This is a genomic window from Sorangium sp. So ce327 (genome assembly GCF_051530205.1).
Classification (GTDB): Bacteria; Myxococcota_A; Polyangia; order Polyangiales; family Polyangiaceae; genus Sorangium; species Sorangium cellulosum_B.
This window is the reverse complement of the sequence record NZ_CP150330.1, coordinates 11,125,300-11,182,612: the sequence shown is the minus strand read 5'-3', so window position 1 is coordinate 11,182,612 and position 57,313 is coordinate 11,125,300. Positions and strand designations below refer to the sequence as shown.

General features: G+C 72.8%; 44 protein-coding genes and 1 other RNA gene (1 of these 45 cut by a window edge). 19 read left to right on the top strand and 26 right to left on the bottom strand.

The genetic code is table 11. The features are described 5' to 3' along the window. Positions 1-189, top strand: partial view of a GH1 family beta-glucosidase gene (locus tag WME95_RS41945; protein WP_437904855.1) — the end only. It extends 1,191 nt beyond the left edge of the window; the window shows 189 of its 1,380 coding nt (coding positions 1,192-1,380); its start codon lies off the left edge, out of view; the stop codon is at positions 187-189. Between the two features lie 430 nt (positions 190-619). Here WME95_RS41945 and WME95_RS41940 read toward each other — a convergent pair whose 3' ends face one another. Together WME95_RS41940 and WME95_RS41935 are read right to left on the bottom strand one after the other, a co-directional pair. Next, positions 620-940 (bottom strand): hypothetical protein, encoded by a 321-nt coding sequence (locus WME95_RS41940; protein WP_437545973.1) that lies wholly within the window; start codon positions 938-940, stop codon positions 620-622. Positions 941-1,101: 161 nt separating this feature from the next. Further along, complete coding sequence (locus WME95_RS41935) at positions 1,102-3,279, bottom strand: serine/threonine-protein kinase (protein ID WP_437904854.1); 2,178 nt, start codon at positions 3,277-3,279, stop codon at positions 1,102-1,104. A gap of 114 nt (positions 3,280-3,393) precedes the next feature. Between WME95_RS41935 and argS the strand changes: the two genes are divergently transcribed. Next, complete coding sequence (argS, locus tag WME95_RS41930; RefSeq protein ID WP_437904852.1) at positions 3,394-5,127, top strand: arginine--tRNA ligase; 1,734 nt, start codon at positions 3,394-3,396, stop codon at positions 5,125-5,127. A gap of 170 nt (positions 5,128-5,297) precedes the next feature. After that, positions 5,298-6,530 (top strand): choice-of-anchor L domain-containing protein, encoded by a 1,233-nt coding sequence (locus tag WME95_RS41925; RefSeq protein ID WP_437904851.1) that lies wholly within the window; start codon positions 5,298-5,300, stop codon positions 6,528-6,530. 35 nt (positions 6,531-6,565) lie between these two features. Here WME95_RS41925 and WME95_RS41920 read toward each other — a convergent pair whose 3' ends face one another. Together WME95_RS41920 and WME95_RS41915 are read right to left on the bottom strand one after the other, a co-directional pair. Then, positions 6,566-7,078: a hypothetical protein gene (locus WME95_RS41920; protein ID WP_437545965.1), complete on the bottom strand. Its 513-nt coding sequence runs from the start codon at positions 7,076-7,078 to the stop codon at positions 6,566-6,568. A 489-nt stretch (positions 7,079-7,567) separates the two neighbouring features. After that, complete coding sequence (locus WME95_RS41915) at positions 7,568-7,945, bottom strand: hypothetical protein (RefSeq protein ID WP_437545963.1); 378 nt, start codon at positions 7,943-7,945, stop codon at positions 7,568-7,570. A gap of 188 nt (positions 7,946-8,133) precedes the next feature. On the opposite strand from WME95_RS41915, the gene WME95_RS41910 reads away from it, so the two are divergent. From WME95_RS41910 to WME95_RS41900, 3 genes are all read left to right on the top strand, one after another. After that, positions 8,134-9,978 carry an ABC transporter ATP-binding protein gene (locus WME95_RS41910; protein WP_437904850.1) on the top strand — a complete coding sequence of 615 codons (1,845 nt, stop codon included), beginning with the start codon at positions 8,134-8,136 and terminating at the stop codon, positions 9,976-9,978. 109 nt (positions 9,979-10,087) lie between these two features. After that, entirely contained in the window at positions 10,088-10,543 is a 456-nt protein-coding gene (locus tag WME95_RS41905; RefSeq protein WP_437545959.1) for a helix-turn-helix domain-containing protein, read from the top strand. Between the two features lie 283 nt (positions 10,544-10,826). Beyond that, positions 10,827-12,131: a serine/threonine protein kinase gene (locus WME95_RS41900; RefSeq protein ID WP_437904848.1), complete on the top strand. Its 1,305-nt coding sequence runs from the start codon at positions 10,827-10,829 to the stop codon at positions 12,129-12,131. 444 nt (positions 12,132-12,575) lie between these two features. Here the strand turns inward: WME95_RS41900 and orn are convergent, their stop codons facing one another. Further along, the gene (gene orn, locus WME95_RS41895) at positions 12,576-13,139 is read right to left on the bottom strand and encodes an oligoribonuclease (RefSeq protein WP_437904847.1); all 564 of its coding nucleotides are present in this window, start codon (positions 13,137-13,139) and stop codon (positions 12,576-12,578) included. 120 nt (positions 13,140-13,259) lie between these two features. On the opposite strand from orn, the gene WME95_RS41890 reads away from it, so the two are divergent. Both WME95_RS41890 and WME95_RS41885 read left to right on the top strand, forming a co-directional pair. Continuing rightward, entirely contained in the window at positions 13,260-14,492 is a 1,233-nt protein-coding gene (locus WME95_RS41890; RefSeq protein WP_437904846.1) for an acetyl-CoA C-acetyltransferase, read from the top strand. Continuing rightward, the gene (locus WME95_RS41885; RefSeq protein WP_437904845.1) at positions 14,489-15,604 is read left to right on the top strand and encodes a cation diffusion facilitator family transporter; all 1,116 of its coding nucleotides are present in this window, start codon (positions 14,489-14,491) and stop codon (positions 15,602-15,604) included. The genes WME95_RS41890 and WME95_RS41885 overlap by 4 nt, the downstream gene beginning before the upstream one ends. 68 nt (positions 15,605-15,672) lie before the next feature. On the opposite strand, the gene WME95_RS41880 is transcribed toward WME95_RS41885, so the two are convergent. The 4 genes from WME95_RS41880 to WME95_RS41865 form a co-directional block, all read right to left on the bottom strand. After that, on the bottom strand, positions 15,673-17,208 hold the full coding sequence (locus WME95_RS41880) for a hypothetical protein (protein ID WP_437904844.1): 1,536 nt from the start codon (positions 17,206-17,208) through the stop codon (positions 15,673-15,675). Then, the gene (locus WME95_RS41875; protein WP_437742007.1) at positions 17,205-17,588 is read right to left on the bottom strand and encodes a hypothetical protein; all 384 of its coding nucleotides are present in this window, start codon (positions 17,586-17,588) and stop codon (positions 17,205-17,207) included. The genes WME95_RS41880 and WME95_RS41875 overlap by 4 nt, the downstream gene beginning before the upstream one ends. After that, positions 17,588-20,053, bottom strand: coding sequence for an Hsp70 family protein (locus WME95_RS41870; RefSeq protein WP_437904843.1), 2,466 nt, complete (start codon positions 20,051-20,053; stop codon positions 17,588-17,590). Before WME95_RS41870 ends, WME95_RS41875 begins: the two co-directional genes overlap by 1 nt. Before the next feature lie 191 nt (positions 20,054-20,244). Next, a complete protein-coding gene (locus tag WME95_RS41865; RefSeq protein ID WP_437904842.1) occupies positions 20,245-21,402 on the bottom strand; it encodes a CAP domain-containing protein in 1,158 nt (385 codons plus the stop codon). A 105-nt stretch (positions 21,403-21,507) separates the two neighbouring features. On the opposite strand from WME95_RS41865, the gene WME95_RS41860 reads away from it, so the two are divergent. From WME95_RS41860 to WME95_RS41850, 3 genes are all read left to right on the top strand, one after another. After that, positions 21,508-22,980 carry an MlaD family protein gene (locus tag WME95_RS41860; RefSeq protein WP_437904841.1) on the top strand — a complete coding sequence of 491 codons (1,473 nt, stop codon included), beginning with the start codon at positions 21,508-21,510 and terminating at the stop codon, positions 22,978-22,980. Positions 22,981-23,090: 110 nt separating this feature from the next. Beyond that, positions 23,091-24,722 (top strand): multiheme c-type cytochrome, encoded by a 1,632-nt coding sequence (locus WME95_RS41855; protein ID WP_437904839.1) that lies wholly within the window; start codon positions 23,091-23,093, stop codon positions 24,720-24,722. A 106-nt stretch (positions 24,723-24,828) separates the two neighbouring features. Continuing rightward, positions 24,829-25,746, top strand: a complete 918-nt coding sequence (locus WME95_RS41850; protein WP_437904838.1) for an alpha/beta fold hydrolase — start codon at positions 24,829-24,831, stop codon at positions 25,744-25,746. A 115-nt stretch (positions 25,747-25,861) separates the two neighbouring features. Here WME95_RS41850 and WME95_RS41845 read toward each other — a convergent pair whose 3' ends face one another. The 3 genes from WME95_RS41845 to WME95_RS41835 all read right to left on the bottom strand — a co-directional run bounded on the left by WME95_RS41845 (position 25,862) and on the right by WME95_RS41835 (position 30,369). Further along, positions 25,862-27,901: a hypothetical protein gene (locus tag WME95_RS41845; protein WP_437904836.1), complete on the bottom strand. Its 2,040-nt coding sequence runs from the start codon at positions 27,899-27,901 to the stop codon at positions 25,862-25,864. A gap of 136 nt (positions 27,902-28,037) precedes the next feature. After that, positions 28,038-28,643 (bottom strand): hypothetical protein, encoded by a 606-nt coding sequence (locus tag WME95_RS41840; RefSeq protein ID WP_437295507.1) that lies wholly within the window; start codon positions 28,641-28,643, stop codon positions 28,038-28,040. A gap of 82 nt (positions 28,644-28,725) precedes the next feature. Continuing rightward, positions 28,726-30,369, bottom strand: a complete 1,644-nt coding sequence (locus WME95_RS41835) for an AMP-binding protein (protein ID WP_437904834.1) — start codon at positions 30,367-30,369, stop codon at positions 28,726-28,728. A 62-nt stretch (positions 30,370-30,431) separates the two neighbouring features. Between WME95_RS41835 and WME95_RS41830 the strand changes: the two genes are divergently transcribed. Next, positions 30,432-31,211, top strand: a complete 780-nt coding sequence (locus tag WME95_RS41830) for an ExbD/TolR family protein (RefSeq protein WP_437904832.1) — start codon at positions 30,432-30,434, stop codon at positions 31,209-31,211. A 915-nt stretch (positions 31,212-32,126) separates the two neighbouring features. Then, positions 32,127-33,086: a hypothetical protein gene (locus WME95_RS41825; protein ID WP_437904831.1), complete on the top strand. Its 960-nt coding sequence runs from the start codon at positions 32,127-32,129 to the stop codon at positions 33,084-33,086. A 3-nt stretch (positions 33,087-33,089) separates the two neighbouring features. Here WME95_RS41825 and WME95_RS41820 read toward each other — a convergent pair whose 3' ends face one another. The 10 genes from WME95_RS41820 to WME95_RS41775 form a co-directional block, all read right to left on the bottom strand. Beyond that, entirely contained in the window at positions 33,090-33,665 is a 576-nt protein-coding gene (locus WME95_RS41820; protein WP_437904830.1) for a DUF2085 domain-containing protein, read from the bottom strand. A gap of 1 nt (position 33,666) precedes the next feature. After that, complete coding sequence (locus WME95_RS41815; RefSeq protein ID WP_437904829.1) at positions 33,667-34,791, bottom strand: uracil-DNA glycosylase family protein; 1,125 nt, start codon at positions 34,789-34,791, stop codon at positions 33,667-33,669. 10 nt (positions 34,792-34,801) lie between these two features. Beyond that, a complete protein-coding gene (gene trxB, locus WME95_RS41810; protein ID WP_437545928.1) occupies positions 34,802-35,761 on the bottom strand; it encodes a thioredoxin-disulfide reductase in 960 nt (319 codons plus the stop codon). A 140-nt stretch (positions 35,762-35,901) separates the two neighbouring features. Continuing rightward, entirely contained in the window at positions 35,902-37,473 is a 1,572-nt protein-coding gene (locus WME95_RS41805) for an OmpP1/FadL family transporter (RefSeq protein WP_437904828.1), read from the bottom strand. Positions 37,474-37,516: 43 nt separating this feature from the next. Beyond that, positions 37,517-39,292 (bottom strand): MXAN_5187 family protein, encoded by a 1,776-nt coding sequence (locus WME95_RS41800; RefSeq protein ID WP_437904827.1) that lies wholly within the window; start codon positions 39,290-39,292, stop codon positions 37,517-37,519. A gap of 3 nt (positions 39,293-39,295) precedes the next feature. After that, positions 39,296-40,138 (bottom strand): cupredoxin domain-containing protein, encoded by an 843-nt coding sequence (locus tag WME95_RS41795; protein ID WP_437904826.1) that lies wholly within the window; start codon positions 40,136-40,138, stop codon positions 39,296-39,298. A 263-nt stretch (positions 40,139-40,401) separates the two neighbouring features. Beyond that, positions 40,402-40,594, bottom strand: a non-coding RNA gene (gene ssrS / locus WME95_RS41790) — 6S RNA. A gap of 259 nt (positions 40,595-40,853) precedes the next feature. Continuing rightward, the gene (locus WME95_RS41785) at positions 40,854-41,726 is read right to left on the bottom strand and encodes an inositol monophosphatase family protein (RefSeq protein WP_437904825.1); all 873 of its coding nucleotides are present in this window, start codon (positions 41,724-41,726) and stop codon (positions 40,854-40,856) included. Further along, a complete protein-coding gene (locus WME95_RS41780) occupies positions 41,723-43,210 on the bottom strand; it encodes a UDP-N-acetylmuramate--L-alanine ligase (RefSeq protein WP_437904824.1) in 1,488 nt (495 codons plus the stop codon). Before WME95_RS41780 ends, WME95_RS41785 begins: the two co-directional genes overlap by 4 nt. 266 nt (positions 43,211-43,476) lie before the next feature. Beyond that, on the bottom strand, positions 43,477-44,097 hold the full coding sequence (locus tag WME95_RS41775; protein WP_437904822.1) for a ComEA family DNA-binding protein: 621 nt from the start codon (positions 44,095-44,097) through the stop codon (positions 43,477-43,479). Between the two features lie 343 nt (positions 44,098-44,440). Between WME95_RS41775 and WME95_RS41770 the strand changes: the two genes are divergently transcribed. Then, complete coding sequence (locus tag WME95_RS41770; RefSeq protein ID WP_437545915.1) at positions 44,441-45,541, top strand: DUF362 domain-containing protein; 1,101 nt, start codon at positions 44,441-44,443, stop codon at positions 45,539-45,541. 66 nt (positions 45,542-45,607) lie between these two features. Next, the gene (locus WME95_RS41765; RefSeq protein ID WP_437904821.1) at positions 45,608-46,360 is read left to right on the top strand and encodes a hypothetical protein; all 753 of its coding nucleotides are present in this window, start codon (positions 45,608-45,610) and stop codon (positions 46,358-46,360) included. 69 nt (positions 46,361-46,429) lie between these two features. Here the strand turns inward: WME95_RS41765 and WME95_RS41760 are convergent, their stop codons facing one another. The 3 genes from WME95_RS41760 to WME95_RS41750 all read right to left on the bottom strand — a co-directional run bounded on the left by WME95_RS41760 (position 46,430) and on the right by WME95_RS41750 (position 51,674). Further along, a complete protein-coding gene (locus WME95_RS41760; RefSeq protein WP_437904820.1) occupies positions 46,430-47,671 on the bottom strand; it encodes a serine/threonine-protein kinase in 1,242 nt (413 codons plus the stop codon). Between the two features lie 260 nt (positions 47,672-47,931). Further along, a complete protein-coding gene (locus WME95_RS41755) occupies positions 47,932-49,659 on the bottom strand; it encodes an acyl-CoA dehydrogenase family protein (protein ID WP_437904818.1) in 1,728 nt (575 codons plus the stop codon). 65 nt (positions 49,660-49,724) lie between these two features. Then, positions 49,725-51,674, bottom strand: coding sequence for an HDIG domain-containing metalloprotein (locus WME95_RS41750; RefSeq protein ID WP_437904817.1), 1,950 nt, complete (start codon positions 51,672-51,674; stop codon positions 49,725-49,727). Positions 51,675-52,253: 579 nt separating this feature from the next. Between WME95_RS41750 and folP the strand changes: the two genes are divergently transcribed. From folP to WME95_RS41735, 3 genes are read left to right on the top strand one after another with little or no spacing between them, the layout of a single operon-like run. After that, positions 52,254-53,177, top strand: coding sequence for a dihydropteroate synthase (folP, locus tag WME95_RS41745; protein ID WP_437904816.1), 924 nt, complete (start codon positions 52,254-52,256; stop codon positions 53,175-53,177). After that, entirely contained in the window at positions 53,170-54,477 is a 1,308-nt protein-coding gene (cdaA, locus tag WME95_RS41740) for a diadenylate cyclase CdaA (protein WP_437904815.1), read from the top strand. Before folP ends, cdaA begins: the two co-directional genes overlap by 8 nt. Then, entirely contained in the window at positions 54,474-55,412 is a 939-nt protein-coding gene (locus WME95_RS41735) for a CdaR family protein (RefSeq protein WP_437545901.1), read from the top strand. Before cdaA ends, WME95_RS41735 begins: the two co-directional genes overlap by 4 nt. A 110-nt stretch (positions 55,413-55,522) precedes the next feature. Here the strand turns inward: WME95_RS41735 and WME95_RS41730 are convergent, their stop codons facing one another. Beyond that, positions 55,523-56,008 carry a nitrate reductase associated protein gene (locus WME95_RS41730; RefSeq protein ID WP_437904813.1) on the bottom strand — a complete coding sequence of 162 codons (486 nt, stop codon included), beginning with the start codon at positions 56,006-56,008 and terminating at the stop codon, positions 55,523-55,525. Positions 56,009-56,108: 100 nt separating this feature from the next. On the opposite strand from WME95_RS41730, the gene WME95_RS41725 reads away from it, so the two are divergent. Beyond that, on the top strand, positions 56,109-56,810 hold the full coding sequence (locus WME95_RS41725; protein ID WP_437904812.1) for a hypothetical protein: 702 nt from the start codon (positions 56,109-56,111) through the stop codon (positions 56,808-56,810). Positions 56,811-57,313 lie beyond the last annotated feature (503 nt).

Genomic DNA, 57,313 nt, shown 5'->3' with positions numbered 1-57,313 from the left:
GCCGAGGGCGCGGTCGTGAACGGCTACTTCCACTGGTCGATCCTCGACAACTTCGAGTGGGCTCACGGCTACAAGCACCGCTTCGGCCTCGTCTTCGTCGACTACCCGACGGGCCGGCGCGTCCTCAAGGATTCGGCTCACTGGTATCGTGAGGTCATCGCCTCGAACGGCGCGACCCTCGGGGGGTGAGCGGGGCAGCGTCGCGCGCCGCGCCTCGAACTCTGCGGCACACGAGCCGGCTGAACGGCGGGTGGTGGGGTACTCACCCTACCCTGCTCGAATGACGGAACAGCAGGACGCCAGAAGACGCCAGAGAACGCCAGAAGACGCCAGAAGACGCCAAAATTTCTGTGTTTTTTTTCTTGGCGTCTTCTGGCGTTCTCTGGCGTCTTCTGGCGTTCTCTGGCGTCTTCTGGCGTTCAAAAGACACCATCTTCGGCCATAGCACCCCACCACCGAACGTCGCGACCCAGACGCGGGATGGGATGGTCGTGAGCTCCGCCGACCCGAGAGCGAAGGTGGCGTGAGGAAAGGCCATCCGCCCGTGATCGCCGGGCGAATGGCCGTGTCGCCGGCGCCTGCTGCGCGGCCCGCTCCTCGATAAAGCGCCTCGGTCGGCTCAGGAGGCGATCGGCTCGTCGCCGTCTTCGTCCTCGTCGTCTTCGTCCTCGTCTTCGAGCGACTCGTCGCCTCCGCCCGCCAGGTCGTACCCGTGCGGATCGAACCCATCGAACATGGCCTGCAGGCGCTCGCTCAGGGAATCCCACGTGTCCGGCGGCTCGCTCGCCTGGCGGTCCCGCTCGGCCAGGGCGAGCGCGGCGGCGACCACCGCCGTCAGCGGGCGCGCGTCCTGGAGCACCGCGACCTTCGAGGCGTCGCCGCTGCACGCGTAAGCCAGCAGATACGCCCTGTAGATCTCCTCATTCGTCTTGTCGCTCATTCCTGATCCTTCGTCCTTGTCGTCCGCGCGCCGCCTGTCGCCCCGTCGCCGTGCTCTGGCCTCCTGGGCGCCGTGGAACGCGGGGGCGCGAGCCTAGCCCATCTCGGCGGCCCTCGGGACCGCGTCGCGCCGGGAGCCCGCGCCACGCGGGCGCGGTCGGCTCAGAAGCGCAGCCGGTCCCGCAGGGCGCGCACCGCGCGCTCGAGCCCCTCGTGGTGGTGGAAGCAGCACTGCCCGATGCGCGGCTGGCACTGCGACGAGCGGAGCATCTCCAGGAACACGAGCGCGCGCGCGTCCCCCTCGAGCGCCGCGCGCTCGAAGAGCGCCTCCTTGCGCCGGCAGGGGGCCTCGCGCAGCGCCACGGCGATGCGCAGCGGGACGCTCGCGCGCTTCAGCACCTCGGGGCGGCGGAGCAGCGCCGCCGCGCGCTTTCCGCCCTGCGTGCCCCCGTAGCCGCTCCAGATCTCGTAGGCGATGTCGAGGCCCTCCGGGCCCAGGCGGCTCTCCAGCGCGTCGAAGATCGCGTCCGCGCGGCCGTCGGTCCGGTACGAGCTCTTCACGGCGACGGCGGCCGCGGCCGTCATCACGTCGCGTTGCTCGAAGGCGGCGCGATCCTTCTCGAGCAGCGTGAGCAGCGCGCTCTCCGCGTCGCCCCACCGCTTCGCCCGGACCGTCGCCACGAGGCGCTCGCGCTCGGCCGGGAGGCCCGCGCCCTCGAGCGGCTCCGGGCCGGCGAGCGCCGCGCCCGACGCGCCCGCGTCCGGCGCCGCCGTGCCCGCGTCCAGCGCCGCCGCGCCCGCGTCCAGCGCCGCCGCGACGTCGGCCGACCCGGGGGCCGAGGCGCTCGCGACGGGCGCCTCGGAGGGGGCTTGCAGAGGGGTGCCGAGGGCATCCTGCGCCTGGACGGCCGGCGCCCCGGCGGGGGCCGTCTGCGCCGCCGCGGGCGCCGCCTGGAGCTCCGGGCCGGCGGCCGCCGGGGCGCCCGCGCGCAGCCAGCCTGCGCCCGCGGGCAGCCGGCCGAGGAGCAGCGCGCCCGCCGCGCCCATCGCGGCCACGGCGGCCACCCCGAGCATCCAGCCCCACGCGCGCCCTCTCGCTCGTGGCCGGCCTCCTGCCGCCCCGCGCGCTGCCTTCCCGGGCGCCCCGCCGCCCGCGCCGGAGGCCCCGAGCTGCAGGTCGAACCCATCGGCCTCGGCGCCGCCGGTCGCCGCGCCGCCAGCGGCGGCTCCCCTGGCCGCAGCGCCGCCGGCCGCGCCCGCGCGGTCTTGCCCTGCCGGCAGCTCGGGCGGCATGGCGTGCGGGATCGCGCGCAGCGGGTCGCTGAGCCGCCACGACCCGCTCGAGAGCGGCTCCTTCCAGGGGAGGAGGCCGAGCGCCTCGGACCTCGGCACGGCCGCGTCGAGCGCCGCGAGCAGCGCGCGGGCGTTCGCGGGGCGCTCCGCCGGGTCCTTGCGCAGGATGCGCATCACGAGCGCCTCGAGCTCGCGCGGCGCCGCCGTGCCCGGGGCGCGCAGCCGGAGCGGCGGCGGCGCCGTGTGGAGCTGCTCGCGGAAGATCTCGACGGGCAGGATCGCGTCGAACGGGTGCTTCCCGGCGAGCATCTCGTAGAGGATGAGCCCGAGCGCGTAGAGATCGGAGCGCTCGTCGACGTGATCCATGCCCTGCGCCGCCTCGGGCGCCATGTACGCGAGCGTGCCGAAGACCATGCCGCTCAGCGTGATCCGGCCGGCGTCGGGCCGCGCCTCGCTGCTGTGCGCGTCCGTCGTGGAGAGGCGCTCGATCGGCACCTTCGCCAGGCCGAAATCGATGAGCTTCACCGCGTCGGTGCCGTCCTCGACCATGACGTTGCGCGGCTTCAGATCGCGGTGGATGACGCCGCGCTCGTGCGCCGCGGCGAGCGCCGCCGCGATCTGCCGCGCGATCTCCGCGGCGCGCGGGGCAGGCAAGGGGCCCTTCTTGATGATGCGATCGAGCGTCGTGCCGCGGACGTGCTCCAGCACGAGGAACCGGGAGCCGTCGGGGAGGGTGCCGAAGTCGGTCGCCGAGGCGATGTTCGGGTGCTGGATGTGCGCGCCCGCGATCGCCTCGCGCTCGAAGCGCGCCGTGAGCTCCGGGGAGCCCTTCGCCGCGGGCAGGAGGAGCTTCACGGCCAGCCACTTGCGCAGGAGCAGGTGCTCGGCCTTGTAGACCGCGCCCATCCCGCCCGTCGCCACGAGCTCCACGATCCGGTACCGGTCCGAGAGGACCGTCCCGACCAGCTGGGCCGCCGCGCTCTCCGCGAGCGCGTTGCTCGCGGCGGGCGGCGGATCGCCGGGGGCAGGGGGCGGGGGAGCGCTCACGTGGGGCGTGAACTGTCCGGCCTACCCCGATTTTTGTCAAAGGTGGGCTGATGTGGCGTGGCCGCGCCGGCTTGCCTATTGAATTGGCCGGGCGCCCGGGCCAAAGGATGCGCCATGGCCGATCCCGTCCACGCCCTCGCCCGCGCACTCCAGGCGGCGATCACCGCCGCGTTCGGCGCCGAGCACGCCGCGGTTGATCCTTCCCTGCGCCGCTCCACCCACGCCGACTACCAGGCGAACGCCGCCATGGCGCTCGGCAAGCGCCTCGGCAAGCCGCCGCGCGAGGTCGCCGCGGCGATCGTGGCGGCGCTGCAGCTCGACGGGATCTGCCGGAAGGTCGAGATCGCGGGCCCCGGGTTCGTGAACCTGACGCTCGAGGACGCGTACCTCACGCGCGAGCTCGCCGAGACGGCGGGCGGCGGGCGGCTCGGGATCGCGCCCGCGGCCGAGCCCGAGACGGTGATCGTCGACTACTCGGGCCCGAACGCCGCGAAGGAGATGCACGTCGGCCACCTCCGCAGCACGATCATCGGCGACGCCCTCGCGCGCGTGCTCGAGGCGCTCGGCAACCGCGTGATCCGCCAGAACCACCTCGGCGACTGGGGCACGCCGTTCGGCATGCTGATCGAGCACATGCTCGATCTCGGCGAGGCCGCGGCCTCGCAGGAGCTCTCGGTCGGCGATCTCGACGCGTTTTACCGGCAGGCGCGCGCCAAGTTCGACGGCGACGCGGCGTTCGCCGAGCGCTCGCGCCGCCGGGTCGTGCGGCTGCAGGGGGGCGACGAGCAGACCCTCGCGCTCTGGCGGCAGCTCGTGCGCGAGTCGACGCGCTACTTCGAGTCGGTCTACCGCCGCCTCGGCGTGACCTTGACCGACGCGGATTTCGCCGGCGAGAGCTTCTACAACCCGATGCTGCCCGACGTCATCGAGGAGCTCGGTCGCAAGGGGCTGGCGCGCGAGAGCGAGGGCGCCCTCTGCGTCTTCCCGGCCGGCTTCACCGGCAAGGGCGGCGAGCCGCTGCCGCTCATCGTGCGCAAGCAGGACGGCGGCTACGGCTACGCCACGACCGATCTCGCGGCGATCCGCCACCGCCTCACCACGGTCGGCGCGCGCCGGATCGTCTACGTCGTCGGCGCGCCGCAGAGCCAGCACTTCGCGATGGTCTTCGCGACCGCGCGCGAGGCGGGCTGGCTCGCGCCGCCGGCCCGGGCCGAGCACGTGGCGTTCGGCTCGGTGCTCGGGGCCGACAAGAAGATGTTCAAGACGAGGAGCGGCGACACCGTGAAGCTCTCGGACCTGCTCGACGAGGCCACGGAGCGCGCGTCGAAGGTGGTGCGGGAGAAGAACCCCGAGCTCGACGCCGAGGCCGCCGATGCCGTGGCGCGGGCGGTCGGCGTGGGCGCGGTGAAGTACGCCGATCTCTCGAGCGACCGGATCAAGGACTACGTGTTCGACTGGGATCGCATGCTGGCGTTCGAGGGGAACACGGCGCCCTACCTGATGTACGCGCACGCCCGCATCCGGTCGATCTTCCGGAAGGCCGGCGTGGAGTCGCCGCGCGAGGCCGGGATCGTGCTGAGCGAGCCGGCGGAGCGGGCGCTCGCGCTGGAGCTGCTCCGGTTCGGCGCCGTGCTGGAGGACGTGGCGGCCACGCTCGAGCCGCACCGCCTGTGCGGTTACCTGTTCGAGCTCGCCGGTTCGTTCACGAGCTTCTACGAGCGCTGCCCGGTGCTCCGGGCCGAGAGCGACGACGTGCGCCGCTCGCGCCTCGCGCTCTGCGATCTGACGGCGGAGGTGCTGGCGAAGGGCCTCGGCCTGCTCGGGATCGAGGCGCCGGAGCGGATGTAGCGCGTCAGGCAGCGGCGCCCGACCCTGCCTGCGTCCGGCGATCGCGCGTCCGCCCGAGGATGCGCACCTGCCTGAGCTGCGCGTGCCTGTCCGCGCATTCGAACCGAGGTTGCGCTCGCCCGCTCGAGGTTGCGCGCGACGTCGGTCCGTTCTCTCTGGCAAAGTGCAGCATGATCGAACAACGATTGGCTCTCCCCTGCGCCGGCATGGCCGTGATGGCGGTGCTCGCCGTCGCATTCGGGTGCTCCGCGGTGGGCGGCGCGTCCGTGCAGGGGGGTGGGGGAGACGGGCGCGAGGAGCCCTCGGGGACCCTCGGCGAGGACGGCCCCGGCGGGCTCGATGAGCCGGGCGAGCCAGGGCTGGGACCCGGTGACGCAATCCCCATCACCGATCCCAACGTGGATGGCGACGGGGACGGGTTCACGCCCGCGGAGGGCGACTGCAACGATGTTGATGGAAATGTGAATCCAGGCGCGATCGAAGTCGAGGTCACCGAGCCTGACGCGAGCGGCCAGATCCCCGCGCCGGCGGACGAGGATTGCAACGGGGTGATCGACGACGTGCCGCCGCCGTGCGACGAGGGCCTCTCGCTGGAGGACTTCGATCCGGCGAACGGGGCCAAGGCGATCGACCTTTGCGCCGTGGCGTCCCGCGAGGACAGGCGGTGGGGTGTGCTCTCCGCGAGGTATGTCCGCGGGGACGGCTCGCCTGCAGAGCGGTCGCCCGCGGTTGGCCTCTTCGATGGGTTCGGCCCCAACGTGCACGTGCAGGGCGGCGCGCGCCTGCTCGCGCTATCGACGGGGAGCGCACGCCTGCCTGGCCACCCCGACGCCTGCTGGTCCGGGAGCTGCGCGAGCTATGGTCCCGGCTCCGCGCCGCCCGGGTTCCCTCAGGACAACCCTTCCTGTCCTCCGTCCAGCTTCATCAACGACGACGTCGGCCTCGAGGTCGTCCTCCGCGCGCCGACGAACGCGACCGGCTACGAGTTCCTCTTCAAGTTCTATACGTTCGAATACCCGGAGTGGGTCTGCGAGGACTTCAACGATCAGTTCGTCGCGCTGGCGACGCCCGCGCCTCCCGGGTCGTACAACGGCAATCTCTCGTTCGACGGGGAGGGAAGGCCGGTCAGCGTCAATATCGCGTTCTTCGATGTCTGCGACGGATGTCCGCTCGGCTCGAGTGAGCTCGTGGGGACGGGGTTCAGCCCGCGCCGCGACGGCGGCACCCGGTGGCTCAAGACCCGCGCGCCGGTGCATGGCGGCGAGGAGATCTCGCTCCGGTTCATCCTGTTCGACACCGGCGACGATCGCTTCGACTCGACCGCGCTCATCGATGGCTTCCGCTGGATCGCGACCGGCGGCACGGTCAGCCTGGAGACGGTGCCCGTGGTCCAGTTCCTCTGAGGCGAGGGCGCTCTTCCCACGGCGGGCGCTCCGGGCTACCGGCACGTCCGGCAGTCCCCGCCGCAATCCACGGCGAGCTCGCTTCCATTCAGGACCCCGTCGTCGCACGAGGGCGGCTGGCAGACACGCTCCCTGCACACGCCGGACCCGCAGTTCTCGCCGGTGAGGCACGCCTCGCCCGCGGGGCAGAGCGGGCACGAGCGCGTGCCGCAGTCGACGCCGGTCTCGAAGCCGTTCGCCACGCCGTCGACGCAGGTCGGAGCCTGGCAAACCCCCAGGCGACACACGCCCTCCTTGCAGTCGATGCCCGTCTCGCACGAGGCGCCGAAGCCGCAAGGCTTGCACGAGCCGCCGCAGTCGCGGTCCGTCTCTCCTTCGTCCTCATCCGTGACGTCATTGCTGCAGTGCGGGGGGATGCAGGCGTCCGCCGTGCAGGTCCAGCCCTTGAGGCACTCCTCGCAATTCCAGATCTGGATGACACCACCACTCCCCTCGCAGGAAAGGAAAAAAGGCGCCGTCAGCCCCAATGCAATGACGCGTCGAAGCATGGTGCTCGCTCTTCTCGTAGTTGATGGTCTGGTGACGATGACAGTACATCATGCACGGGCATCGAGGGCACCGATCTGGCTTTTTGCGCGCGGATTTATAGCATTCCGGACTGGTGGTCCGGATTGTCAAATAATCGACATGAAGTGGTCCTCGGCGTGCGAGCGCCCTGATCCGACGCGCGGAGATCGGACACGCAGAGATGGGACGTGCAGAGTAAGGCGGGTGAGGAGAGGGGAGGGGGCTCATCCACCACGCGCCACGCGAGAGGGGCCGCAGCGGCCGTTCTCTACGGATCGGCAGGAGCGCGCCGCTCGATGGCTCTCGCGCCCGACAGGACCGCACCGAGCGCGCCGGCTGGACGGCGATGGGAAGAGGGGACTGAGAAGGCGCGCCTGGGCTCCTTCACGGGCGGCGCGCTCCTCACGCGAGGCGGCGCGCGCCGCGTGGCGGGGCGGCGCGCTCCTCACGCGAGGCGGCGCGCGTCGCGCTCAGGTGCGGGCGGCGGCGCGGCGCGCCGTGATGAAGGATCGCACGCAGAGGGCGACGTAGCCCGCCGAGAGGACGGCCATCACGGACTGGGCGATGACGGCCGGGGGGCGCGCCACGTCGCCGCCGGAGAGCAGCGTCGGCAGCTGGGTCAGGCCGCGGGCGGAGCCGAGGAAGCCGAGGACGCCGACCATGGCCGACGCGTGCATGGCGTGCATGCGGTACTTCTCCTGTCGCGCGAGCAGGCCGAGCCCGATCGCGACGACCCCGAAGCCGGCCGGGATGAGCGCCGTCGGCGCGCTCGTCGCCGCGAATCCGCCGACGCCGAGCGCTGTGAGCAGCGCGCCGTAGCCCATGGTCAACGTGGACATGCTCGACATGAAGAGCCTCCTTTTCTTTCGGAGGCCCGGGATACCGCGCCGGGCGCGCGTCCGCCACCGCATCCGCTCGCCCGCCGCGCGCCCGCGACCGCGGCCGCCCGTGATCGTCGCGCTCGCGTCCCTCAGCCCTCGCGCCCTCGCCGGTCTTTGCGGGCGGAGCGCTGCGGCGTGGTTAGAATCCGCCGTCCATGCTCGGCCTCTCCCGCCTGCGGGACAGCTTTGCCTACACGCCACGGACGCTCCAGCTCGTCTGGCGCTCGTCGAAGGCGGCGAGCGTCGCCCTCGGCGCGCTCACGCTCGCCGCGGCGGCGCTGCCGCTCGGGGTGGCCTACGTGGGAAAGGCGATCACGGACGCGGTGGTCGCCCGCGACGAGCGCGCGGCGCTCGTGTGGGTCTCGGTCGAGCTCGGCCTCGTGGCCACGCTCGCGCTCGCGCAGCGCGGGCTCTCGCTGACGCGGCAGCTGCTCGGCGCGCGGCTCTCGATCGACATCCACGGGATGATCCTCGAGAAGGCGCTCTCGCTCTCGCTGGTCCATTTCGAAGACCCCGAGTTCTACGACCAGCTCACCCGCGCGCGCCGCGAGGCGTCGTCCCGCCCCGCCGCCGTCGTGACCGAGAGCTTCTCCCTCGTGCAGAACCTGATCACGCTCGCGGGGTACGCCGCGCTGCTCGTCGGGTTCAGCGCCCTCGCGGTGCTCGCGCTCGTGCTCGCGGCCGTCCCCGCCACGGTCGCCGAGGCGCGCTTCTCCGGCGCGGCGTTCCGCCTCCGGAACTGGCGCTCTCCCGAGGCCCGCCGGCTCAACTACCTGGAGTACGTGCTCGCCAACGACGGCCACGCCAAGGAGGTGAAGCTCTTCGGGCTCGGGCCGACGTTCCTCGAGCGGTACAAGGCGCTCGCGGCGTCGTTCTACCGGGAGGACAGCGCCCTCGCGGTCCGCCGCGCCGGGTGGGCCTATGGCCTGTCGCTCCTCGGTACCGCCGCGTTCTACGGCTGCTATGGCGCCATGGCGGCCGGCGCCGCGGCGGGGCGCCTCTCGCTCGGCGAGATGGTCCTTTACGTCGCCGCCTTCCGGCAAGGCCAGCAGGCGTTCCAGGCCGTGCTCGCCGGCGTCGGCGGCATGTACGAGCACAACCTCTACATGTCGAACCTCTTTCAGTATTTGTCCATCCCGACCGGCGAGCCGCCCGCGCCGCAGGCCGGCCGCGGAGACGCGCCTGCGCCCCTGCCGGCCGACCGCGGAGACGCGCCTGCGCCGCTGGCGGAAGGCGGCGCGCGCGACCGGGGCGTGCGGTTCGAGGGGGTCGGCTACCGGTATCCTGGCCAGTCGCGCTGGGCGCTCCGGGGGATCGATCTCCACATCCCGAGCGGTCAGAGCCTGGCGCTCGTCGGGCACAACGGCGCCGGAAAGACCACGTTCATCAAGCTGCTCGCGCGGCTGTACGAGCCCACCGAGGGGCGAATCCTGCTCGACGGCAAGGATCTCCGCGCCTGGGATCCCGACGCGCTCCGCCGGAGGATCGGTGTCGTCTTTCAGGACTTCAACCAATACCAGCTCACGCTGCGCGAGAACGTCGGGCTGGGCAGCGTCGAGCACCTCGCGGACGAGCCGCGCGTGGCGCGCGCGGTCGCCGAGGGCGGCGCCGACGAGGTCGTGACGGTCGTGCCCGGGGGCCTCGACGCGCAGCTCGGGCGCTGGTTCAAGGGCGGCTTCGAGCTGAGCGGCGGGCAGTGGCAGAAGGTGGCGCTCGCGCGCGCCTTCATGCGCGAGCAGGCGGACATCCTCGTGCTCGACGAGCCGACCGCGGCGCTCGACGCCGAGGCCGAGCACGCGGTCTTCCAGCGGTTCCGGTCCCTGTCCAAGGGGCGGACGACCATCGTCATCTCTCACCGCTTCCCGACCGTGCGCATGGCCGACCGCATCGTCGTGCTCGACGGCGGGCGCATCGTCGAGGAGGGCACCCACGACGAGCTCGTCGCCCGCGGCCAGCGCTATGCCCGCATGTTCGCGCTGCAGGCCGAAGGGTACCTGTAGCGCCGCCGGCGCGGCGCGTTCGGCGCGCCGGCGAGCGGGCGCGCTCCTCACGCGGGGCGGTCTGCCTTCTCGGGGGCTCAGGCGAGCTCTGCCTGCTAGGCTCGCGCTCATGCGCGACACGCTCCCCAAGGAGGTCGGCCAGGCGGTCCACATCCTCCGGTTGCTCCGTGGGCTCAGCATGCAGGAGTTCGCGGAGCGGGCGCAGCTCTCGGCCACGTACCTGCGGCAGGTCGAGCGCGGCGAGCGGGATCTCGGGCTCGGCGCCCTAGGCCTGATCGCCCAGGGGCTCCAGTGCGAGCCGCGCCTCCTGCTCCCCGGCGACGGGCGCAGCCCTGTCGGATCCATCGTGGCAGAGCGCTTTGACCAGGCCGAGGAGACGCTCCAGAGCGCGATCCTCTTTCTGCTCATGGAGCCTGACGATTCACCGAGAAAGCAAGCAATGCTCGCCCTCGCCAGCGAAGATCCGGAGCGCGCACGCCCGGCGGCTCCGCCCAAGTCGCCCCGCCCGGAGCGCGCTTTTTCAGGGCGTATTACTCCGCCGTCGAGCCGTCGTTCCGGAAAGTGATAGACCCGCCTCGCGCGCTCCGCGGCGCCGGTCCGCGCTGGCGACGGCTTCCGCGCGCCTGAGACCTCTGTTACTGTCCCCGCCAACCGATGTTCCCCGCGCCGTGTCCGGGGGTGTCATGGACTCGAACCTCGTGCCGGAGGTCCGACGCAGTGAGCAGAATCTTTTGGGCTGATCCAACACCGCAGCCAGCATTGAAGAACGCGCGCCGCGCTGTCCTCTCCTTCCAGGGCGCGAGGCCTGAATCCTCCGTGCCCGTCGCGCGGATCGAGGCGGAGGGGCCATGGTGATCCTCGGGCAGGAGTTCGCGGGGTACACCATCGTCGCGAGCCTCGACTCTCCCGCTCCGGCGGAGGCGTATCGCGCGCTCGACGCGGATGGCCGCGAGGTGACGCTCTATGTCCAGGAGGGCATGGGCATCGACGCCGATGCGTTCCGCGGCGCGCTGGAGAGGCTCCTCTCGCTGTCTGCGCGGGTGCACGGCATCGTGCCTGTGATCGCGGGCGGGATGGAGGGAGACGCGGGGTGGATCGCTGCCCGGCAGAGCGACGATCCCTCGGTGGAAGATCTGCTGCCCCGGCTTCGCTCGGTCGCGTACGAGCTCGTCGTCGACGTCGCGCGGACGCTGGGCGCCGCGCACGCGCTGGGGCTCTCGCACGGGGATCTCGGCCCGCACACGGTGGTGATCACCGGTCAGGGCGCCGCTGTCCTGAGGGCGTTCGGGCTGCACACGCTGTTCGGGGCGCCCGAGGACGCCATGGCGGATGCGGCGCGGTACCGGGCGCCGGAGCTCTTCGATTCTCGCGCGATCGATGAACGAACCGACGTCTACGGGCTCGGGATGCTGCTGTATTGCCTCCTCGGGGGCCAGCGCCCGTTCGACGGCCGCGACGATCTGGATGTGTGCGCGCTCGACGAGGTGCCGCCGCCGCTCGAGGGCGTGTCGGCCCAGGTGAACGAGGCGCTGGCCCGGGCGCTCGCGAAGGACCCTGACGCGCGATTCCAGACGGTCCACGAGCTCATGGCCGCCGTGCGGCCGCTGCTCGTGGGCGCGGCGCCGCTCGCGGGGGGCGCTCCGCCGCCGGGGGGGCCGCGCCCTCGAGCAGCGGCCGCCTCGTCGCTGCAGGAGCCGGCGCCGGATACGGAGCGGAGCGTGCACGCTCCGGCGTCCCGCAACACGCTGCCCACCGGGACCCTCCCTCCGGAGGCCATGCGGCACCCCGTCGTCGAGATCGCCGCGCCGCGCTCGCGCAGCAACGTCCTGCTGGCCGGCGGAGCGCTGCTGCTCGTCGCGCTGACGAGCGCCGCCGTCGCGGTGCCGTTGAGCTCGTACATCGCCCGACGTGGGATACCGCCCTCACCCGCCGGGCCGCCGGTTCACGTGAGTGATCCACATCACAATGAGACGACAGCCTCCCCGGTACAGTGCGACCCCGGCGTCTCCGAGGCGGCGGGTTCTGCCGTGGAGGCGCCGGCGACGAAATCCGGGGTGACGCGCCGTGTTGAGCCCGCCCCGCTGGTCGCGACTCCCGCCGTGGAAGCCAAGGGTAGCCCCGGGCAACGGTGGTACGGCGACCAGCTGTTCTGAGGCAATCGCGCAGGCCGGGTAGCAAACGACACCCCGGCGGATTGGGGCCGCCGGGGTGTCTACGCCGCAGACCTCGTGCCGGAGGCCTGGACGCATGGCTACCCTACTCAATGCATTGCCTCGATCGATCGAATTTTCTCGCTCCGAGGACAATTTTTCTTCGATTGCCAGCAGAGCCGCCTTTTCGGCGGGATTTTGGAGGGCGGGCGGCGGGTGAACCGACCGAGGTTGAGGGCGGGGTGCCGACCGAGGTTGAGGGCGGGATGCCGACCGAGGTTGAGGGCGGGACGCCGACCGAGGTTGAGGGCCGGGTGAACCGACCGAGGTTGAGGGCCGGGTGAACCGACCGAGGTTGAGGGCGGGGCGCCGACCGAGGTTGGGGATGCCGGCGCAAGCCCTAGGGCCCGGTCGGCCCTCGGGCGCCCCTCGGCTCGCCGCGATCGCTCAGCGGAGCTCGTTCCCCGGGAGCGGCTGGAACACGTTGGCCCGGTACCACCTGAGCTCCTCGATCGACTCGCGGATGTCGTCGAGCGCGCGGTGGATCTCGCGCTTCTTGGGCGCGGCGCGCAGCGGATACCAGCGGCGCACGAGCTCCTTGAGCGTCGAGACATCCACGATGCGGTAGTGCAGGAAGGAGAGGAGCTCCGGCATGTAGCGCTGCAGGAAGGCGCGGTCCTTCCACACGGAGTTGCCGCACAGCACGGCCGTCCCCTTGTGGCAGTGCGCCTCGAGGAACGCGCGCGTCTCGGACTCCGCGTCGCCGACCGAGAGCGTGGACGCGCGGATGCGCTCGAGGAGCCCCGAGCGCTCGTGGAGATCGCGGACGAAGTCGCTCATTCCCGCGAGGACGCTCTCCGGCTGGTGGATGACCAGGCACGGCCCCTCGGCGACCACGGTCAGGTCGGGCTCCGTGACGATGGTCGCGATTTCCACGATCGCACACGAGCTCTCGTCGAGCCCCGTCATCTCGAGATCGACCCACACCATGCGCTGCGACCGGTCCGTCATCGGCGGCGAGCATAGCCGATCCGCGCCGGCTCAGGTCCACCGAGAGCCGGCGCGACCAGGCTGCCCCGGGAACGGGCGGTGTGCTAAGCACGGGCCGGACACCGGGCTCGGAGGCCTGTCATGCGAGACGTCTTCATCGTGGATGCCGTTCGCACGCCGCGCGGGCGCGGCAAGGCGGGCAAGGGAGCGCTCTCGGGCGTGCACCCTCAAGAGCTCCTCGCGCAAACGCTCAATCGCCTGGCCGAGAAGACCGGGATCCGCAAGCAGGACGTCGAGGATGTGGTCGTCGGGTGCGTGACCCAGGCGGGCGAGCAGGGCGCGTGCATCGCGCGCACCGCCATCCTCGCGGCCGGCTGGCCGGACATCGTGACCGGCGTGACCGTCAACCGCTTCTGCGGCTCGGGCGCGCAGGCGGTGAACTTCGCGGCGATGGGGGTCATGTCCGGCCAGCAGGAGGTCGCCGTCGGCGGCGGCGTCGAGAGCATGTCGCGCGTGCCGATGGGCTCGGACGGCGCGCCCCTCGACGGGAACAACCTCGCCCTCCGCAAGAAGCTCGCGATGGTCCCGCAGGGCATCTCGGCGGACCTCATCGCCACGATCGAGGGCTTCTCGCGCGAGGACGTCGACCGCTTCGCGCTGGAGAGCCAGCGCAAGGCCGAGCGGGCCGCGGGCGAGGGGCGCTTCGCGAAGAGCCTCTTCACGGTCGTCGATCTCGACGGCAAGCCGCTGCTCGACAGGGACGAGCACCCGCGGGCCGGGGCGACGATGGAGGCCCTCGCGAAGCTCGAGCCGGCGTTCGCCAGCCTCGGCTCGACGCCGATGGGCCCCGCCGGCGAGACCGTGGATGCGCTGGCGCTGGCGCGCTATCCGCAGGTGGCGGCCATCCGGCACGTCCATACGGCGGGCAACTCGAGCGGCATCGTGGACGGGGCGGCGGTCGTGCTGCTCGCGTCCGGCGACTACGTGAAGGCGCACGGGCTCGCCCCCCGGGCGAGGATCCGCGCCACGGCGACGGCCGGCGCCGAGCCGGTGATCATGCTGACGGCCCCCGCGCCCGCGTCGGAGCGCGCCCTCAAGAAGGCGGGCATGCAGGCGCGCGACGTCGATCTCTGGGAGATCAACGAGGCGTTCGCGGCGGTGCCGCTGCAGACGGCGCGCAAGCTCGACATCGACCTCGACCGCGTCAACGTGAACGGCGGCGCGATCGCGCTCGGGCACCCGCTGGGCGCGACCGGGGCCTGCCTCATCGGGACGGCGCTCGACGAGCTCGAGCGCACCGGAAAGGCGACCGCGCTGATCACGCTGTGCATCGGCGGAGGGATGGGCGTGGCGACCATCCTCGAGCGGGTGTGAGCCGCTCCGGCGCGGCGATGGGGGTGCGCGACGATCACGGGAGCGCCTCGGACGAGCACCGGCACGGGCGCGGCGCTCGACGCGGCGAGGGGCACGATCACGGGCATCACCATGCCCCGGGGCACGACCACGATCACGGCCATGACCACGACCACGGCGACCCGCAGCACCACGACCACAGCCACGATCTCCGGCGCGCGCCGCTCCGCCGGCTGATCGCGGCGTTCGCGCTCACGACGTCGTTCCTGGTCGTCGAGGCGGCGGTCGGGTGGTGGTCGAAGAGCCTCGCCCTGCTGGCCGACGCGGGCCACATGCTCGCGGACGCCGCGGCGCTCGGCCTGGCCATCATCGCCCAGCGCATCGCGGCGCAGGCGCGGACGCGCGAGCGGACGTACGGCTTCCGGCGCGCCGAGGTGCTCGCGGCCTTCGCCAACGGCATCGCGCTGGCGCTGACGGCGATCTGGATCTTCATCGAGGCGGCCCACCGCTGGCGCGCGCCCCAGGCGGTGCACGCCGAGGCGCTGGCGATCACCGCGGCGCTGGGGCTGCTCGTGAACGTGGTCGCGGCGCTGCTGCTCTCGACCGGCGAGCACGGGCACAACATCAACACGCGGGCCGCGCTGGCGCACGTGCTGTCGGACGCGCTCGGCTCGGTCGGCGCCATCACGGCGGGCGTGCTCATCCTCGCCTTCGGCTGGACGCGGGCCGATCCGGTGATCAGCGCGGCCATCGGCGCCCTCGTGCTCTGGGGCGGCTGGCGGCTCGTGCGCGACACGTCCCGCGTGCTCATGGAGGGCAGCCCGATCGAGATCGATCTCGCCCACGTCGAGGACACCATCCGGAGCGTGCCCGGGGTCGTCGACTTCCACGATCTGCACGTCTGGTCGATCTCCGACGGCTTCAACGTGCTCACCGTGCACGTCGTCCTCGCCAAGGGGCACCATGGCACGAACGTGGCCGCCGCGGTGGCCCGGCGGCTGCGCGAGAAGCACGCGCTCACCCACTGCACGATCCAGCCGGAGCCGCTCCAGGAAGAGCTCCTGGTGACGCTCAGGCGGCCGGGCGCCGGGGCGCCGGGCGCGGACGGGCCCGCGGGCGACCGAAGCGGGTGACCGCCGCTCGGCGACGCGTGTATCCGGGGGCGACTGAGCGCCGCTCTAGATCCGGCTCTCCGCCCGCGTCAGACGCCGCACTCGACGTTGCCGCGCTGGAGCGCCGTGAGGCGCGAGTCGCCGAGCGCCTCGGCCTCGGCGAGGAGCCACCGGAACATCGCGTTCGCGATCACCCGCTCCTTGCGCGTGTTGAACAGCCAGACGGCCGCGTGGCACACGTCGGCGTGCAGCTTGGGGAACGCGAGGCGGCGGAACTCCACGCCGACGAGCACCGCCGCGGCCTCGTACTGCGCGCGCAGCGACGTCCACTCGCGCCACTCCGAGAGCGGCGGCAGCTCGCGCCGCTCGTCGACGCGGCGGCGCAGGGCGTCGCACGCGATCTCGACCTCGGACAGGAGCTCGTCGCGGAGGCGCCGGCGCGTGCGGCCGATGGTCGCGCCGAGATCGTCCCACGCCGCGCGCGGCACGCGCGCCGCGCGCAGCGTCGCCGCGAGGTCCTCCTCGACCGCGCGCGCCAGCGGGCCGAGCGCCGCCTGCGCCCCCGAGGCGCCGAGCGATGCCGCCCGCTCGCGGAGCTCGGCCTGCGCGCGCTCGTCGTCGAGCGCCGCGTCCCACGCGCCGCCGAGCCGCCTGAGGTCGTCGCCCGAGACCTGGTCCCGGGGCCGGAGCAGCAGCGCGGCGTGGAGCAGCACCGCCCGGCTCCACAGATCGCCCTCGGCGACCTTCGCGGCGCAGGGCTCGGGCGCCTCCGGCTCCGGGCGCGGCGCGCCCGCGCCCGCGGCCAGGGCCCGGCGCACGAGCGAGAGCGTGGCGCGGCGGTGGGGCGCGATGAGCCATCGCAGCCAGAGCCCGAGCGCCCCCCGCGCGGGCGCCTCCCCGAGCAGCCGCGCGGCGACGGCGCCGAGCAACCACATCGTCCGGCCGCCCCCCACGCACGCGTATCCGGTCACGGCCGTCCAGTCGCCGCGGGAGGCCGCCTCGGCTGCGAGCCAGCCCGCGGCGATGCGGCGGGCCTCGCGGGGGCAGGCGCGCTCGTCCAGGCCGGCGACGCTGTCGAAGAGCGCCCGCGCGCCCTCCACATCGCCGCGGTGCGCCGCGAGCATCGCGCCGGCGGCGATCCCCGCGCCGCGCAGCGGATCGGCGCTCGCCGAGGGGGGCGCGGGCTCCGCGCCGATGCGCTCGATCCGCTCGCTGACCCAGGCCTCCACCGCGGCGTCCGGCTTCCGCGCGCGGCAGAGCGCCCACGCGGCCGCGAGCGCCGCGCCGCCGCGCCGGTCGGCGCGAAAGGCCCCGTCCGACAGCAACGCGACGAAGTACGCGGCGCGCGGCAGCCCGAGCGGGATGAGCACGTGGCGAGCGAAGGGCCAGGGCGCCATGAGCAGCGCGAGCGGCGCGAGCGGCACCGCGCACCAGAGCTGACCCCCGGCGAGCGCGAGCGCGAGGAGGATCGCGATCGGCACGAAGACGAACAGCACGACGACGTTCCAGAGGCCCACGCCGAGCATCTGGGGGCGCGGCGCCGCCCCGGGCGAGGCCCTCCGCGCGGCCGCCTCGCTGATCACCCGCACCAGGATGGCGAGCGCCAGGAGGACGCCCCAGGTCATCGCGCCCTCCAGCCGAGGGCGGACAGCGCCTCGGGCCACGGCGCCCGCGGATCCTCCCCGGGCGGCTCCGGCGGCGGCAGCTCGCCAAGGTCGTCGTCGAGATCGTCCTTCGGCGGCGGCCTCGGGTCGAGCCGCGCCCAGACCTCGTGCGCCAGGCGGCGCTCCGGGTCCCGCAGCGCCGCCATCGCCTGCCGCACCTTGTCGGCCGTCCGCGCCCCGGGGCCGACCGGCGTCGGGTACGCCGCGGCGCTCGCCAGCTTGAGCTCGAGCATCCCGAGCAGCTTCTGCCCCTCGCGCTCGATCTCCGCGCGGCTCGCGCTCGGGCGCAGCCCGAGCACGTAGAACGGGTTGTCGCGGATGCGGCCGAGCGCGTCGTCCATCACCGCACCCCTGACTCGTGGCCGAGCCTGCGCTTCTGCGCGTCGACCGGCAACAGGCGCCAGAGCTCCTCGGTGATCGTCCTGAGCGCCGCCGTGTCGCCGCGCTCCGCCGCGCCGCGCCCGTCGCGCACGAGCCGCTGCGCGCGGACCAGATCCGAGGCCTGGTGCGCCTCGGAGGCGGCGTCCTCGAACATCCACACCCACGCCTTCGGGTGGCGCTGGAACGCCGCGCTGCTCAGGTTGCGGACCAGGCGCAGCTGCCGCTGCAGCTCGACCTGGTTCTTCTCGGCGCGCGCCCGCGCGACGCCCTGCGCGGCCTCCTCGAGGAGCGCCTTCTCCGTGCTCGATCCGAGCTGCGAGATCCACGTCGACGCGCTCGCGACGGCGGCCTGCGCCTCGGCGTCGAGCTCCGGCCAGCGCTTGTCGGCCTCGGCCTGCTCGAGCAGGACGTCGAGATCGAGCAGCGCGCGCCGCGCCTTCTGCCCCGCGTCGGCGTCGCCGCCGCGCGCCGCGGCGGCGTCGCGCTCCACCTCGGCGAGCGCGCACTCCACGTAGGTCACCTTGCCGAGCGCGTGCGGCGCGTCCCTGCGCAGGGCGGCCTCGCGCACCGCGGCGAGCCGCTCGCGCATGGCGGCGATGGAGGCGTCGAGCACCTCCGGCGCCGCCTCGGGGACGAGCAGGTGCGCGACGCGCTCGAACACGAGCCCCTGCGACGGGATCAGCGCGCGCGCCGAGAGGTGCCCGCCCCGATCGAGCTCGAGCGTCAGCTCGATCGCCGAGCCCGCGGGCAGGGTCGCGGTGAGCCCGCTCCCGTCGATCTCGAGCGTCCCGACCACGCGGCAGAGGTGGGCGACGTCGAGCTCGCCCTGCACGACGGGGATCTTCAGCACGCACGCGCTGGAGCCCTTCGGGACGCTCTCCACGCTGTGGTGCACGAACGTCCGCCGGGCCGGCAGCGGCGCGCCCCGCTCGAAGTAGACGCGCACCGAGTTGTCCGCGAGCGCGACCCCGATCGTGCGCGACAGCGGCGGATCGCCGATCGTGAGCCCCTGGACGATCGTGATCGCCTGCGGGTGCACCGGCACCCGCGCGCCGCCGGCCGCGCTCGCCTCGATGTTGAACACGTTCGGCCGGCGCGGCAGCAGGTCGACGGTCACCACGAACGCCCCCTCGGCGTCGAGCGGCGCCTCGGCGCTCGTCCACCCGTCACCCTCGCGCGCGAGCCGGATCCGCTCGGGCGCGGCCCCCGGCCCCTCCATGACGCGGCCGACCACGTGGGGCGTGAGGTCGCTCGACATGGCCGGGTACTGCAGCCACAGCCGGCGCCCCTCCTCCTTGGGCCGCGCGCCCGAGGAGGAAGCCCGCGCGTCGAGCCCCGCCGTCGCCGCGTAGATCGCGGCCCCCTGCGCGACGAGCGTCATCGGATCGAGCCCCTCGCCGAAGGGAGCGCCGAGCGCGCCCCGGACGCGCTCGCGCAGCGCCGGCATCACCGTCGGCCCGCCCACGAGCACGACGCGCGCGAGCTGCGACGCGTCGAGCCCGTGCGCCGCGAGCAGCCGGCGGCAGACCTCGACCGAGCGGTCGATGATCGGCGCGCAGAGCGCGTCGAGCGTGGACCTCTGCAGCACCAGGTCGACGTCGACGGGCGCGCCGTCCACCTCGAACGCCGCGGGCACCGCGAGCGCCGCCTCGTCGGCGCGGGTGAGCTCGATCTTGATCTCCTCGACCGCGAGCTTCAGCTTGCGGAGCGCGGCGGCGTGCCGCGGGTCGGCGCGGCTCACGGTGACGCCCTGGGTGCGCGCGATCTCGGCGAGCGCCCAGTCGACGATCGCCCAGTCGAAATCGCGCCCGCCGAGGAAGTTGTCGCCGTCGTGCCCGACGACGCGCAGCAGCCCGTCGCGCGTCTCGAGCAGCGAGACGTCGAACGTCCCGCCGCCGAGGTCGTAGACGAGCCAGCTGCCCGTCGACTCCTCGACCGTCCAGCCGGCGGCCAGCGCCGAGGCCACCGGCTCCTGGATCAGCTCGACGCGCTCGAACCCCGCGCGCCGCGCCGCCTCCGACGTCGCCGCGCTCTGGGGCAGCTCGAAGAGCGCGGGCACGGAGATCACCGCCGAGGCCGGCAGGACCCCGAGGTGCTCCGCGACGTCGGCGCGCAGGGAGCGCAGCACCTCGGCGGCGAGCTCCTCGGGCTTCTTCGCGACCTTCGCCGCCGCGAACTCGATCGGCTGGGCCGTCCCCATCAGCCGCTTGAACTCCGCGCGGGTGTTCTGCGGATCGCTCTCGAGGAACCGGCGCGCGCGCGCGCCGACCGTGATCGTCCCGCGCGCGTCGATCCGCACCACGCTCGGGGTGAGCGTCGCGCCCTGGGAGTTCCTGACGAGGGTGACCTTCTCGCCGTCGAAGGCGGCCGCGGTCGAGTTCGTGGTGCCGAGGTCGATACCGACGTAAAGCGGGCGTGCAGCCATCGCTCGCAAGGATACACGCGCGGAACGACCGCCGCCCGGCGAGGCATGGAACACGCCCGGCGAAGCCGCTGGCGCGCGGCTGGCGCGCGGCTGGCGCGCCGCGGGCGCCCGCCCGCCCGCCCGCCGCGAGGCGCGTCCGCCCGCGGGGTACGGGAACAGCGTACGTCAGCGCAGCGCCGCGACGCCCGCGGTCAGCCTGCGAGCAGCTGCGTCACCCAGACCCGGCCGGTCGGGTCGCGCACGACCGCCACGCCGGTCCTCCGGTAGCGCCGGTCGAGCAGGTTGCCCCGGTGCGACGGGCTCGCCCAGATCGCGCGGTGCGCTCCCTCGGTCGTGCCCGAGCTGGCCACGTTCTCCCCCGCGATCGTCGCCTCGTACCCGGCCGCCCTGAGGCGCGCCGCCGGATCGCCCGAGCCCACGTCGTGGCCCACCATCTTCGCCTTGATCATCTCCTCGGAGTGCGCCCGCGCCAGCGCGGCGAGCGCCGCGTCGCGCGCGAGCGCGGGCAGGCGCTCCGACGCCCGCGCGGCGTTCATCATCCGCAGCATCGCGTCCTCGTCGCCCTGCGCCCCCTTCGCGGCCTCCTCGCCCGGCGCTGCAGCGCGGACGAACCGGCCCGGCGGAGCGCTCCCCGCGAAGATCATCGCCTCCAGCACGGGCCTCGGCCCGGTCGACACCGTGGCCAGCACCTGCACGAGCCAGCTCCCCGGCTGGTCGACCGCGAAGCTCGAGCGGAGCCGCGCGCCCGACAGGGAGCTCAGCACCGTCTTGGGCGCGCCTCGCGGCCCCAGCAGCACCACCTTCGCCGCGGTCGCCGGGACCCGCATCGTCCCTTCGAGGGTCACCCATTGCCCTACCCGCGCGGTCGTCGGCAGCGGCGACAGATCCGCGAGCGCGTCCACCCCGATCGCGGACACGATCACCGTCCCGTCCGGCTTCTTCGCCTGGGCCACCCCACATCGCCGCACCCCGAGGGAGGTCCACCCCGCGAGCCACCCGTCGATCCGCGCCCCGATCTCCGCCGGCCCGAGCCCTCGGCCGGAGATCGACCATCCCCTCGGCCAGGCGTGCGGCGCGCCGGCGGCGCGCAGCGTGAACGAAAGCTCGTCGGGCGGCATGATCTCCCCGCCCTGGAGCTGCCGCTCGACGTTCCGCTGGGCGACGGCGGCGAGCGCCGTGTCCGCGCTGCCGCAGCGCGCCGCGAGCGCGGCGATCTCCGGCGAGACCGCCTTGGGGGGTTGGGGCGAGCGCGTCGTCGCCTCCCACGTGAGCGCCGGCGGCTCCGCTGCCGCCACGCCCGCGGAGGCGAGCGCCGCGCCGAGCACCCCGCTGGCCCACCATGACCGCATTCGACTCGGCTAGCAGGTTTCCCGCCCCGGCGCTCGTTCACCTGAGTCGCCGCGAAAGCCGCGCGGTCCCGCGGGCGGCTCGTGCTACCGTGGCCGTCGCGCAGCATGGCTGAGGTCTCCAAGGCCGCGAAGGTCGGCGTGATGACGATCGTGCTCGCGGGCGCGGCCTACGGCGGGTACCGCTTCGTCTCGCGCGACATCGGCGGCGGGAGCGGCTACCGCGTCTGGGCCACGCTGCCCGACGCGATCGGCGTGTCGCCGCAGTCGCGGGTGATGATCTCGGGCATCCAGGTCGGCGTCGTCGACAAGATCTCGCTCTACAACGGCCAGGCGCGCATCGACATCAAGATGAGCCCCGACGTCCCGCTCTACGAGGACGCGGCCATCGGCAAGCGCGCGACGAGCCTCATCGGCGAGTCGTTCGTCGTGCTCTCGCCCGGCACCGAGGGCAAGCCGCGCATCCCCGACGAGGGGAGGGTCCTCTATTACATCGACGAGCCGACGATCCAGTCGATGCAGGGGCAGGTCTCCGAGATCCTGAAGGACGTCAAGACCGTCACCGAGACGCTGAGGAACACCGTCGGCTCCGAGGGCGGGCAGGAGCGGCTCGCGCAGATCCTCGACAACCTCGCCGAGGTCACCGAGCAGATGAACGCGACCGTGCGCGAGAACCGCGCGGGCGTCACGGAGACCATCAACAACATCAACCAGATCACGGGCGACTCGGGCCCGCGCCTGCGGGAGATCCTGCGCAACGTCGAGCAGGTGAGCCGCGACATCCGCACGATGACGGCCGCGGCCGAGGTGCCCGGCCGGAACGGGCAGCCCGGGGAGCTCCGGAGCGCCGCAGAGCGCGTGGGCCGCGCGACCGAGAGCCTCGAGTCGGCGCTGAAGCACGTCGACAGCGTCGCCGCGCGCGTCGACCGCGGGGAGGGGACGCTCGGCCGCATCACCCGGGACGAGACGCTGATCAACGAGGTCGAGACGGTCGTCGAGAACGTCGGCGAGCTCGTCGGCGGGCTCAGCCGGTTCCAGACCGTGGTCGGGCTGCGCACCGACTACAACTTCCTGGCGAACACCATCAAGAGCTACGTCGAGCTCAGGCTCCAGCCGACGGAGGACAAGTACTACGTCGTAGAGCTGGTGAACGACCCGCGCGGCAAGACGGACTTCCAGCAGATCGACGTCGACACGACCAACCCGAACGAGCCCGCGCACTACCGCGAGGTCCGCACGATCACGACGAACGCCTTCCGGTTCTCGTTCCAGTTCGCGAAGCGGCTCGGCCCCTTCACGGGCCGGTTCGGCATCAAGGAGTCGACGGGCGGCCTCGGCCTCGATCTCCACCTGCTCGACGATCGGTTCGAGCTCCGCCAGGACCTCTTCGGCTTCGGCGAGGAGCTGTCGCCGCGCTGGCGCGTCGCGCTCGCGTACGAGTTCATCCGGAAGCTGTGGCTGCTCGGCGGGATGGACGACATCCTGAACGGCGATCGCCGGGATTACTTCATCGGCCTGCAGCTCCGGTTCAACGACTCGGACCTGAAGACGGTCCTGCCCTTCGCGCCGTCGGGCTTCTGATCGCGCCCCCGCCCTCCCGGCGCGGCCCCGGCGGTGCGCCCGGGCCCCTGTGCTATAGCGCGAGCATGAAGCGCTCGCTTCTTCACGGAGTGCGTCGCGGATACGCGCTCTTGATCCCCTTCGTCGCGATCTCCGCGGCGGCCTTCGCTTCGGCCTGTCAGGGGTGCAAGCTCCCCGCGACGGCCGCCGTGAGCGCGGACGCGGACGTGGACGCGAACGCGAACGCGAACAAGCCGACGGTGCGGCTCTACGTGCTCAGCACCGTCGCCGGCGCGCTGGAGCCGTGCGGCTGCACGAAGGATCAGCTGGGAGGCATCGACCACCTCGCCGCCTTGATCGAGGCCCAGCGCGGCGAGGCCCCGGATCGGCTCGTGGTCGGCGCGGGGCCGATGCTCTTCACGGACCCCGAGGTGAAGCCGGAGCGCTCCTCGCAGGACGCGTGGAAGGCCGAGGCGATGGCGCTCGCGGCGAAGGACATCGGGCTGACGGCGTGGGCGCCTGGCGAGAACGACTGGGCGCTCGGCGCGGAGGCGCTCGGCAAGTACCAGGAGCAATCCGGGGCGGCGCTGCTCGGCAAGAACCTCGAGGGCGCGAAGGGCGTCCAGGGCGTCGTCGTGCGCGACGTCTCCGGCGTGAAGGTGGGCCTCATCGGCGTGAGCGATCCGAAGGGCCGCGCCGGCGCCTACCCCGACGGCGTCAAGGCCGGCCCGGCGATCGACGCGATGAAGGCCGGCGTCGAGGAGGCGAAGAAGCAGGGCGCGAGCGTCTTCGTGGGGCTCGCGGCGCTGCCCAGGGGCGAGGCGCTGCGGCTCGCGGACAACGTGCCGGAGCTGCACGTGCTGGTGCTCGGCAAGCCGAGCGAGCGCGGCGACGGCAACGACGGCCCGAAGCCGCCGGAGATCATCGGGTCGACGCTTGTCGTGGAGACGCCGAACCACCTCCAGTCGGTGGCTGTCGTGGATCTCTTCGTTCGAGGCGGCGGCAGCGGCCCGCTCGTGTTCGCCGACGCGGGCGGCGTCGCGAAGGCCGGGGAGCTCATCAGCCTGTCGGAGCGCATCCGGGAGCTCGAGATCCGCCTCAACGGCTGGGAGGGCGACAAGCGGGTGGCGGCGAAGGACGTCGAGGCGCGGAAGGCGGATCTCGAGAAGCTCCGGGCCGAGAAGGCGCAGCTCGAGGCGGCGGAGACGAAGGTGACCGGCAGCTTCTTCCGCTACAGCTCGGTCGAGGTGCGCGAGAAGCTCGGGGCCGACAAGGACGTCGCCGGGCAGCTCCTCGCCTATTACAAGCGGGTCAACGACCACAACAAGCAGGCCTTCGCGGATCGCGTCCCCGAGAAGCCGGCGAAGGGCGAGGCCAGCTACATCGGCATCGACGCTTGCACGAACTGCCACGACGAGGAGCGCAAGGTCTTCGACGGCACCGCGCACGCGCGGGCCTACGCCACGCTGCAGCAGGATTTCAAGGAGTTCAACCTGGACTGCGTGAGCTGTCACGTGACCGGGTACGGCAAGCCGGGCGGCTCCACGGTGACGCACAACGCGTCGCTGCAGAACGTGCAGTGCGAGGAGTGCCACGGCCCCGGCTCGCTCCACGCGAAGGATCCCGAGAAGAAGGGGCTCATCGTGCTCTCGCCCCCGCCCCAGAGCTGCGTCACGCAGTGCCACCACCCGCCGCACGTGGAAGGCTTCGACCCCGTGGCCAAGATGCAGCTCATCCTCGGCCCCGGGCACGGCAGGGACTGAAGGAGGGGGCGCGGCGGCGGCCCTCTCCCGCTGGTTCTTCTGGTTCTGGGCTGCTCCTGGGCTGCGGCATTCCCGCGCCGTTTCGATCGCGCTACGGAATGCGCCTGTGACGAACGTCCACGCCGTCGTCTCCCGCCTTGGCCCGGTCGAGAGCGCGATCCTTGCGGAGCTCGCCGCGGGCGCGCCGCCGTTCGCCGTGCACCGCCGCGCCGCGCTGAGCTCGACGCTCCGCTACCTGGAGGGCGGCGGCGGCTCGCCGGTGGTCCTCCTGCACGGCCGCGGGAACGCCGCGACGACGTGGTTCCCGCTGCTCCCCGAGCTCGCGCGGCGCCACCGTGTCGTCGCGGTGGATCTTCCCGGCTTCGGCCACGCGTCGTCCCCGCCCTTCGAGGGAGGGGGCTTCGAGGAAGGCCTCCGCTTCTTCGCCGATCCCGTGGAGGAGCTCCTCCTCGAGCTGGATCTCGGCGACGCCGCCCTCGTCGGCCACTCCCTCGGCGCGCTGGTCGCGGCGGAGATCGCGCTCCGCAAGCGCGCGCGCCCGCGGAAGCTCGTGCTCATCGGCGCGATGGGGGTCGGTCCCGTCATGACGGCGTGGAGCCGCGCCTATTTCCGCGCCCCGCCGGAGCGCCTGGCGCGGGTGCTCGGCCCCGCGCTCTTCCGCCGCATCCGTCCGCCGCGGCCCACCCCGCTCGGCGAGCGCCTGGCCGCCTTGCACGGCGAGTTTTACGCCGTGCCCGACGGCCGGGTCGCGCCTGTCGCCGCGTTCAACGCGCTGTTCCCCGCCCTCGGCGCCGTTCCCCATCGCCTCCCGCGGCTCGGCGAGATCGACGCGGAGACGCTGGTGCTCTGGGGCGAGCGCGACGACGTGTTCCCGGTGCCGATCGGCATCGCCGCGGCCGCGGCGATCCCCCGCGCCACGCTGCACATGGTGCCGCTCGGGCACGCGCCCCACCTGGAGGAGCCGGCGCTCGTCCTCCCGGCGCTCACCGCGTTTCTCTCGGCCGGCGCAGATCCCTCCCTGTAGCCCTCCTGGGCGTCATGACACGGCCGTGCCCTCCGGGAAGGGGGCCGGTGGGCGTCCAGGAACTGGGGAGCGCCGTCCAGGGACGCCAGCGCGCCCCTGTCGAGTCCAGGGCCGCTCAGTGCACGCCGCCGACGAGCCACGCCTGCGCCGGGACGAGCACCTCTTCGGGCGAGCCTCCGCCCTGCGACGCCGGGCCGGTCGCGCTGCCGTCTCCCATCGGTGCCATGCGGAACCCGTGGTCGCCGAACACGAGCAGCAGCGTCCGCGGCGGCAGGCTGGCCATGAACCGCGCGATCACGTCGGCGACCTCCTCCGCGATGGCCTCGATCCGCTCGGCGAACGGCGGCCCAGCGGCGCGCAGGCGCGCCTCCACGAGGTCGAGCTTCATCAGCTCGCGCGAGCCGACCCGCTCGCGCCGCAGCGTCGCCACCGCGCGCCCGCGGGCGATGGCGGGCTCCGCCTCGCTCGGGGGCATCGTCTCGCGGAGCCCGTCCGGACCTCGGGCGAGCAGCGAGATCTGCGCCGTCGTCGTCGGCGGCAGCGCCGCCCAGAGGAGCGACCGCTCCACCAGGATGGCCCGATCCACCAGGATCTCCTTCAGGTGCGCGGCGACCCGCTCGCCGAGGTCGAAGCGCATCGCGTCCACGAGCAGGAGCTTCACCCCGCGCGCCCCGTTGAGCCGGGCGATGCGGGAGGCGATGTCCGGGGCGTCGAACACCATGGGCGGCCGCTTGCCGGTCACGCGCAGCGCCGAGAACGCCTCCCGGTAGCTGTGCTCGAAGCTGGTCCTCCAGCTGTCGACCACGCCGCGCACGGCAGCGTCCGTCTCGCCGGCGAGCGTCGCGCCGAGCAGCGGCGTGTAGTGGGTCGCGAACAGCTGCTCGATGACCCGGACCGGCTTCGGGCCGCGGGCGTTGTCGAGCTCGACGGCGAGCGCGCGCCACTCCGCCGCGCTGAGGATCCGGTCGCGCGGCGCCTTCCGCTCCCGCCGCGCCTGCGGGGGCGCGTCGGCGTCCGCCTGGGCTCCGTCGGCGTTTGGCGCGCTCGACGCGCTCGGCACGCTCGGCGCGTTTGGCGCGGCCTCGTACGCCCCTCGCGGCGGCCTGAGCGTCATCGCTGCGCCGCGCTCCTCGTGCGGCGCGGCCGGCTCGGCGGCCGGCGCGGCCGGCTCGGCGCTGGCGGGCGTCATCCCGGCCGTCTCGTCCGTGGCCGGCGGCGTGCTCGCGCCCGGCGCCCGCGCCGCGACGGCGCTTCTCCCGGCGACGGCCGCCGGCGCGTCCGCGCGGCGGATCCTCGAGGAGCGGGGGGGCAGCACGCCGCGCAGCCGCCCGTCCGTCCGCCCTTCGGCGGAGGCGGGCGACGCCGGCGCACCGTGCGCTTCGGGGGCCGTCGGCCTGGCCTTGAGCGCCTCATCCGGGGCTGTCGGTCCGGCCTGGGGCGCCTCGTCCACGGCTGTCGGCCCCGCCGGGAGCGCCTCGTCCACGGCTGTCGGCCCCGCCGGGAGCGCCTCGATCGGGGCTCTCGCTCCGGCGCTCGACTGCGCCGGCCCGACGGGGCGGTCCTCCCCGCGCGCCGCGAGGCTCCGCGCCTGCCCGCGCGGGGACATGGAGGAGACGGCGCCGTACCCGCCGCGCGTGCTCCTCTCGACGAGGTCCGCGAGGGGCACCGGCGCGAGCACCTGCGCGGACCTGTCGTCCGCGTCGAAGACGAGGGCGACGGGCGCCTCGCGCGCCGCGCCGAGCCAGGCGAGGAGCGTCGCGCTGTCGTCCGGGTGGAGCGCGCGCGGCGAGGCTGAGCGCCCGCCCGCGAGGCGCGGAAGGGCGACGGCGAGGCCCGCGGCGCCGAGCGCCCTGGCCCGGAAGATCTGGTCGGCGATCACCACCTCGACCGGCGCGCCTTCCTGGACCCGCGGCGGCAGCGCGCCGCGCAGGGCCAGCGCGAGCTCGACGGCCTCCTCGATCGTCGCGCGGAGCTGCCCGTCGGGCGCCGCCGGCGCGCTCGCCCAGAGGAAGCGCTGCGACCTGAGCTCGCGCTCGGAGTCGGCGCCCTGCCCGCTCGGGGCGAAGCGGGCCGTGCCGCACGGGGGCGCAGGGGGGGACGTCGGTCGGCCCTCCTCGGAGGCGGAGTCGAGGCGGGAGACAGGATCGAGGCGCATCGCGCCGGACCCTCGCAGAGCTCGCGGAAATGGGCCAAGTTTCGGCGAGCGAGCGAATGCGCGTGCGTCCGAAGGCCGCGCCGGCCGCGGCGTCCGCGGGCCGCTCGCGAGGCCGCGGCGGGTCTCGGGTGGGGGCCTAGCGGGACTCGCGCGCGGTCTCGGCCATGAGGGCGAGCAGGGAGCAGGCGATGGCGAACCGGGCGTCGATTCGCCCCTGGTTCATCGACAGGTCGAGCGTGAACTCCTTCACGAACCACCGGAACACCTGCTTCACCTTCGCGACCTCCTGCTGATGGAGCTCGATGTGCCACTTCCCGATGAGGAGCGGGAACATGCGGCGGAGCAGCGCGGCGCCGTCCTCCTGCATCAGCCCGACCGGTTGATCCGCGGGGTCGAGGATGTCCCAGGTGTCGCGGACGATCGATTTGAGCCCGCGCGAGCGGATGGTGCCGACGCGCTCGCCGGTGCGCGCGTCGAGGACGTCGAGGCACCGGTTGAGGGCGATGACCTGCCGCGAGCGGATCGTGAGCAGCGGCTGCGACTCCGACTCGTCCGCGAAGAGGGTGAACTCCTCACGCAGCTTGAGCAGCGGGTGCTTGACGAAGCAGACGAGGGAGCCGTCGGGCGCATAGACGTGGAACTTGCGGCCGAGCAGCGACCAGAAAGGCCGCTTGATCGTGTACGTCGGGTGCGAGAACGGTTGAACCGCGAGGCCGCCGTACGCGGCTTGGGCTTGGACCATGGGGCTGGCAGGCTGCATTGGCGTCGAGTAGGCCGGAGCCGAGCGCGTCGGTCAAGCCGCGACGACCGCGCGTCTCGCGCGTCTACCGCGCGAGAGGGCCGCGCTCCTCCACGGCAATGCCCGCTGCGATGGTCTTCACGAGCTCTGGTTTGACGACCTTGCCCATCGCGTTGCGCGGCAGGGCCCGCACGACGATCGACTCGCGTGGGACCTTGTAGGGCGCGAGGCGCTCCTTCGCCCAGGCGCGGAGCGATCCGGTGGCGCACTCCGCCTCTCGCCCGGGCGCGGCGACGACGACCGCGACGACGCGCTCTCCCCACGCCTCGTCAGGAACGCCGATCACCGCGACCTCGGCGATCGCGCCGTGCTCCCGCAAGGCCTCTTCGATCTCGAGGGCGGACAGCTTGTATCCGCCGCTCTTGAGGATATCGACCGAGGTCCGCCCGAGGAGCCGGAAGCGCCCGTCGCTGGAGCGCTCGGCGACGTCGCCGGTGCGGAACCAGCCGTCCTGGAAGGCCGCGGCGGTGGCGTCATCGCGCCCGAGGTATCCCTTGAAGACGCTGGGCCCGCGGATCCAGAGCTCGCCTCGCGCGACCGCGGCGTCGCGCGGCGCCGAGGGATCGCCCGGCGGCCGTTCCCCCGGCGGTTGTTCACCCGGCGGTTGTTCACCCGGCGCCCACGCGTTGCCCGCGTCGTCCGTGATGCGGGCCTCGACGGTCGGCAGCGGGAAGCCGACCCAGCCTGCCCGCCGCGCGCCTGGATCGAGCGGGTTGCTCATGCCGACGCCGATCTCGGTCATCCCGAAGCGCTCGAGCGGGATCGTGCCGGTGAGGTCGCGCCAGCGCTCGGCGAGCGTCACCGGCAGCGCCGCGGAGCCGCTCGTCGCGAGCCGCAGGGCCTGCGCCCCCGCGGCGAAGCCGGGCGCGCCGCCCCGGTCGACGTGCTCGAACAGCCGCTGGTACATGGTCGGCACCGCCATGAACGACGTCACCGAGCGGCCCGCGATCTCGGCGGCGATGCGCTGGGCGTCGAAGCGCGGCAGCATCCGGGTCGCGCTGCCCGCGAGCAGCGACGTCATGAGCGCGATGACGACGCCGTGGAGGTGGTGCAGCGGCAGCGCGTGCAGCAAGAGGTCGTGATCCGAGAAGCCCCAGGCCGCGCGCAGGAGCTCCGCCTGCACGGCCAGGTTGCGGTGCGTGAGAAGCGCCCCCTTCGGCTTGCCGGTCGTGCCGCTCGTGTAGAGCAGCAGCGCCGGATCGTCCGCGGCGATGTCGGAGATCGCCGCGTCTCGCCCGGGTGCGGCGCGCTCGAGATCCTCCACGCGGAGCACGGCGCGGCCCTGCGCGATCGGGGCGGCCACGGCGGCGAGGTCGCCGTCGGCGATGATCCGCCGCACGCCGGCGTCGCTCGCGAGCCACTCGAGCTCTGCCGGCGGATAGAGCGCCGACAGCGGCAGCGCGATCCCCCCGGCGAGGAGGGTGCCGAGGAAGGCCGAGACCCACGCCGCGCCGGGCGACACGAGGAGCAGGATGCGCTCCCCCTCGAGGGAGCTCGGGCTCTCGGCCTCACCCGCGCCGCGCCGCGAGCCGCCGGCGAGCAGCGCGCCGCGGACGCGGAGGGCTCGCTCCAGGAGCGCCGCGAAGCTGGTCTGCCCCCGCTCGTCCTCGACGGCGGTTCGGGCGGACGAGCCGAGCTGCGCGAGCCGTTCGACGAGCGGAGAAGCCATCGCGCGAACTCTCGCACAGCGGAGGTGCGCGGAGCCAGGCCGGTTGGTTACACTGCCGCGCCATGAGAGCTTCCTGCCTCCTTGTCAGCGCCTCGCCGCGCATCGCGCTCGCCGCCGGCCTGCTCCTGGCCGCGGCGGCGTGCGAGAGCGCGCCGAAGCCCTCCGAGCCTGGCGCCGCCGCCACGGTAGCCCCGAGCGTCGAGGCGCCCGTCGCGCCGCCGAAGCCGAAGGGCATGCCGGAGCTGCTCGTCGACTCCATGGGCCCCTACATCGGCGGCCAGCGCGTGGATCTGGCGCAGAAGGAGGGGCCCGAGAAGCTGACCAAGGTGATCCGCGAGCTGCCGATCGAGGGCAAGCCCGTGACGCTGCTGGCCGACAAGAGGGCGAAGCCGAGCGCCGTCGCCGCGGTCGTGACCGAGCTCGGCGCGGCCGGCGCGCCGAAGGTCGTCATCAAGACCGACGGTCGAGACGACCTCCCGAAGGAGATCACGGTGGTCCCCGAGGGGCGCGCGTCGAAGCCGCCCTCCTGCGCCGTCAGCACGATGGTGCTGAAGGACCTCGCGACGGCGATCTGGCCGTTCGGCGGCGGCATGGGCAAGAAGCAGCGCAAGGGGCTCGCCGGCCCGGATCTGTCGAACACCGGCGAGCAGCTCACGAAGGACATCGCCGCGTGCAGCGCGACGGTGGCCTTCTTCTCGGCGGACGACGAGGTGCCCTGGGAGATGGCGCACAACCTGGCGGGCACGGTCATGGCTTCCGACGCGAAGAAGAAGCTCGACACGCTCGTCCTGCTCCGCGCTGCCCCGGTCGCGGGGCGGCCGGTGCAGCTCGGTGGAGGCTGACGTGCGCGGCGCCGGGGGGCTCCATCGCCTGGATCGCCGTGCCTTCGGGGCGCACCGGCTGGAGGGGGCAGCGGGTGCGCTCGGTGCGCATTTTTGCGGAGGGGCTGTCGAACGCGGTGGCGCGAGATCGCGTGTGTGCTCGTTCGAGCGCGGGTAGGGTTGGCTGGGGTGACCGCGGCACGATCCGGCACAGGCGATGGTGCTGCGAAGGCACGGAAATGCGCGGGCGAGCGCTCGCCGTTGGGGTCGGCCTGGATCATGAATAGGGCGAGTCGCCGGTCCCCTGCGCCATCGGGGGCGTGACAATCACGGGAGGATGGTTCGGACATGTCGAAGCGACTTCTTGGATCGGCCCGCGCGAACAGGGGCCGAAGTCTCCGTCCCCGGGCCTCCCAGCCGCGGGTGTCGGCGGCGCCTGAGGGGCCGGCCGTCGCGACAAGGGACTCCGCGAGGCCGGTCGCGAGCGGCTCGGACGTCGTCGCCGAGGTAGCTGAGTGTTCCGCCGCTCCTGCGCTGGCAGCCAGCGCCGCGGACGATGCTCCCGCTGTGTCGCCGGCTCTCGAGGCGCCCGCCGCACCGATCGTCGCGGAGGTGGCCGCGGCTGCGCCGGCGGTTGCGGCTGCGCCGGTGGCCGCGGCTGCGCCGGTGGCCGCGGCTGCGCCGGTCGTTGCGGCTGCACCGGTCGTTGCGGCTGCGCCGGTCGTTGCGGCTGCACCGGTCGTTGCGGCTGCGCCGGTCGTTGCGGCTGCACCGGTCGTTGCGGCTGCGCCGGTCGTTGCGGCTGCACCGGTCGTTGCGGCTGCACCGGTCGCCGCGCTCGCGCCGGCGTCCGAGGCGCTCGCCGCGCAGCGCGCCGTTCCAGGCGACACGGACGACGCGGACCCTCACAAGGCGCTCGAGCACGACCCGTTGATCATGGCTCCACAAGCCGGCGCCCTGACCCAGCCGGGTGCCCCTGCGTCCCCGCCCGATGAGCTGGCGTCCGACGAGGATGCGCTCGATCTGATCGACCCTTCCTCGCCCACGGCGGCGTTCTTTCGGCGCGAGGAGGAAGAGTCGTTCCCGCCGCTCGCCGAGGTGGCCAGCGGCCCCGACGATCACGCTGACGAGCGGCTCGTCGTGGTTCATCAGCTGTCGCCCGAGACCCTCGCCCGGCGGGCGCGCCTTCGTCGGATCGTCGCGGGGGTCGCGGGGCTCGCCGGGGTGATCTCCGTTGCGGTTGTCGCCAAGGCGGTGTTCTCGAGCAAGCCGTCCTCACCTGCGCCGGTCGCGATGGCCGCGCCGGCTCCGAAGCCAGCGCCCGTCGAGACGAAGCTCCTGGCTGCGGCGGGTGCTCCCTCTCCGGCACGGGCGAAGACGCCTGCGCAAACCGAGTCGGCGCCGACGGAGTCCTCTGCAAAAGGGGCCGGCGCCGTTCCCGATCCGATGAAGGCGGAGGCCGACGCGGAGAAGGCCGCGGCAGAGAGGGCCGCAGCGGAGAAGGCCGAGGCAGAGAAGGCCGAGGCAGAGAAGGCCGAGGCAGAGAAGGCCGAGGCAGAGAAGGCCGAGGCAGAGAAGGCTGCGGCGGAGAAGGCCGCGGCGGAGAAGGCCGAGGCAGAGAAGGCCGCGGAGCCGGCGGCCAGCGCTGAGGACGCGGGCAAGCTGAAGAAGGAGGCGCTGAGCTTCCTCAACCGCGGCAGGTACAAGGACGCGATCGAGGCATCCCGCGCGGCCATCGCGGCCGATCCGAGCGACGCGCTGCCCTATCTCTACCTGGGCTCGGCGCTCCAGGACACGGGCAAGTGGAAGGACGGCCTCGCCGCGTACAGCGATTGCGTTCGCAACGCCACGAAGGGCCCCGTCCACGAGTGCAGGGCCATGGGCGGCCGCAAGTAGCGCTCAGAGCGGGCGGCGAGCGATCTGCGTGAGGAACGCCGCGGCCACGGCATAACCGAAGGCCACGCCCGTGGCGAGGCGGCTCGCATGCCAGACGGGGCGCAGCCCGAGGTCCTGGGTCGCCACGTCGACCGCCATCAGCGCGGCGAGGGTGATGAGGATCGGGCGCCACGCCGTCATCGCCAGGCGAGGGCGCGCGATCGCGGCGCCCGCCGCGATCCCGGCGAAGATGCCAGCGCAGCGACTGCAGAGCGGCATGACGACGCCGTCGAGCGCGAGGGATCGCTCGGGCATCCGGTGGCACATCGGCGCGAAGACACGATCGAGCGCTGCGCCGAGCTCTCCGAGCGGCACGCGGCTCCGCGCGAGGGGGAGGCTCCAGGGCAGGGCGCCGAGGAGGACCAGCGCGCAGCGCACGATCGACAGCAGCGAGGGCCGCTCGGCCGGGCTCGATTCGCCCGGCGCGTGCGGCTCGGCGCCTGCGCTGACAGCGGCGAGCGCGTGCGGCTCGGCGCCCGCGCGGACGGCGGCAGGTACCTGCGCCGCTGGCTGTCCGCGCCCGGAAGCGCACGCGGCCACCTCAGCCTCTGTCGGGCGCGCTCTTGCCGAGGTGGCGCATCACCTCTTTCAGGTCGCTCCAGACCTCTCGCTTCGCGCTCGGCTGGCGCAGCAGGTAGGCCGGGTGGAACGTGGGCATGATCGGGATCGAGCCCTTGTAGAGCTTCCACGTGCCGCGGAGCTTCGTGATCCCCTCGCTCGTGCCGATCAGCCCCTGCACCGCGGTGGCGCCGAGCGCCACGATCACCTTCGGCTTGATCAGCGCGAGCTGAGCCGTGAGGTACGGGCTGCAGGCCGCCATCTCGGCCGGCTCTGGCTTCCGGTTCTTCGGCGGCCGGCACTTCACGATGTTGCAGATGTAGACCTCGTCGCGGTGGTACCCCATCGCCGCGATCATCTTGTCGAGCAGCTGCCCCGCCGCGCCGACGAACGGCTGCCCCTGCTGGTCCTCTTCGGCCCCTGGCCCCTCGCCGACGAACACGACCGCGGAGCTCGGGTCGCCGCGCGAGAACACCGTGTGGGTGCGGCCCTCGTGGAGCGGACACTTCTGGCAGGTGCGGACCTCCTCCGCGATGAGCGAGAGCCGCGCCGCGCGCTCCTCCTTCGTGTCCGGCAGCGTTGCGCTCGCGCGCGCAGCCGTATCCGCGCGTTGTGCCGGTGCGGCGCCCACGGCAGGCCGGGGCGACGGCTCGGGACCTCGCTGCGCCTGCGTCTGCGTCGGCGACCACGTCCCCTGCGACTCGAAGCCGCCGCGCTGCTCCGGCTGCGGAGCGCCACCGCGCTGCTCCGGCTGCGGAGCGCCACCGCGCTGCTCCGGATGCGGCAGGGAGGGGCCCGCGGCGGCTCCGCGCTGCTCCGGATGCGGCAGCGGGGCGCCCGCGGCGCCACCGCGCGGCGGCGGCGGCGAGAACGCCGCGTTGCTGCCCCCTCGCGCCACCGGCGGCGAGGGCGCATCCTGCCCGGAGAAGCCGCGCTCCGGCCGCCGAGGCGCCGGCGTAGCGCCGTCCGAAGAAGTCGCGCCCAGCGCCTCGTGGAGCGCTGCGGGGTGGCCCGGCATTCCGTCCGCGCCGGTCGTTGCGTGCCATTCCAGGAACGCCCGGACCGAGGCGGTCAGATCGGCGAGCTCTTCGCGCAGCGCTTCGACCATGGTCGTCCTCTCAGTGGCCGCCCTGCTGCGCGAGCCAGCGCTCCGCGTCGAGGGCCGCCATGCAGCCCGTGCCAGCGGCCGTGACGGCCTGGCGGTAGTTCCAGTCCTGCACGTCGCCCGCGGCGAAGACGCCCGGGATGTTGGTGCGCGTCGAGCCCGGCACCGTCTTCAGGTAGCCGTTCGGGTGCGTGTCGAGCTGCCCGACGAAGAGATCGGTCATCGGCGTGTGGCCGATCGCGACGAACATCGCCGCCGCCGGCACGAGGTGGCTGTCGCCCGTCTTCGTGCTCTTCACGCGGACGCCCGTCACCATATCGGCCTTCACGTCGAGCACCTCCTCCACCACGTGGCTGTAGAGGATCTTGATCTTCGGGTTCTCGACCACGCGCTGGATCATCGCCTTCGACGCCCGGAACTCGTCGCGGCGGTGCACCAGCGTGACGCTGCTGCAGAGGCCGGACAGGTAGGTGGCCTCCTCCATCGCCGTGTCGCCGCCGCCGACGACCACGACGTCCTGGCCGCGGAAGAGGGCGCCGTCGCAGACCGCGCAGGCGCTGACGCCCTTGTTCTTGAGCTTGTCCTCGCTCTCGAGGCCGAGGTAGTTGGCGCGCGCGCCCGTCGCGATCACCACCGCCTTCGCCAGGTAGAGCGTGTCCTCCACCCACACCTTGAAGGGGTGGCCCGTCAGCTCGACCTTGGTCACGTCCGCCGTCACGATCTCCGTGCCCTGATGGGCGGCCTGATCGCGAAAGCGCTGCATCAGCTCCTGGCCGGTGATCTTCTCGGGGAAGCCCGGGTAGTTCTCGACGTCGGTCGTGAACATGAGCTGGCCCCCCGGGATCAGGCCGCCGGCGCTGAAGCCCTCGATGAGGAGCGGCTTCAGGTTGGCGCGCGCCGCGTAGATGGCGGCGGTGAGCCCGGCGGGGCCGGAGCCGATGATGACCAGGTTGCGGACGTTCGATTCACTCATGGTGGAGGCATCTTATAGGCGCGACCGCCTTCCGCGTCGACCGCCCCGGCGGTCCGGCGCGCCTCCGCTGCGCCGCGCGTCCTGCGCTCCGCTCCACCACGCCAGAGGCACGCCAGAGGCACGCCCGAGCAGCCGCCCGCTCAGAAGCGCATGGTTCCGCTCAGACCGAACTCGTCCAGGCCGCTCTCGAAGCGGCCGCCGTTGACGCTCTGGACGCTGCGGTAGCCGCTGAGCGCAGCGCCGGATACGGCCTTGAGGCGCCCGTTCCCGCCGTTGTCCAGCGCACCGAAGGACGTGTGCTGAAACGCGGCTGAAATGTCGACAGGGCCGACGCGCGCGGTCACGCCGGCCCCGACGCCGATCCGGTAGCCGAGGTGGAAGTCGAGGTTCAGATCGGCGTCGTCCTGCCCCTTGTTCTCGAAGAAGCCGCCGGCGCGCAGCGCGAGGAGGCTCGGGAGCACGACGAAATCGCCGCCGAGCCGGACTCCCAGGACGTCTCGCCAGCGGTGCGGGACGTCGGCGTTGGGCGGCACCGTGCCCACGCTCGTGCCGCGCACGGGGATGCCCTCGCGGAACCGGACCTCGATCGCGTCGACCGCGCTGTTGTTGGCCCAGGTGAAGTCGAGCTCCACGTCGAAGAGGTCATCCGCCAGCGAGTCGCGGACGCGGGGCTCGGCGGCGGAGGCGCGGCGTGAGTCCGCCGCGCGCCGCGCGCCGGCGCGGGGCATGTGGTACCGGAGCCCGAGCTTCGCCTCCATGGGGATCCGCATCGTGAGATCGCCGGCGCCCTGCTCCTCGGTGACGTTGCACTTCGGCGCCTCGCCCTTGCAGGGGTCCTCGTCCTTCGCCCCTGCCGGCGTCCAGTAGCGAGACTCGATGGTGAGATCGGTCTTCGCGCGCACGGCGTCCTGCCACTTGAACCATGCGCCCAGGTCGAGGTGAGCCGCCGCCGCCCAGCGCGCGCCGAGGACGAAGCCAGGGATGAAGAGGTCGGTCGCCTCCGCGCGCGTGCGCAGATCGCCGTGCGCCTTGAAGTCGTCGCCCCCTTCGCCCGAGAGCGCCTCGCTGAAGTTGACGAAATCGATCGCCGCCGTGCCCCAGATGAAGCCGGCGCCGAGCGAGATCCCCTCCGCGGGGGTGAAGCCGACCGAGAGCGTCGGCATCAACATCAGGGCGTCGAGCGACGTGAGCAGGTACCGCTGCGGCGACGGCTGCGTCATGTCGCCGAAGCTCGGGTGCGTGTACCGGAGCGACTCGGGCCATGCCCGCTCGCCGACGCCGTGCGGGCCGAGCACCGCGACGCCGAGGGCGAGCGCGTCGCTCACGCGCAGGGTCGCCGCGAGCTGCGGGTTCGGGAACAGGCCGCCCTCGGCGCACACCTCGGGGTCGGGGCCCCCGTCGCTGCCGGGCGCCGGGATCGCCGTCGTGGCGCTCGGCGGGACGGGGCGGCTGCCGGGGCCGAGCCTCGTGAAGCACTGGGCCAGCTGGATGAAGTGGACGCCGCCGTGCGCCCCGCTCCGCTGCGCGGCGAGCCCCGCCGGGTTGAAGTAGGCGGCGAGCGGATCGTCCGCCCGCGCGACCCACGCCCCGCCGCGGCCGAGCTGGAGCACCCCGATGTCGGGCGAGTCGAGCCCCGACGACGCGCGCGCGGCGCCGCCGGCCACCATCGCAGCGAACGCGGCGCCCGCGGCGCCGGCAGATCCTCGTTTCATGACCCCCCCGTCCCCACCGCGCGGCGATCCCCGCCGCTCGGCCTCACTTCACCGGAGACGCCTTGAGCGCCGCCTTGCCGTCCTTCACGTAGACCGTGAAGCGAACACGCGAGCAGTTGTGGCGAGCCACGAGCGCGTCCTTGTTGCGCTGCAGGGTCCCCTTGAACTTCTCGAAGGTGAGCGCGTTCGTGGGCTCCCCGCACTGCTGCTTGACCGACAGGAACTCCTCGTAGACGGCGTTCCATTCGGTGAGCTCGTCCGGATCTCCCGCGCCGTCCTGCTGCGGCGCTGGCGCGGCCGGCGCGGCCGGCGCGCTCATCGGCTCGGGGAGCGGGTTCGGCAGGGCGGGCGCAGCACCCGGCGCCCTGGGCGGCGGCGGCGGCGGCGGGCGCCGCGGCGGCGGGCGCCCGGGAGCGCCCGCGGGCTCGGGGGCGGAGATCGCCATCCCCGCGTCCGAGACCTCCTCGATCGCCTCGACCGGCTCCACGGAGTCGCGGGCCGGCGGCGGGCCGCTGAGCGGGTGCGAGCCGGGCCGCCGCGTGGGGCCGCGCGGGCTCACCATGGGCTTCGGGTACGAGGGGCGCGAGTCAGGGCGCGGCTCGCCGGGGCCGAGCGGCACCGAGAACGCGCTCATCGCCGGCTGCGTCGGGATCGGGCCGAGCACCTGCTCGAGGTCGGCGGCCTTCCGGGGCGCGCCGCCCTTCGCGGCCACCTTCTCGACGCCGTCGTTGATGTCGGCCGCGATCTTCCGGAAGGCGCCGCGGAAGCGGCTCGGCGCCAGCACGTCGACCTCGCCCTTGGAGAAGCGCGCCGCCTCGCCGCGGAAGACATGGAGGGGCCGCGTGTGCTCCAGGAACGAGAGCACCAGCCCGATCGCGGCCATGGCGAGGACGCCGGCCAGGATCAGCGCCGTGGGCACCTCGCTCTTGTCGTCGTTGTTCGCCTTGTCGAGGAAGTTGAGCGGCGACTCGACCGACGCCGCAAGGCGGCCGACCGCGTAGCCGGCGCCGAGCTCCCACGCCTCGCCGGGCAGCCGCGCGTAGACCACGCCGAGGTGCTGGCCGATGACGCGGACCTCCGAGCGCCCCTTCTCGATGTAGTCCTTGTTGTCGTCGAGCAGCTTCAGATCCTGCGTGATCTGGTCGAGGTTCGCCTTGTCGAACCCCTCGGGCGCGCCGGAGGCGACGCGCGCCCCCTCGGCGTAGAAGCCGACGGCGGCGCCGGTGCGCTTCGTGACGGCGCGGGCGAAGGTGTCGTCGATGATCTTGGCGCCGATCACGGCGCCGACCGGCTCACCGTTGACGTCCTGCTCGACGGGGCGCGCCACGACGCGGAGGATGCGGCCCTTCCAGACCCACGCGTCATCGCGGATCCAGCCGTGGAGGGCGTCGGCGACCAGCGGGTAGCCGCCGAGCTCCCAGTCCTCGCGGTGCTCGAAGTCCACCGACGCCATCACCCGCCCCGCCGCGTCGACGGCCCACACGTGATCGAACTTGAGCTCCGGCGGCACCTCAGCGGTCGCGGTGCGCAGCGCGGTGCGGGCCTTCTCGCGCAGATCGGCGCCGGGCTTGGCCTCGGCCGACGACTTGGCGAGCGCGGTCCGCAGGGCCGGGTTCAGCGCGACCCGGATGAGCGCGCTCGAGCGCTTCCGGGCGTCGTCGTTGAGGAACCACTCGACCGCGCTGGAGTCGGCGCTGAGCGCCTCGCTCATCGCGCGGTGGCTCGAGCGGTTGTAGAGCTGCGCGGCGACGAAGAGGACGAAGACCGCGGCGCCGAGCGCGAGCGCGAGCACCCCGTACCAGAAACGCGACAGCAGCATGGCCTACTTTCCAGCCTCCGCGCTCGGTCCGCCGGCCTCACCCACGACGACCGGCTCCTTGATGAACTGCTCGTCCGGCCCGGGCTTCACGATCGCCTCGATGGCCTTCCCGACCGGCTCGCCGTTGAAGTAGCCCTGCAGCGTGTACGTGCCGGCCTCGATCTCCATGGCGAAGTTGCCCTGACGATCCGGGTAGGCGACGGCCACCGCCCTCGGCTCGACGACGATCCACGACCGGACGCTCGGGGCGAGCTGGTCGCGGAGCTCGTACTTGCCGGGGCCTGGCGGTGTCCAGGCGCGGGTCTTGGCCGCGGCGATCTCGACCGCCTGGAGCCCTTTGTTGCCGACGTCGTAGATCTTGTGCGGGAACGGGTCCTGGTTCTCGAACTGGATCTGCTGGCCCTCGGCGACGACGACCGTCACCGGGGAGGTGCGGCCGCCCGCGATGACGATCGAGCGCGGCGTCTTGAGCGGCGCGCCCTTCTCGCCGAGCGCGGCGATGCACAGCTCCTTCGGCGCGTAGCCGAAGAGCGCGCGGACATCGGCGCGGACGGTCGGGGACGGCTCGCGGAACGTGTACCGGTTCGCCTTCGGGTCCTTGGCCTCGTTCCAGACCGGGTTCAGGAGCTTGGGCATGCCCGTGGCCCGGCCCTTGATCGTCACCGCCGCCAGGGCAGCCCCGGGCACGGTGAGGATCGCGAGCGTCAAGGCCAGGCGCCGGACGAAGCGCGAGCTGCCGGGGAGGCAGCGCGCGAGGTGGCTTGACGACCCAAACCGCGCTGCGCCGACGAGCGGGCGCTGCTCGTCGTGCTGCGCACCTGCAGATCGAGGGGATCTCGTATCCATCGCAGGCCCGAAGCTACCGGAAGGGGGATGAGAACGGAAACAAAAGCCGGGCCGTGCGCCGCGTGCCCCGCCCGCGCCGCCCTGCGGGCTCCCCGTTCCTTGTGCGGTGTGCTTGGCCTTGTCCGGTGCCGCGAGCGCCGCAGCGCCGCGCCCAGGCGGGGGTACCCCGCCGTCAGGTGATGCCGCGGTGCGCCGGTCGCCGTGCGCATGTCGAGGGCATCAAAAAACTGCGGGCCGCTTGGACGGCCCGCAGGGGAGAGATGTTCCGTACCGCCGAGGACGTGGGCCGAAGGACTTGAACCCCTAGCATAGCTGCTAGGTGGGAGCCTAAGTACCGCTTCAGGCTTCCCGGTGAATGGTTCCGGGCCTAGCTCACCACGGTATCGTTGCTGGCTCCCTGGTTCTTGCTTACTCGGGATTCAATCGTCCAGCGCCTCACGAAGTCGGCAGAGGGAACAACCATAGGATAGTTCACTGGGCGGCTCCGTCAACAGCTCTTCCGCACGTTCTCATGTTTTGATGGTCGCGGTCGCCGGTCGCTGGTCGCCGTTCGCCGTTCGCCGGTCGCCGGTCGCCGGTCGCCGTTGGCGGTTCACATCGCTCGCACGGGTCATGCATGAATCGCGCAGGGATCTCGCCCGATTCACCCGTGAGTCCTGCACGCGTCATGCATGAGCGCCTGATGGCGTACGGGTGGCCCCGAGCTGGCCGGCGCCTAGCAGGTCGGCGAGCCCGGGGGAGAGAACAGCGCGACGATGGGGGCATGGACGAGGCCGTTCGACGCCACGATGTTGCCTGTGTGGTAGTTCGGCGGACCGCCGTCGAGCGCGGTGATGACGCCGCCCGCGCCGCGGACGATCGCGCTTCCGGCGGCGACGTCCCATGCGTGCAGCCGGCGCTCCCAGTACGCATCGTAGGTTCCGTCCGCGACCATGCAGAGATCGATGGCCGCGCTGCCGCAACGACGCACGGCCTGCGCGTTGCGCTTGACGGTCATGAAGGCGTCGAAATTGTTGTCCGGCGCCCGGTCGCGGATCGGCGGGAAGCCGGTCGCCACCATCGCGCGCTCCAGCGACGCCGTGGCGCTGACCGCGCATCGCTCGCCGTTGCGGCGCGCCTCTCCGTCGATCGCCGCCGTGCCCACCGGCGCGCGAGCGGCGCCCCGCGGCTGGAAGCCCGTCCAGCGGAGCCCGAGCGCGGGCGCGACGACGGCGCCGGCGACGGGCACGTCGTCGTCCATCAGGCCGACGGACACGCACCAGAACGGATGGCCGTGGACGAAGTTCGTCGTGCCGTCGAGCGGATCGACGTACCAGACGAGCCCGCCGCGCGGCTCCGCGCGGCGCGCGGCGCTCTGCTCCTCGCCGACGACGGCGACGCCGGGCGAGAGCGCGTCGAGCCGCGCGACGAGCAGGTCCTCGCTCGCCCGGTCGAACTCGGTCACGAGATCGTGCGGCCCCTTCTCCTCCACGCGCAGGCCGCGCGGCCCTGCCCGGAACCCGGCCTGGACGAGCGCCGCCGCCTCCTCGGCGACGCGCAGGGCGATCTCGGAGAGCTCGAGCAGCTCGGCTGATCCGCGCCCGCTCATCGCGCCTCCGCCGACAGCGCGCCGCGGAGCTTCTCGTAGATGCCGCCGAACGCCCCGTTGGACAGGAGCGCGATCGTGTCGCCCTTCCGCGCGTCGCGCGCGATCGCGGCGACGATCGCGTCCACCGAGGCCGCCGCCTCCGCGCGCTTGCCCCCGCGCTCGATGTCGCGCACCAGCCTGTCGAGATCGAGCCGTTCGCCGGCGGCGATGTCCGGGCGCCCGAGCGGCGCCAGCACGACGCGGTCGGCCGCGTCGAACGCGCGCGCGTAAGGCTCCTGGTGCAGGGCGCGGCACGCGGTCGCGCTGCGCGGCTCGAACACCGCCCACAGCGCGCCTCCCGGGTGCCTGGACCGGAGCGCGCGCAGCGTCTCGTCCACCGCGGTCGGGTGGTGCGCGAAGTCGTCGTAGACGCGGACCCCGCGCGCCTCGAACAGGAGGTCCTGCCGGCGCCGGACGCCCGCGAAGCCGGCGAGCGCCGTGGTCGCGGTCGAGAGCGGCACGCCGAAGCCCTGCGCCGCGGCCGCGATCGCGGCGATGGCGTTGCGCACGTTGTGGTGCCCAGGCATCTGCAGGGCAAAGCGCCCGGCCAGGACGCCGCCGGCGTACAGATCGAACGACTGGCCGCTCTCGCCGGCCTCCGCTGGCGCGGCGAGCCAGTGCGGCGGCCGCCCGTGCGTGTCGTCGCCCTCGAGCGCGAACCACGCGACCTCTGCGCGCGCCGATCGCGACACCAGCTCGACGACCCGCGGATCGTGCGCGGCCGCCACGAGGAGCCCGGTCTCCGGGATCCGCTCGACGAACCCGCGGAACGCCGCCTCGTAGGACGCGGCGTCGGGGTAGATGTCGATGTGATCGTGCTCCATCGACGTGACGACGCCCACCTCGGGCTGGTAGTGCCAGAACTTCGGCGTCTTCTCGAAGAAGGCGGTGTCGTACTCGTCGCCTTCGACGACGAACGGCGTCCTGCGGCGCCCGGCGCCCGCCTCGCCGAGGAGCGGCAGGCCGCGGCGGTCGCTCGCCGAGGAGGCGCTCCGGGGCAGGCGGAAGCTCGCCTCGAAGTTCTTCGGCAGGCCGCCGATGAGGAAGCCAGGGTCTCTGCCTGCCTCGTGAAGGATCCACGCGCACATCGAGCTCGTCGTCGTCTTGCCGTGCGTGCCGGCCACGACGAGCGGGGAGCGGCCGGCGAGCATGTGATCCGCGAGCGCGTGCGCCATCGTGGTCACCCGCATGCCTCCGTCGATCGCGGCGCGGGCCTCGGGGTTCGTCGGGCGGCAGACGTTGCCGATCACGACGAGATCGGGCCGGGGGTCGAGGTGCGCGGGATCGAAGCCGGTCAGGAGGCGGATGCCCCACCGCTCGAGGGCCGGCCCCATGGGCGGGTAGAACGAGACGTCGGAGCCCGAGACGTCGTGCCCTGCGGCCTTGAAGAGCCCCGCCAGCGCACCCATGCCGGTGCCCGCGACGGCGACGAAGTGGACGTGCATCGCGGCGCAGTGTGCCCGAGCGCCCCGGGGGGGCAAGGGGGCATCCGCGCGAGAGCTCGCCAGACCGCGCCGGTCCCCGGGAGTCGGCGCGCGCCGCGTCAGCGATGTCTGGAGTCGCGCGCGCGATCTCGTTGCGGGGATACCGAAGAGAACGAGCGCGCCTTGACTCGATATCTCACGCTCCGCGCGTCTACCGGTCCTGGCAGACTCCCTGTCTGGACGGCTCGACCGAGGAGGCGAGCTGGCGCTGCGGCTCGCGTCCAGCGTCAGGGCGGATCGACGAGCACGAGCGGCCTCAGCCGCTTCAGCGACCGCCGGCCCAGCCCCTTGACCCGGAGCAGGTCATCGATCTTCCGGAAGCGCTTGAGCTTGGCTCGCAGCGCCAGGATCGCGGCTGCCTTCGCCGGGCCGACGCCGGGGAGGCGCCGGAGGTCTGCCTCGGTCGCGAGGTTCAGCACGACCTTTCCGTCTGCAGTCACGCCGCCGCCCGCGGGAGCGCCCGTCCCGCCATCGCCGGGCGGCGGCGGCTCTACCGCTGCAGCCCCCGCGTCGGCGCCGGGCTCGGAGGTGGCCTGGGGCGGCGGGCTTCCGGCGGAGCCGAGCGGCGCTGGATCGCCGGCGACCATCGCCAGCTCCGCGGTCGGATCTGTCGGGCGGGCCGGGTTTGCCGGGCGGGTCGGGAGCAGGCTCAGCGCGTGCCCGGAGCCCACGAGCGCCAGCGCGAAGAACCCCGCAATGTAGGCCGCGACCTTGCCGCCCAGCGCGGTCCAGGCCGAGTCCCTCAGCGCTGCCAGCGCCCGCTCTCGCCACGGGCGAATCACCTCGTTGTCCTGCGCTGCATCGGCCGGCCCGGCGGGCGAGCCTGTCCCCTTCGATGTCGCTTGCATCGTGCCGCGTCTCCTTCCGGTCATCCCGTCTCGTGCCAGGGACGTCGCCCTCCGCGCACCCGCGATCGGCGTTCGTCTCCTCGGCGTCGCCACCACCGCCAAGCGAGCGGCGTGCCGGCGCGCGTTTGCCTGGAAACCCGAGCAAATCCCGGGTGGGAGTCGCTCCGGGGCCTGGCGCCGCCATGGCGGAGGCGCGCGGCGCGGCCGGCGCGGCGCTGTCGACCTCGCCGCCGGGCGGCCGAGCGCCGTGTCTCGAGCGAGAAGCTCGGCTACCATCAGCGCCCCGGGCGCCCCGCGACCGGCGGCATCCACCACCGCCGCGAGGCGCTCACCACGAGGTCTTATGCCCCACGATCCCCGTCGCTTCGTTGATCCCGGCCCCGCGGGGCGCTCGCGCCGAGGCTTCCTCGGCGGGCTCGTCGCCGGCGCCGCGGGCGCCGCGCTCCTCGGCCCGCGCGCGGCGTTCGCGGAGGCGCCGCTGAGCCTCGCGGCCTCGCCGCCCCCCGGCTTCACGCCGCTCTCCATTCCGGGGAAGATCGTGAAGGTCACGAAGTCGAACTCGATGCAGCCGAACGGCCTCTGGCCCGACGCGTCCGCGGCGAAGGTGATGCTCGAGCGGGCGATGGCCGAGCTCACCGGGAAGGCCGACCTCGGGGCCGCCTTCGCGCGGTTCGTCCACAAGGACGACCGCGTGGCGATCAAGACCAACGGGATCGCCGGCCAGAAGGGGGCGACCATGGCCACCAACAAGGAGCTCGTGCTCGAGATCGTGCGCGGGGTGATCGCGGCCGGCGTCCCCGCGGAGAACGTGGAGATCTTCGAGCAGTACCCGTCCTTCCTCGCCGGCACCCGCTGCGCCGACCGCAGCGCCAAGCCGGCGGCCGAGTTCCCGGCCGGGATCCGCGCCGCGGTTCACGAGAACAAGGACGCGGTGATGTCGAGCATCTCGGTCTGCGGCATCCCCACCAAGTTCGTGCGCCCGTTCACCCAGGCGACGGCGGTGATCAACGTCTCGCTGATCAAGGACCACTCGATCTGCGGCTATACCGGCTGCCTCAAGAACATCACCCACGGCGCGACCATCAACCCGCACTCCTTCCACGAGCACACCGCGAGCCCGCAGATCGCGGAGCTCTACGGGCAGGACATCGTGAAGAGCCGTGTCCGCCTGCACATCACGGATGGCTTCAAGCTCATCTACGACCAGGGCCCGCTCGACAAGAACCCGAAGCGGCGCGTCCTCCACGAGTCGGTCTATGCCACGACCGATCCGGTCGCGATGGACGTGATTGGCTGGGGCGTGGTCGAGACGTGGCGCAAGGAGAACGGGCTGCCCACGCTGAAAGAGGCGAGCCGTGAACCTTCGTACATTCGCATCGCGGGCGAGCTCGGTCTGGGCGTCTTCGACAAGAATAAAATCGCGATGCGCGAGGTCGGATTGTAGCGGCGCCGCGGGATCCGCCCGCGTGACCGCCGTCGATGAGGCCGCTCGCCGAGGCTCGTGTTGCTCATGTCCTGCTCCAGGTCGACTGCGCGCTCGTCCACACGCCGGAGGGCCGCGCAGGTGCTCCCGGTCCTCGCCTCCCTCGCGGTCGTCGCCTGCAGCAGCACCCCTCCGACGAGGCCGCCGGGGTTGCCTCCGACGCCGACGTCGGTCACCCGCGAGAACCCGGGGGGCGACGCGGCAGACCCCGAGCGGGCCGCGCTGGAGCGGCTGCTGGCCGAGCCGTGGGGGAGGCGGCAGGACCGGTTCAACACGCTCGACGTGCCCCTGGTCGACTGGAAGAGCTGGCGCAGGGTGCGGATCTTGACCTATCCGACGCGAGCGACCTTCCGGTACGGCGACGAGCACTACGCCGCCCTGTCGGTCGTCTACACGACCACCACGGGGCCGAGCGACCCCGACAGCTGCCTCGACGAGTTCTGGGCGAAGAACGCGCCGCTCGCCGACGGTTATGGCGTGCGGCTCGGGGAGGCGCAGATCATCCGCACGACGCAGGAGATCGACGGTGAGGTGCGGCCGCTCGTGTTCAAGGTCCTCCAGGGCAGCGTCGACTCGGTGCTCGCGAGCGACGAGTACGTCGGCGCGATCGCCGTCTACGAGTCGTGGCCGGGGACATGCCTCGTGGCCGCGATGGCCGTGAAGTCGACCCAGCACCCCGAGCTCGCGCGCCGCGTGCGCGACCGCTGGATCGACGAGGGCGCCCCGAGGCTCACGTGGACGTCCGGCATCACCGAGGCGCCCACGACCAGCGCGCGGTAAAGGCGCCGCCGCGCCCTGGCGATGGCCGGTGATGCGAGCGCCAGGGCGGCGTCGCGACGCCCCGCGAGATCACGGTCCTCCGGGCGCCGGGCTCTCCGCGGCCTCGAGCGACCACGGCGCGCCCTGAGCCACGCTGTGGCAAACGACGAAAGCGGCCGCGATGAGCAGGCCGACGGCGACCATCCAGGGGACCCGGAGCGGCGGCAGGACGCGGCTGTCCAGCACGACCTCGCTGTGCCGGTCGCACGAGGCGGAGGCGGGCTCGACGGCCGCGTCGGTCGCCGTGGGGCTGCCGAGGTCGTTCGCCGGCGCCGCCAGCATGGCGGCCATGGTCGTCTGATCATCCATCGCGCAGCGAAGCGGGGCCGCGACCGCGCCTACCGCGCTCCGCTTCACGATGGCGCTCCGCTCGGACGGCGGCGGGACGGGGATCGCGTGCAGCGACTCCGACGACGGCAGGGAGGCCGGCACCTGCACGATCGCGGAGAACGCTTCCATCATCTCCTTGCCCGACTGGAACCGCGCCTCCGGATCGAACTCGAACGTCCGGGCGAAGAACGCGTCGATCCCGGGCGGGAGCTCCGGCGCGAGCTTGGACGCCTTCGGGAACGACGTCTGGCAGATGTGCCTGACCAGCTCATTGATGTTGGCGCCCGCGAAGGGGCACTGGCCGGTGATCGCGCGGTAAAGGATCACCGCCATCGACCAGAGATCGCTCCTGTAATCGACCTGCCTGGGCGCCATGGTCTGCTCGGGGCTCATGTACCTGGGCGTCCCGAGGACCATGCCCGTCTTCGTGATCCGATCGCGCGAGCAGGACGACTTCGCGACGCCGAAATCGACCACCTTGACCAGATCGTCGCCCGCCGAAGAGGTGATGAAGATGTTCCCCGGCTTCAGATCCCGGTGGATCACCCCCGCGGCGTGGATCGCGTCGAGGGCCTTGCCGAGCTGCGTGAACAAGGCCGTCGCCTGCGCGAGCGGGATCCGCTCCTCGCGCTCGAGGCGGCGATTCAGGTCCTCTCCCTCGAGGTACTCCATGACGATGAACGCGCAGCCGCGATCGACGCCGTAATCATAGGTCTCGATGACATAGGGGCTCCGGACGCGCGCGGACGCGCGGGCCTCGCGCTCGAAGCGGGCGATGAGCTCCGGCTCCGTCGCCGCGAAGCTCCGGATGAACTTGATAACGACCCGCCGCCTGAGCTTGTTATCGAAGCCCAGCCACAGATCACCCATCCCACCGCCCCCGAGCCTGCGCTCGAGACGGTACTTGTCCATGACGGCACGACCTTCAGCAGTCTCCTTCATGGCTCCGCACCTGCCACCCAATGCTCTAGCCTGGGACAAGTGATCACCCGATTCCTGTCGAAGGGCCCACCCCCGATACTACGCCTGATCAAACTATAGAGCAATCCGTCCGGACGGTGAGCTGAAAACGTCCCGAAACAGAGCGCAGCTCACAATGAATGAGCGTATTGCGCCGAAGCGCGCGTGGCGCGTGTGTGACGCTATGTCACTCGATGTGACTCGAGGTGAATCGATGTCCGTCGAGGTGCGGCAGCCTGCGATTACAGGATATCGAAGGGGTAGGCGCGATCCGCATAAGCTCGCACCGCGATGGCCTTGCGCAGCTCGTCGTCGTTCTTCTGGAAATCGGCGACGTGCTGCCTCAGCCGCTTCTGCGCGATGCCGGTGAACACGGTCGTGAGATCGATCTCCCGCCGCGCCCCGTCCTCCCCGCGCCGCTCGATGGCCCGGGTCGTGCGCGAGATGCACGCGGCCATGCCGTAGAGGTCGATGGCCATCTCCGCGATGCGGCGCTGCGCGTACTGCATCTCCGCGATCTCCCGCCCGTGCTTCCGGAGCATGTCCTCGCTGTGGGTGGCGAGCTCGGCGGTGCAGTCCTCGAAGATCACCGCCTCCCGGCTGAGCAGCGGGTGCGCCTTCGACATCCGCTCGCGCCCGAGCACCGACCGCGCCTTGCGGAGCGCGAAATCGCTGAGCAGCCCGAAGCCCTTGATGGGCTCTCGCATCGCCTTCGCGACGTCCGAGAGCGCCTTGCCCGGGCCGCTCATCCCGGAGAGCGCCATGAAACAGCGCAGGATCTCGTTCGTCCCCTCGAAGATCATGTTGATCCGCGCGTCGCGCAGGTGCCGCTCGTAGGGGTAGTCCTCCATGTAGCCGATGCCGGCCGCGATCTGGAGCGTCTCGTTGACCACGAACCACAGGGTCTCGCTCCCCATGACCTTGCAGATCGCGCTCTCGATCGAGAAGTCGGGGACCTTGGCGTCGGCGAGGCTCGCCGTCAGGTACGTGATGGACTCGAGCGCGTACGTGTGCGCCAGCATCGTCGCGATCTTGTCCTTGATGAGCCCGAAGTCGCCGATGCTCCGGCCGAACGCGCGCCGCTCCTGGACCCGATCGAGCGCCATCCGGATCAGCGTGTTGCAGGAGCCCACGCACCCCGCCGACAGCCCGAGGCGCCCGTTGTTGAGCACCTCGACGGCGACCTTGAAGCCCTTGCCGACCTCGCCCAGCACGTTCTCGCGCGGGACCTTCACGTCGTCGAAGAAGAGCTCCGTCGTCGACGAGCCTCGGATCCCGAGCTTCTGCTCGTTCGGCCCGCTCTTCACGCCCATGCTCCGCTCCACGATGAAGGCGGTGAGCTTCGGCTTCTTGCCCTCCTCGAGCGCCGAGGTCCGGGCGAACACCGTAAAGACGTCGGCGAAGCCGCCGTTCGTGATCCAGATCTTCGACCCGTTCAGGGTGTAGTGCGAGCCGTCGGACGACAGCTCGGCGCGCGTCCTGATCGCCGCGGCGTCGGAGCCGGCGCCCGGCTCCGTCAGGGCGAAGGCCGCCATCCACTCGCCGGTCGCGAGCTTCGGGAGATAGCGCTGCTTCTGCTCCTCCGTCCCGAAGAGCTGGATCGCCTTGAAGCCGATCGACTGGTGCGCGCCGAGCGTGACGGCGATCGACGCGTCGAGCCCGCCGATCTCCTGCATCACGCGCGCATACGCCATGTTGCTGAGGTTGACGCCGCCGTGCTCGGAAGGGATCTGCAGGCCCATCAGGCCGAGCCGCTTCATCTCGGCCAGGACGCCCGGATCGATGGCGTGCTCCCGGTCGATCCGGCTGCTGTCGACGCTCGACGCGAAGAACCTCCGCACGCTGTCGAGCATCATCGACGTCGTCTCCCGGTCCTCGGCGGGCATCTCGGGATACGGGAAGATGATGTCCTCGGCGATGATGCCGTGGAAGAGGGCCTTCATGAAGCTCTGCTCGATCGTGGGAGGCATCGGACCTTCCTTTCCTGGAGCAGGCCGCTCGGCCTCCGCGGGAGCGCGCGGCGCGCTCGGCCTGCTCAGTGCGTCTTCCTCGGCGTCCGCACGGACTCCGCCGGGCTCTCGTCCTTCACGGGCCCTCCGGCTTCGTCCACGACGACGGGCGCGACCGCGCCCCGCGCGCTCGAGGAGGGCGGCGGGGCAGCGCCTCGCACGCTCGCGGGGGGCGGCGGGGCAGCGCCTCGCACGCTCGCGGGGGGCGGCGGGGCAGCGCCTCGCACGCTCGCGGGGGGCGGCGGGGCGGCGCTCCCGTCTCGACCCGGCGCGCTGGACGCGGGGACGGGCGTGGGCGTGCCGGGGCGCGTGGGGTGCGGCGTGACCGTCGGCGGCGCAGGCGTGTGCCCGGCGCGATCGCTCTCGCGCTGCCACGGGTACTTGATGCGGCCGTGGTACATGTTGACCAGCGTCGACGCCATCCGGCTCGTCATGATGCGCAGGTCCTCGATCGTCAGCCCGGATTGATCGAGCTGGCCAGACGCGAGCTTCGAGAACATCACCCGCTGGATCATCTCCTCGAACTTCTTGTGCTCGGGCGGCCAGATGGTCCGCGACGCCGCCTCGATGGAGTCGACGAGCATCAGGATGGCCGTCTCCTTCGTCTGCGGCTTCATGCCGGGATAGCGGAAGTGCTCCTGCGTCAGGTCCTTCGGGTTCCCGTGCTCGACGCACTTGTGCCAGAAATACTCGACGACCTGCGTGCCGTGGTGGGTGTACGCGAACTCGACCACCGGCTCGGGGATGTTGCCCTCACGCAGGATCTTCGTGCCCATCACGACGTGCGCCATGATCGCGTCGGCGCTCACCTCCGGATCGAGCTCCTCGTGCGGCGATCGCTCGCCGGGCGGGAGGTTCTCGATGAAGTACTTGGGCTGCACCGTCTTGCCGAGGTCGTGGTAGTAGGCGCCCACGCGCGTCAGCAGCGCGTCGGCGCCGATCGCCGCGGCCGAGGCCTCGGCGAGGTTCGCCATCGCGCGCGCGTGCTCCCAGCTGCCCGGCGCCTCCGCCGCCATCTTCTTGAGGAGCGGCTGCTCCAGGTCGGTGAGGTCGAGCAGCTTGTCGCGGGGCACGTGCCCCATCGCCCGCTCGGCCGGCTCCCTCAGGCTCCGACCGAGCACGCCGACGAGCAGCCCCCCGCCGACGCAGGCGAGCACGTTGGAGCCGAGCCAGCGCTTCAGATCGGCGCCGAGATCGAAGCTCCCCTCGAACAGCACGGTCAGCGCGATGAACCCGATCGCGCCGGCGATGCCCGCCAGGCTGCCCGCGACGAACAGCTGCCGCGAGCCCTTGCGCTTGAAGAAGAACATCGTCGCGGCGATGCCGCGCACGAGCAGCACCGACAGGAGCACGACGTCGAACCGGAGCAGCGACGACGCGATGAACGCGACCCCGACCTCGACGAGGAACGCGGTCCGCCGATCGAACGCGATCGCCACCCAGAGCGGGAGCGCCGCGACCGGCATCCAGAACTCGGGCAGCGCGGTGAAGAGCAGGAGGAGCTTCGCGACGATGAGCGAGCTCGTCATCAGGACGAACATGCCCACCTGCGTGCGGAGCAGCCGCACCCGGTTCTGCCCGAAGCGACGCAGGTAGACCGTCAGCATCAGGCAGACGATGAGGTAGATGGCGTACAGGCTCGCGAGGCGCGCGCCGAGCCCGGGCCGCCGCATCCGCCGCACCGTCTCGTACGCCATCGCGGCGTTGTGATCCTCGTTGTGCTCCGAGAGGACCGTGCCGCGCGGCACGATCACGCGCCTGTGCTCGTACGAGAGCGTGAAGCTCCCGTCGTGCGTGTCGCGCACGATCCGCGGACCGTACGGGACGCGCAGCGTCACGGGCGCAGGCATGCCCATCTCGGGGCTGAGCGCAGGGATGAAGAGCTCGCCCACGCCGAGCACGGCGAAGCACGCCGCGAAGAGGGCGCTCAAGACGAAGCCGGCGAGGGGACCTGCCCGGATACGCGTGCGCAGCATGGAACCGCTCGGTCTCGTCCGCTGGTGCAGCCTGAGAAACGGTTGACAGGGCACGCTCGCGCGTGGCCCCGCCTCCTCCACCGGACGACCGCGAGGGGCCGCCGATGTCGATGTGTAGGCGGGACCCTAGCAAAGAAGCAAGGCCGAGTCAGCGGCACGCGGAGCGTGGGGGGCGCCCCGGCGCCGCGCGCCCCTGCTTCCCCCTTCTTCCCCTTGCTTCCCCTTGCTTCCCCTTGCTTCCCCTTGCTTCCCCTTGCTTCCCCTTGCTTCCCCTTGCCTGATTGCCTCCGTTCTCTGCGCGCCCTCCGTTCCCTCCGTCCCGTGTCTTCCCCATGGTTCGCGCTGAATCCCCGCCCGAGCGTGGGGGCGGCCGCCGGGAAGCCGGCGCCCGAAGCGAATGTGGACGCCGGTGCGCCGTCCAACGCCGGCGCGCGCCCGTCGGCCCAGCCGGCGTTGGCGGAGCGCGACGCGCCGGACCCCCCTCGCGATGTTCCAATTGCTCCTGGAAAACATCGATTCGAGCAGACAATTGCCGTTCGGCGCAAAAGTTGCTACCCACAGGAAATGTCCCCGCTGCGCATGCTGCTCGAACGCCGCAGGAGCGTGGTGATCATGGGGGTCCTGAACCGCACGCCGGACTCGTTCTCCGATGGCGGTCGCTTTGCGGATGAAGATACGGCTCTCGCGCAGATCGATGCGATGCTCTCCGAGGGGGCAGACATGATCGACATCGGCGCGGAGTCGACGCGGCCGGGTGCGCGGCCCGTGCCGGATGACGAGCAGATCGCGCGCATCGGCGGGAGCGTGCGCGACGCGGTGAAGAGGGGAGCGGTGGTCTCCATCGACACGACCTCTCCCGCCGTCGCGGCGCGCGCGCTCGACGATGGCGCGGCCGTGGTCAACTCGATCTCGCTCGACAGCGCGGCGGAGCTCGGCGCGCTCTGCGCTCGGCGCGGGGCGTCGCTCGTGCTCATGCACAGCCGCGGCCCGATGTCGGCGATGGCCGGCTTCTCCGCGTACCCCGACGACGCCTACGGCGACGTCGTGGCCGACGTGGCCCGCGAGTGGTCGAGCGCCGCCGCGCGGGCGCTCGAGGCAGGCTTGCCGGAGGGCGAGCTCGTCCTCGATCCGGGCCTCGGCTTCGCGAAGAACGCGCGGCAGTCGCTCGAGCTCTGCGCCAGGCTGCACGAGCTCTGCGCCCTCGGCTTCCCCGTGCTCGTCGGGCCGAGCCGCAAGTCGTTCCTGGCGCGCGCCGCGGCCTCGGAGGCCGCGGGGCGAGGCGACGGCGGGGAAGCGCCGCTCGCGCCGCCCCCGGACCGCCTCGGCGGCTCCGTCGCCGCCGCGATCGCGTGCGCCGCGCGCGGCGCCGCGGCCGTCCGTGTCCACGACGTCCGCCCCGTGCGCCAGGCCCTCGACGTGATGCGCGCGATCGAGCGCGCGGGCGCCGGCGACCGTCGGCGCCCGGACGGCCCCGTCGCCCAGGGGGCGCGCGGCGATGGTTGAAGGGTTCCTCCGCCTCTTCTCGGTGAGGCCGGCGACGCAGGTCATCCGGGACTTCTTCGACATCTTCATCGTCGCCTACGTCGTCTATCGCGCGCTCCTCGTGCTGCGCGGCACCCGCGCGATGCAGATGGGCCTCGGGCTCGGCATCGTCTTCCTCATCTATCTCGGGGCGAAGATCTTCGGCCTGACCACGCTCCTCAACCTCCTCTCCTGGCTCCTCTCCTCGATCATCCTCATCGTGGTCGTCGTCTTCCAGAACGACATCCGCCGCGCCCTCATCCGCGTGGGCGGCAGCAACTGGTTCACGAGCGGACGCGAGCAGCAGTCGCGCGTCATCGACGAGGTCGTGGCCGCCGCGACCGAGCTCGCCCGCCACCGCATGGGCGCGATCATCGCCTTCGAGCAGGACGCCAACGTGCTGGAGTTCGTCAAGAGCGAGGGGATCCACATCGACTCGGTCGTCACCCGGGAGCTGCTCGTCTCGCTGTTCGTCCCCGAGTCGGTGAACAAGCTGCACGACGGCGCGGTGCTGATCCGAGACCTCAAGATCGCGCGCGCCGGCGTCTTCTTCCCGATGCCGGAGACCAAGATCCTCGACGCCAGCCTCGGCTCCCGCCACCGCGCCGCGCTCGGGATCACCGAGGAGACCGACGCGGTCGTCGTCGTCGTCAGCGAGGAGCGCGGCACGATCAGCTTCTGCTTCAGCGGCAACATCGTCTCGAACCTCGACGGCCAGTCGCTGCGGCACGCGCTGCTCGGGCTCTTCGGCCGCTCGTCGCGCAGGCGGCGCTTCGCCAAGAAGGTCGCCCAGGTCGGCCGCGCGAGCCTCCCCACGCCGGCGGCGCGCGGCCCCGCCGTGGGCGCGACGCAAGGCGCCGGGCAGGCCCACGAGCCCGGCAAGCCCGCCGCCGCGAAGCCCGCGCCGATCGAGGCCAAGCCTGCAGCGCCGGTCTCGAAGACGTCCTCGATGATCAAGGCGGCCGTGGACCCGGACGCGCGGCCGATGGCGAGGATGTCGACGTCCACGCCGATGCGCTCGGGCGCCGAGGCGCGCGCCGCGACGGGATCCAGCGCCGACCTGCGCGCCGCGGCCGGGGCCGGCGCCGGGGGGCCGGCCGCGCCGCAGGACGCGGATCGCCCGTCCGAGCGCGGCCGACCGGCCATGGTCGACGTCCCCGCGGCGGGCGCGACCGACTCCCCCGTCCCGTCGCAGCGCACCTTCGTCCCGACCGGGCAGGTCGCGGCGACCGCCGCATCCAAGGGGAGCGCGGAGGGGATGCCCCCGCGAGATGAGCCATGACGCTTGCCGGCATCCGCGAGGCGCTCCGCTCGGCGCTGCTCGACAACCTCGGCCTCAAGCTGCTCTCGATCACCTTCGCGCTGTGCCTCTACGCCTTCATCCACGGCGCGGAGAACGCGCAGCGCACGCTGATGCTCAGCGTCGTCTCGATCCTCCCGCCCGAGTCGAGCAACCGGCAGCTCATGACCCAGATCCCGGACGAGGTGGCGGTCACGGTGCGCGGCTCCCGGACGCAGCTCGACGACCTGCGCGCCGAGAGCCTCGGGACGCTGCGGCTCGATCTCCGCAACGGCACGGTGACGCACATCGATCTCGACGCCTCGATGTTCCACGTGCCGGCCGGGCTGATGGTCGAGCAGCTGTACCCGTCGACGATCGAGCTCGGCTGGGACGACGTCGTCACCCGGGCCGTCCCGGTGCACGTCCCCCGCACCGGGGACGCCGCGCAGGGGTTCCTCGTGAAGGGGATGGTCTCGGTCGAGCCGCCGATGGTCAGCGCCCGCGGCCCGCGCTCGGTCGTCGACGTGATGCAGCTCGCGCGCACCGCGCCGTTCGACATCAGCGGGCTCACGGAGGGCGCCTACCAGCGGCAGCTGGCGCTCGATCGGCCGCCCAAGCTCGTGACGTACAGCTTCGAGAGCGTGATGGCGACGCTCGAGATCGGGCGCGAGCTCGCCACGCGGACGTTCGAGCGCAAGGTCGAGGTGATCGGCATCCCGCGCGCGACGGTCGCGCCGGCCGTGGTGCAGGTGAGGATCACGGGGACGCCGGAGGACGTGGGCGCCGTCAACGCCGACGCGATCGTGGCGCGCGTGGAGCCCAAGGCGGCGAACCTCGATCTGAGCCAGCCGGGCAGCGACTTTCTCGACGTGCTCGTCGACGTTCCGCGCGTCACCGCGGAGGTCAACCCGTCGAAGGTCATGGTGAAGTGGTGAGCGCGGCGCGCTGACGCTCCGCCGCCGCGGACGTCAGCGCGAGGGGACCACGAGCTCGCCCCGCGCGAGCCGCGCCTTCGTCGCGCCCGGGATCCCCGCCGCGGCCTGGCTCACGGCGAGCGCGTTGCGCCTGCGTCCCGGGACAGCCCGAGCTCGCCGAGCAGCGCGCGCAGCTTCTCGGGCCCGCGCTTCGGATCGGCGAGCTTGACGATGGCGTAGCGCTCCTCCTCGGTCAGCTCCGCCAGGCGGCCGAGCGCGCCCTCGTCGAGCGCGCCGTCCGGGCCGAGCCGCTCGCGCAGCCGCGCGCTGACGCTGTCCCGATCCCAGGCGGCGCGGCGCACCGGCGCGCCCGCGAGGGGGGCGAGGGCGACCCCGGCGCGCTCCGCGAAGCCGCGGAGCACCTCGGCGTAGACGGCGACGTCCTCGTCCGTGTCGGCCGGCAGGTGACACAGGGCGAGCCGCTCCGCGCGCGACAGCGCCTGCCACCCCGCGAGCGAGATCTTGATCTCGGCGAGGTCCAGCTTCCGCCGCACCGAGAGCGGCACACAGTCGAGCAAGGCGTGGACCTCGCCCTCGAGCGCGAATTGCCTGTACATGGTGGCGCCATTCTATACCCGCTGCCCGCGCCCCGGACGCTCCGCGAGCGCGGCGCTGCCAGGAATGGGATGCGCGGCGCGGTTGCGCTAGCCTGCCGATGTGCGCCGCTCCGGGCTCCTCACGATGCTGCTCGCGTCGCTCGCGCTCGCGTCGCTGACCCCGAGCGCCCACGGCCAGGTCGCGCCGTCGGCGGCGGCGCCGGTGCCGCTCGACCGCGTCGTCGTGCGCTGGCACGCGCCCGAGACGGGCGGCGTGCGCCGGCCTCAGTTCATCTTCGAGCGGGAGCTCGCCTTCGAGGCCCGCCTCGAGGCGCTCGCCGATCCCGACGCGGAGCCCGGGTTGTACCGGGACAGGCATGTCCGCGCCGCGCTCGACAGGCACATCGCGGAGACGCTGCTCGCCAGCCTGCCCATCTCGCCGGCGCCGACCTCGGCCGAGGTGGCGCAGCGGGCCGAGGCCGCCCGGATCGCGCTGGAGCAGCGCGCTCGCGGCCGCGCGCGCCTCCTCGCCGCGGCGGCCGCCGAGGGGATGAGCTCCGACGAGCTCGACGCGCTGCTGCGCCGCCAGGCGCGCGCGAGCTTGTACCTGGATCGCATGGTCGCGCCGATGCTCGAGCCCACCGACTTCGAGCTCAAGATCGTCCTGCGCTCCGGCGCCACGCCGTTCAAGGATCAACGCTACGAGGAGGTCGCCCCGGCGCTGAAGCGCTGGGTTGTCGGGCAGCGGCTCGCCCAGGCGCTCGACGCGTACTACCAGAACGCGCGGGCCCGGGTCTCCTTGAGCATCATGCCCGCTCGCTGAGCCGCGCCGAGCGACCGGCTGCGCGCCACGTCGAGCCGCACGACCGGGCGGCAGGAGAGCAGAAGTCCATCCCGCGGGTCGATTCCACCTCTCGATACGAAGGACAGCACCAGACATCGTGAAGAGGGCTCACGAGCCGTCGTTCATGCGGAGGATGGAGGCCTCTCTTTCAACGACTCAGGCGCTCGGCGCGGCGAGCCGGTGGCCTGACGGCGCTCGCCGCAACCGCGCCCGGAGGCCTGCCAGGCACCACCCGGCCTCGCCGAAGCAGATGGGATGTCTCGGGGCGACAGCGCAACGCCCTTCCTGGACAAGAACATGTCCACCCGCGCTGCACTGCAATCGAGACTGACCCGCTCTGGATCAGCGGCGCTCGTTGCGCCGTTGCAACGCGATGCGTTATCGTGTCGACCATGAGCGATCTGCCTGCGCTCTGCGGCACAGTCCTGCGCGCGCGCGCAGGATCCGCTCGCTGGCGCGGCGCATTCGTTGCGCCGGCGAGC

What these genes read in the sequence shown, in the direction of transcription:
- WME95_RS41940 (WP_437545973.1), bottom strand. Translation starts at nt 940, where the DNA reads ATGAGCGACAAGACGAATGAGGAGATCTACAGGGCGTATCTGCTGGCT.
- argS (WP_437904852.1), top strand. Translation starts at nt 3,394, where the DNA reads ATGGCCGATCCCGTCCACGCCCTCGCCCGCGCACTCCAGGCGGCGATC.
- WME95_RS41925 (WP_437904851.1), top strand. Translation starts at nt 5,298, where the DNA reads ATGATCGAACAACGATTGGCTCTCCCCTGCGCCGGCATGGCCGTGATG.
- WME95_RS41920 (WP_437545965.1), bottom strand. Translation starts at nt 7,078, where the DNA reads ATGCTTCGACGCGTCATTGCATTGGGGCTGACGGCGCCTTTTTTCCTT.
- WME95_RS41915 (WP_437545963.1), bottom strand. Translation starts at nt 7,945, where the DNA reads ATGTCGAGCATGTCCACGTTGACCATGGGCTACGGCGCGCTGCTCACA.
- WME95_RS41910 (WP_437904850.1), top strand. Translation starts at nt 8,134, where the DNA reads ATGCTCGGCCTCTCCCGCCTGCGGGACAGCTTTGCCTACACGCCACGG.
- WME95_RS41905 (WP_437545959.1), top strand. Translation starts at nt 10,088, where the DNA reads ATGCGCGACACGCTCCCCAAGGAGGTCGGCCAGGCGGTCCACATCCTC.
- WME95_RS41900 (WP_437904848.1), top strand. Translation starts at nt 10,827, where the DNA reads ATGGTGATCCTCGGGCAGGAGTTCGCGGGGTACACCATCGTCGCGAGC.
- orn (WP_437904847.1), bottom strand. Translation starts at nt 13,139, where the DNA reads ATGACGGACCGGTCGCAGCGCATGGTGTGGGTCGATCTCGAGATGACG.
- WME95_RS41890 (WP_437904846.1), top strand. Translation starts at nt 13,260, where the DNA reads ATGCGAGACGTCTTCATCGTGGATGCCGTTCGCACGCCGCGCGGGCGC.
- WME95_RS41880 (WP_437904844.1), bottom strand. Translation starts at nt 17,208, where the DNA reads ATGACCTGGGGCGTCCTCCTGGCGCTCGCCATCCTGGTGCGGGTGATC.
- WME95_RS41875 (WP_437742007.1), bottom strand. Translation starts at nt 17,588, where the DNA reads ATGGACGACGCGCTCGGCCGCATCCGCGACAACCCGTTCTACGTGCTC.
- WME95_RS41870 (WP_437904843.1), bottom strand. Translation starts at nt 20,053, where the DNA reads ATGGCTGCACGCCCGCTTTACGTCGGTATCGACCTCGGCACCACGAAC.
- WME95_RS41865 (WP_437904842.1), bottom strand. Translation starts at nt 21,402, where the DNA reads ATGCGGTCATGGTGGGCCAGCGGGGTGCTCGGCGCGGCGCTCGCCTCC.
- WME95_RS41860 (WP_437904841.1), top strand. Translation starts at nt 21,508, where the DNA reads ATGGCTGAGGTCTCCAAGGCCGCGAAGGTCGGCGTGATGACGATCGTG.
- WME95_RS41845 (WP_437904836.1), bottom strand. Translation starts at nt 27,901, where the DNA reads ATGCGCCTCGATCCTGTCTCCCGCCTCGACTCCGCCTCCGAGGAGGGC.
- WME95_RS41840 (WP_437295507.1), bottom strand. Translation starts at nt 28,643, where the DNA reads ATGGTCCAAGCCCAAGCCGCGTACGGCGGCCTCGCGGTTCAACCGTTC.
- WME95_RS41835 (WP_437904834.1), bottom strand. Translation starts at nt 30,369, where the DNA reads ATGGCTTCTCCGCTCGTCGAACGGCTCGCGCAGCTCGGCTCGTCCGCC.
- WME95_RS41830 (WP_437904832.1), top strand. Translation starts at nt 30,432, where the DNA reads ATGAGAGCTTCCTGCCTCCTTGTCAGCGCCTCGCCGCGCATCGCGCTC.
- WME95_RS41825 (WP_437904831.1), top strand. Translation starts at nt 32,127, where the DNA reads ATGGCTCCACAAGCCGGCGCCCTGACCCAGCCGGGTGCCCCTGCGTCC.
- WME95_RS41815 (WP_437904829.1), bottom strand. Translation starts at nt 34,791, where the DNA reads ATGGTCGAAGCGCTGCGCGAAGAGCTCGCCGATCTGACCGCCTCGGTC.
- trxB (WP_437545928.1), bottom strand. Translation starts at nt 35,761, where the DNA reads ATGAGTGAATCGAACGTCCGCAACCTGGTCATCATCGGCTCCGGCCCC.
- WME95_RS41805 (WP_437904828.1), bottom strand. Translation starts at nt 37,473, where the DNA reads ATGAAACGAGGATCTGCCGGCGCCGCGGGCGCCGCGTTCGCTGCGATG.
- WME95_RS41800 (WP_437904827.1), bottom strand. Translation starts at nt 39,292, where the DNA reads ATGCTGCTGTCGCGTTTCTGGTACGGGGTGCTCGCGCTCGCGCTCGGC.
- WME95_RS41795 (WP_437904826.1), bottom strand. Translation starts at nt 40,138, where the DNA reads ATGGATACGAGATCCCCTCGATCTGCAGGTGCGCAGCACGACGAGCAG.
- WME95_RS41785 (WP_437904825.1), bottom strand. Translation starts at nt 41,726, where the DNA reads ATGAGCGGGCGCGGATCAGCCGAGCTGCTCGAGCTCTCCGAGATCGCC.
- WME95_RS41780 (WP_437904824.1), bottom strand. Translation starts at nt 43,210, where the DNA reads ATGCACGTCCACTTCGTCGCCGTCGCGGGCACCGGCATGGGTGCGCTG.
- WME95_RS41775 (WP_437904822.1), bottom strand. Translation starts at nt 44,097, where the DNA reads ATGCAAGCGACATCGAAGGGGACAGGCTCGCCCGCCGGGCCGGCCGAT.
- WME95_RS41770 (WP_437545915.1), top strand. Translation starts at nt 44,441, where the DNA reads ATGCCCCACGATCCCCGTCGCTTCGTTGATCCCGGCCCCGCGGGGCGC.
- WME95_RS41765 (WP_437904821.1), top strand. Translation starts at nt 45,608, where the DNA reads ATGTCCTGCTCCAGGTCGACTGCGCGCTCGTCCACACGCCGGAGGGCC.
- WME95_RS41760 (WP_437904820.1), bottom strand. Translation starts at nt 47,671, where the DNA reads ATGAAGGAGACTGCTGAAGGTCGTGCCGTCATGGACAAGTACCGTCTC.
- WME95_RS41755 (WP_437904818.1), bottom strand. Translation starts at nt 49,659, where the DNA reads ATGCCTCCCACGATCGAGCAGAGCTTCATGAAGGCCCTCTTCCACGGC.
- WME95_RS41750 (WP_437904817.1), bottom strand. Translation starts at nt 51,674, where the DNA reads ATGCTGCGCACGCGTATCCGGGCAGGTCCCCTCGCCGGCTTCGTCTTG.
- folP (WP_437904816.1), top strand. Translation starts at nt 52,254, where the DNA reads ATGCTGCTCGAACGCCGCAGGAGCGTGGTGATCATGGGGGTCCTGAAC.
- cdaA (WP_437904815.1), top strand. Translation starts at nt 53,170, where the DNA reads ATGGTTGAAGGGTTCCTCCGCCTCTTCTCGGTGAGGCCGGCGACGCAG.
- WME95_RS41735 (WP_437545901.1), top strand. Translation starts at nt 54,474, where the DNA reads ATGACGCTTGCCGGCATCCGCGAGGCGCTCCGCTCGGCGCTGCTCGAC.
- WME95_RS41730 (WP_437904813.1), bottom strand. Translation starts at nt 56,008, where the DNA reads ATGTACAGGCAATTCGCGCTCGAGGGCGAGGTCCACGCCTTGCTCGAC.